The 57,319-nt window shown below is 44.0% G+C and carries 59 protein-coding genes (2 of these 59 only partly in view); 14 read left to right on the top strand and 45 right to left on the bottom strand.

The features are described 5' to 3' along the window. The 3 genes from rplC to tgt all read right to left on the bottom strand — a co-directional run. On the bottom strand, positions 1–567 hold the 5' portion of the coding sequence (gene rplC, locus EL081_RS00645) for a 50S ribosomal protein L3 (protein ID WP_003010846.1). Its footprint begins 60 nt before the window's first position; the window shows 567 of its 627 coding nt (coding positions 1–567); its start codon is at positions 565–567; its stop codon lies beyond the left edge, outside the window. 83 nt (positions 568–650) lie between these two features. Beyond that, a complete protein-coding gene (gene rpsJ, locus EL081_RS00640) occupies positions 651–959 on the bottom strand; it encodes a 30S ribosomal protein S10 (protein ID WP_003009585.1) in 309 nt (102 codons plus the stop codon). 433 nt (positions 960–1,392) lie between these two features. Next, the gene (gene tgt, locus EL081_RS00635; protein ID WP_126403630.1) at positions 1,393–2,535 is read right to left on the bottom strand and encodes a tRNA guanosine(34) transglycosylase Tgt; all 1,143 of its coding nucleotides are present in this window, start codon (positions 2,533–2,535) and stop codon (positions 1,393–1,395) included. A gap of 151 nt (positions 2,536–2,686) precedes the next feature. On the opposite strand from tgt, the gene EL081_RS00630 reads away from it, so the two are divergent. Next, complete coding sequence (locus EL081_RS00630) at positions 2,687–3,574, top strand: DUF975 family protein (RefSeq protein WP_232011415.1); 888 nt, start codon at positions 2,687–2,689, stop codon at positions 3,572–3,574. A gap of 161 nt (positions 3,575–3,735) precedes the next feature. On the opposite strand, the gene EL081_RS00625 is transcribed toward EL081_RS00630, so the two are convergent. The 14 genes from EL081_RS00625 to asnA all read right to left on the bottom strand — a co-directional run bounded on the left by EL081_RS00625 (position 3,736) and on the right by asnA (position 20,163). Further along, positions 3,736–4,176, bottom strand: coding sequence for a CoA-binding protein (locus tag EL081_RS00625; protein ID WP_126403628.1), 441 nt, complete (start codon positions 4,174–4,176; stop codon positions 3,736–3,738). A gap of 134 nt (positions 4,177–4,310) precedes the next feature. Further along, the gene (gene polA / locus EL081_RS00620; protein WP_126403627.1) at positions 4,311–6,956 is read right to left on the bottom strand and encodes a DNA polymerase I; all 2,646 of its coding nucleotides are present in this window, start codon (positions 6,954–6,956) and stop codon (positions 4,311–4,313) included. 384 nt (positions 6,957–7,340) lie between these two features. Continuing rightward, positions 7,341–7,703: a DUF1304 domain-containing protein gene (locus EL081_RS00615; protein WP_126403626.1), complete on the bottom strand. Its 363-nt coding sequence runs from the start codon at positions 7,701–7,703 to the stop codon at positions 7,341–7,343. Positions 7,704–7,715: 12 nt separating this feature from the next. Next, positions 7,716–8,141 (bottom strand): MarR family winged helix-turn-helix transcriptional regulator, encoded by a 426-nt coding sequence (locus EL081_RS00610; RefSeq protein WP_126403625.1) that lies wholly within the window; start codon positions 8,139–8,141, stop codon positions 7,716–7,718. A 348-nt stretch (positions 8,142–8,489) separates the two neighbouring features. Next, a complete protein-coding gene (locus EL081_RS00605) occupies positions 8,490–9,113 on the bottom strand; it encodes an HAD-IA family hydrolase (protein ID WP_126403624.1) in 624 nt (207 codons plus the stop codon). 5 nt (positions 9,114–9,118) lie between these two features. Continuing rightward, positions 9,119–10,402, bottom strand: a complete 1,284-nt coding sequence (locus EL081_RS00600) for an MATE family efflux transporter (protein WP_126403623.1) — start codon at positions 10,400–10,402, stop codon at positions 9,119–9,121. A 60-nt stretch (positions 10,403–10,462) separates the two neighbouring features. Then, complete coding sequence (gene thrC, locus EL081_RS00595; RefSeq protein ID WP_126403622.1) at positions 10,463–11,947, bottom strand: threonine synthase; 1,485 nt, start codon at positions 11,945–11,947, stop codon at positions 10,463–10,465. A gap of 195 nt (positions 11,948–12,142) precedes the next feature. After that, positions 12,143–12,739, bottom strand: coding sequence for an anaerobic ribonucleoside-triphosphate reductase activating protein (gene nrdG / locus EL081_RS00590; RefSeq protein WP_126403621.1), 597 nt, complete (start codon positions 12,737–12,739; stop codon positions 12,143–12,145). Between the two features lie 4 nt (positions 12,740–12,743). Continuing rightward, positions 12,744–13,244: a GNAT family N-acetyltransferase gene (locus tag EL081_RS00585; protein WP_126403620.1), complete on the bottom strand. Its 501-nt coding sequence runs from the start codon at positions 13,242–13,244 to the stop codon at positions 12,744–12,746. Between the two features lie 37 nt (positions 13,245–13,281). Then, complete coding sequence (locus tag EL081_RS00580) at positions 13,282–13,422, bottom strand: hypothetical protein (protein ID WP_126403619.1); 141 nt, start codon at positions 13,420–13,422, stop codon at positions 13,282–13,284. 12 nt (positions 13,423–13,434) lie between these two features. Next, positions 13,435–15,645 carry an anaerobic ribonucleoside-triphosphate reductase gene (gene nrdD / locus EL081_RS00575; RefSeq protein ID WP_126403618.1) on the bottom strand — a complete coding sequence of 737 codons (2,211 nt, stop codon included), beginning with the start codon at positions 15,643–15,645 and terminating at the stop codon, positions 13,435–13,437. Positions 15,646–15,770: 125 nt separating this feature from the next. Next, complete coding sequence (locus EL081_RS00570) at positions 15,771–17,549, bottom strand: MFS transporter (protein ID WP_126403617.1); 1,779 nt, start codon at positions 17,547–17,549, stop codon at positions 15,771–15,773. Between the two features lie 157 nt (positions 17,550–17,706). Further along, complete coding sequence (gene hisS / locus EL081_RS00565; protein WP_126403616.1) at positions 17,707–18,981, bottom strand: histidine--tRNA ligase; 1,275 nt, start codon at positions 18,979–18,981, stop codon at positions 17,707–17,709. Between the two features lie 189 nt (positions 18,982–19,170). Further along, positions 19,171–20,163 (bottom strand): aspartate--ammonia ligase, encoded by a 993-nt coding sequence (asnA, locus tag EL081_RS00560; RefSeq protein WP_006595208.1) that lies wholly within the window; start codon positions 20,161–20,163, stop codon positions 19,171–19,173. Positions 20,164–20,566: 403 nt separating this feature from the next. Here asnA and EL081_RS00555 point away from each other — a divergent pair, with 403 nt between their 5' ends. The 3 genes from EL081_RS00555 to EL081_RS00545 all read left to right on the top strand — a co-directional run bounded on the left by EL081_RS00555 (position 20,567) and on the right by EL081_RS00545 (position 23,386). After that, the gene (locus EL081_RS00555; RefSeq protein ID WP_164555424.1) at positions 20,567–22,273 is read left to right on the top strand and encodes an LPXTG cell wall anchor domain-containing protein; all 1,707 of its coding nucleotides are present in this window, start codon (positions 20,567–20,569) and stop codon (positions 22,271–22,273) included. 209 nt (positions 22,274–22,482) lie between these two features. Continuing rightward, positions 22,483–22,764: an autorepressor SdpR family transcription factor gene (locus EL081_RS00550; RefSeq protein WP_061564603.1), complete on the top strand. Its 282-nt coding sequence runs from the start codon at positions 22,483–22,485 to the stop codon at positions 22,762–22,764. After that, positions 22,751–23,386: an SdpI family protein gene (locus tag EL081_RS00545; RefSeq protein ID WP_126403614.1), complete on the top strand. Its 636-nt coding sequence runs from the start codon at positions 22,751–22,753 to the stop codon at positions 23,384–23,386. The genes EL081_RS00550 and EL081_RS00545 overlap by 14 nt, the downstream gene beginning before the upstream one ends. Positions 23,387–23,671: 285 nt before the next feature. Here the strand turns inward: EL081_RS00545 and rpmG are convergent, their stop codons facing one another. Together rpmG and rpmF are read right to left on the bottom strand one after the other, a co-directional pair. Then, positions 23,672–23,821, bottom strand: coding sequence for a 50S ribosomal protein L33 (gene rpmG, locus EL081_RS00540; RefSeq protein ID WP_001265622.1), 150 nt, complete (start codon positions 23,819–23,821; stop codon positions 23,672–23,674). 15 nt (positions 23,822–23,836) lie between these two features. Then, on the bottom strand, positions 23,837–24,019 hold the full coding sequence (rpmF, locus tag EL081_RS00535; protein ID WP_003009516.1) for a 50S ribosomal protein L32: 183 nt from the start codon (positions 24,017–24,019) through the stop codon (positions 23,837–23,839). Between the two features lie 238 nt (positions 24,020–24,257). Between rpmF and ilvD the strand changes: the two genes are divergently transcribed. After that, positions 24,258–25,961: a dihydroxy-acid dehydratase gene (ilvD, locus tag EL081_RS00530; protein WP_006597056.1), complete on the top strand. Its 1,704-nt coding sequence runs from the start codon at positions 24,258–24,260 to the stop codon at positions 25,959–25,961. A gap of 48 nt (positions 25,962–26,009) precedes the next feature. On the opposite strand, the gene EL081_RS00525 is transcribed toward ilvD, so the two are convergent. After that, complete coding sequence (locus EL081_RS00525) at positions 26,010–26,351, bottom strand: metal-sulfur cluster assembly factor (RefSeq protein ID WP_126403613.1); 342 nt, start codon at positions 26,349–26,351, stop codon at positions 26,010–26,012. Between the two features lie 758 nt (positions 26,352–27,109). Between EL081_RS00525 and EL081_RS00520 the strand changes: the two genes are divergently transcribed. Next, positions 27,110–28,282: a CynX/NimT family MFS transporter gene (locus EL081_RS00520; RefSeq protein ID WP_126403612.1), complete on the top strand. Its 1,173-nt coding sequence runs from the start codon at positions 27,110–27,112 to the stop codon at positions 28,280–28,282. Positions 28,283–28,519: 237 nt separating this feature from the next. On the opposite strand, the gene EL081_RS00510 is transcribed toward EL081_RS00520, so the two are convergent. The 11 genes from EL081_RS00510 to EL081_RS00455 all read right to left on the bottom strand — a co-directional run bounded on the left by EL081_RS00510 (position 28,520) and on the right by EL081_RS00455 (position 39,481). Beyond that, positions 28,520–29,692 (bottom strand): LysM peptidoglycan-binding domain-containing protein, encoded by a 1,173-nt coding sequence (locus tag EL081_RS00510; RefSeq protein ID WP_126403611.1) that lies wholly within the window; start codon positions 29,690–29,692, stop codon positions 28,520–28,522. Positions 29,693–30,138: 446 nt separating this feature from the next. After that, positions 30,139–30,762 (bottom strand): V-type ATP synthase subunit D, encoded by a 624-nt coding sequence (locus tag EL081_RS00500; protein ID WP_126403610.1) that lies wholly within the window; start codon positions 30,760–30,762, stop codon positions 30,139–30,141. A 21-nt stretch (positions 30,763–30,783) separates the two neighbouring features. Beyond that, positions 30,784–32,181, bottom strand: a complete 1,398-nt coding sequence (locus tag EL081_RS00495) for a V-type ATP synthase subunit B (protein WP_126403609.1) — start codon at positions 32,179–32,181, stop codon at positions 30,784–30,786. Next, positions 32,168–33,958 carry a V-type ATP synthase subunit A gene (locus EL081_RS00490; protein ID WP_126403608.1) on the bottom strand — a complete coding sequence of 597 codons (1,791 nt, stop codon included), beginning with the start codon at positions 33,956–33,958 and terminating at the stop codon, positions 32,168–32,170. The genes EL081_RS00495 and EL081_RS00490 overlap by 14 nt, the downstream gene beginning before the upstream one ends. Positions 33,959–33,991: 33 nt before the next feature. Further along, entirely contained in the window at positions 33,992–34,696 is a 705-nt protein-coding gene (locus tag EL081_RS00485; RefSeq protein WP_126403607.1) for a GNAT family N-acetyltransferase, read from the bottom strand. Beyond that, complete coding sequence (locus EL081_RS00480) at positions 34,693–35,013, bottom strand: V-type ATP synthase subunit F (protein WP_023027501.1); 321 nt, start codon at positions 35,011–35,013, stop codon at positions 34,693–34,695. Before EL081_RS00480 ends, EL081_RS00485 begins: the two co-directional genes overlap by 4 nt. Continuing rightward, positions 35,003–36,013 (bottom strand): V-type ATPase subunit, encoded by a 1,011-nt coding sequence (locus EL081_RS00475; protein ID WP_126403606.1) that lies wholly within the window; start codon positions 36,011–36,013, stop codon positions 35,003–35,005. The genes EL081_RS00480 and EL081_RS00475 overlap by 11 nt, the downstream gene beginning before the upstream one ends. Before the next feature lie 8 nt (positions 36,014–36,021). Then, positions 36,022–36,612: a hypothetical protein gene (locus EL081_RS00470; RefSeq protein ID WP_126403605.1), complete on the bottom strand. Its 591-nt coding sequence runs from the start codon at positions 36,610–36,612 to the stop codon at positions 36,022–36,024. Positions 36,613–36,697: 85 nt separating this feature from the next. Further along, entirely contained in the window at positions 36,698–37,177 is a 480-nt protein-coding gene (locus tag EL081_RS00465) for a V-type ATP synthase subunit K (protein WP_023024938.1), read from the bottom strand. Between the two features lie 41 nt (positions 37,178–37,218). Then, complete coding sequence (locus EL081_RS00460; RefSeq protein WP_126403604.1) at positions 37,219–39,168, bottom strand: V-type ATP synthase subunit I; 1,950 nt, start codon at positions 39,166–39,168, stop codon at positions 37,219–37,221. Continuing rightward, positions 39,158–39,481 (bottom strand): hypothetical protein, encoded by a 324-nt coding sequence (locus EL081_RS00455; protein ID WP_126403603.1) that lies wholly within the window; start codon positions 39,479–39,481, stop codon positions 39,158–39,160. The genes EL081_RS00460 and EL081_RS00455 overlap by 11 nt, the downstream gene beginning before the upstream one ends. Positions 39,482–39,748: 267 nt before the next feature. Here EL081_RS00455 and EL081_RS00450 point away from each other — a divergent pair, with 267 nt between their 5' ends. Then, on the top strand, positions 39,749–40,588 hold the full coding sequence (locus EL081_RS00450) for a MurR/RpiR family transcriptional regulator (protein WP_126403602.1): 840 nt from the start codon (positions 39,749–39,751) through the stop codon (positions 40,586–40,588). Positions 40,589–40,964: 376 nt separating this feature from the next. Here EL081_RS00450 and EL081_RS00445 read toward each other — a convergent pair whose 3' ends face one another. The 8 genes from EL081_RS00445 to EL081_RS00410 all read right to left on the bottom strand — a co-directional run bounded on the left by EL081_RS00445 (position 40,965) and on the right by EL081_RS00410 (position 48,244). After that, positions 40,965–41,858, bottom strand: coding sequence for an ROK family protein (locus EL081_RS00445; RefSeq protein WP_126403601.1), 894 nt, complete (start codon positions 41,856–41,858; stop codon positions 40,965–40,967). Between the two features lie 30 nt (positions 41,859–41,888). Beyond that, positions 41,889–42,806: a dihydrodipicolinate synthase family protein gene (locus EL081_RS00440; protein ID WP_126403600.1), complete on the bottom strand. Its 918-nt coding sequence runs from the start codon at positions 42,804–42,806 to the stop codon at positions 41,889–41,891. 45 nt (positions 42,807–42,851) lie between these two features. Beyond that, on the bottom strand, positions 42,852–43,499 hold the full coding sequence (locus tag EL081_RS00435; RefSeq protein WP_126403599.1) for a YesL family protein: 648 nt from the start codon (positions 43,497–43,499) through the stop codon (positions 42,852–42,854). A gap of 21 nt (positions 43,500–43,520) precedes the next feature. After that, a complete protein-coding gene (locus EL081_RS00430; RefSeq protein WP_126403598.1) occupies positions 43,521–43,973 on the bottom strand; it encodes a YhcH/YjgK/YiaL family protein in 453 nt (150 codons plus the stop codon). 164 nt (positions 43,974–44,137) lie between these two features. Further along, the gene (locus EL081_RS00425; protein ID WP_048717106.1) at positions 44,138–44,977 is read right to left on the bottom strand and encodes a carbohydrate ABC transporter permease; all 840 of its coding nucleotides are present in this window, start codon (positions 44,975–44,977) and stop codon (positions 44,138–44,140) included. A 15-nt stretch (positions 44,978–44,992) separates the two neighbouring features. After that, positions 44,993–45,880 carry a carbohydrate ABC transporter permease gene (locus EL081_RS00420; protein ID WP_164555423.1) on the bottom strand — a complete coding sequence of 296 codons (888 nt, stop codon included), beginning with the start codon at positions 45,878–45,880 and terminating at the stop codon, positions 44,993–44,995. Between the two features lie 205 nt (positions 45,881–46,085). After that, on the bottom strand, positions 46,086–47,402 hold the full coding sequence (locus EL081_RS00415) for an extracellular solute-binding protein (RefSeq protein ID WP_126403597.1): 1,317 nt from the start codon (positions 47,400–47,402) through the stop codon (positions 46,086–46,088). Positions 47,403–47,545: 143 nt separating this feature from the next. Further along, a complete protein-coding gene (locus EL081_RS00410) occupies positions 47,546–48,244 on the bottom strand; it encodes an N-acetylmannosamine-6-phosphate 2-epimerase (RefSeq protein ID WP_126403596.1) in 699 nt (232 codons plus the stop codon). Between the two features lie 396 nt (positions 48,245–48,640). On the opposite strand from EL081_RS00410, the gene EL081_RS10195 reads away from it, so the two are divergent. From EL081_RS10195 to EL081_RS10005, 7 genes are all read left to right on the top strand, one after another. After that, positions 48,641–48,766 (top strand): hypothetical protein, encoded by a 126-nt coding sequence (locus EL081_RS10195; RefSeq protein WP_269148389.1) that lies wholly within the window; start codon positions 48,641–48,643, stop codon positions 48,764–48,766. Between the two features lie 15 nt (positions 48,767–48,781). After that, a complete protein-coding gene (locus EL081_RS10190; protein ID WP_267472029.1) occupies positions 48,782–48,910 on the top strand; it encodes a hypothetical protein in 129 nt (42 codons plus the stop codon). A 33-nt stretch (positions 48,911–48,943) separates the two neighbouring features. Next, entirely contained in the window at positions 48,944–49,090 is a 147-nt protein-coding gene (locus tag EL081_RS00405) for a class IIb bacteriocin, lactobin A/cerein 7B family (RefSeq protein WP_126403595.1), read from the top strand. A gap of 5 nt (positions 49,091–49,095) precedes the next feature. Next, positions 49,096–49,266, top strand: a complete 171-nt coding sequence (locus EL081_RS10010; protein WP_164555422.1) for a hypothetical protein — start codon at positions 49,096–49,098, stop codon at positions 49,264–49,266. Then, on the top strand, positions 49,267–49,419 hold the full coding sequence (locus EL081_RS00400) for a class IIb bacteriocin, lactobin A/cerein 7B family (protein WP_126403594.1): 153 nt from the start codon (positions 49,267–49,269) through the stop codon (positions 49,417–49,419). Positions 49,420–49,615: 196 nt separating this feature from the next. Further along, complete coding sequence (locus EL081_RS00395; protein ID WP_023024913.1) at positions 49,616–49,783, top strand: hypothetical protein; 168 nt, start codon at positions 49,616–49,618, stop codon at positions 49,781–49,783. A 12-nt stretch (positions 49,784–49,795) separates the two neighbouring features. Then, complete coding sequence (locus tag EL081_RS10005) at positions 49,796–49,957, top strand: hypothetical protein (protein WP_006595272.1); 162 nt, start codon at positions 49,796–49,798, stop codon at positions 49,955–49,957. A 159-nt stretch (positions 49,958–50,116) separates the two neighbouring features. Here EL081_RS10005 and EL081_RS00390 read toward each other — a convergent pair whose 3' ends face one another. From EL081_RS00390 to EL081_RS00365, 6 genes are all read right to left on the bottom strand, one after another. Next, a complete protein-coding gene (locus EL081_RS00390) occupies positions 50,117–50,503 on the bottom strand; it encodes an ABC transporter permease (protein WP_126403593.1) in 387 nt (128 codons plus the stop codon). Between the two features lie 170 nt (positions 50,504–50,673). After that, positions 50,674–51,723: a zinc-dependent alcohol dehydrogenase family protein gene (locus EL081_RS00385; RefSeq protein WP_126403592.1), complete on the bottom strand. Its 1,050-nt coding sequence runs from the start codon at positions 51,721–51,723 to the stop codon at positions 50,674–50,676. 222 nt (positions 51,724–51,945) lie between these two features. Then, the gene (adhE, locus tag EL081_RS00380) at positions 51,946–54,597 is read right to left on the bottom strand and encodes a bifunctional acetaldehyde-CoA/alcohol dehydrogenase (RefSeq protein ID WP_126403591.1); all 2,652 of its coding nucleotides are present in this window, start codon (positions 54,595–54,597) and stop codon (positions 51,946–51,948) included. A gap of 358 nt (positions 54,598–54,955) precedes the next feature. Continuing rightward, positions 54,956–56,773, bottom strand: a complete 1,818-nt coding sequence (locus EL081_RS00375) for an acyltransferase family protein (RefSeq protein ID WP_126403590.1) — start codon at positions 56,771–56,773, stop codon at positions 54,956–54,958. Next, entirely contained in the window at positions 56,763–57,176 is a 414-nt protein-coding gene (locus EL081_RS00370) for a hypothetical protein (RefSeq protein WP_126403589.1), read from the bottom strand. The genes EL081_RS00375 and EL081_RS00370 overlap by 11 nt, the downstream gene beginning before the upstream one ends. 57 nt (positions 57,177–57,233) lie before the next feature. Continuing rightward, on the bottom strand, positions 57,234–57,319 hold the final stretch of the coding sequence (locus EL081_RS00365; protein WP_126403588.1) for a low molecular weight protein-tyrosine-phosphatase. 337 nt of this gene lie beyond the right edge of the window; the window shows 86 of its 423 coding nt (coding positions 338–423); the start codon falls outside the window, past its right edge; the stop codon is at positions 57,234–57,236.

The following is a 57,319-nucleotide window of genomic DNA, read 5'->3' as shown; positions in this document are numbered from 1 at the left end:
GTTACCTTTAATAAGGATAACGTTCTTTTCTGGAACAACTTGTACAACTTCAAGGTTTTGAATAGTTACACGATCGCCACCCATGCGTCCTGCAAGGTTTTTACCTTTGAATACGCGGTTAGGTGCAACAGGTCCCATAGAACCTGGACGACGGTGGTAACGAGAACCGTGAGCCATAGGTCCACGTGATTGTCCGTGGCGTTTGATAACACCTTGGAAACCTTTACCTTTAGAAGTACCAGTTACATCAACAATGTCTCCAGCTTCAAAAGTGTCAACTGTGATTTCAGCACCAACTTCCAAGCCTTCAACGTTTTTGAATTCACGAATGAAGCGCTTAGGAGCCGTGTTAGCTTTTGCTACATGTCCTTTAGCAGGTTTGTTGCTCAATACTTCGCGTTTGTCATCGAAACCAACTTGGATAGCGTTGTAACCATCTGTTTCAACAGTTTTAACTTGAAGAACAACGTTTGGAGTTGCTTCGATAACTGTTACAGGGATCAATTCGCCAGCTTCAGTGAAGATTTGAGTCATTCCCACTTTTTTCCCTAAGATTCCTTTTGTCATGAGAAAATAGTTCCTTTTCTATAGTTTTTTATTCAAAAAGTTTTTAACGAGCGTTTTTTATGCTCAAGGTATCAAGCTTTAGATTAAAGTTTGATTTCTACGTTTACACCACTTGGAAGATCCAATTTCATCAAAGCGTCAACTGTTTTTTGAGTTGGGTTGATGATATCGATCAAACGTTTGTGTGTACGCATTTCGAACTGTTCGCGAGAATCTTTGTATTTGTGAGTCGCACGAATGATTGTGTAGAGGCTACGCTCAGTTGGAAGTGGGATTGGACCTGCAACTTGTGCACCTGTACGAGTAGCTGATTCTACGATTTTTGCAGCCGCTGTATCAAGTGTACGGTGTTCGTACGCTTTCAAACGGATGCGGATTTTTTTGTTTGCCATCTTTTTCTCCTTTTCGTCTATTTAAGATAATAGGCTAGCTCCACAAGAAAACCGACGCGCGTTGCGTGGCAATGCAACCGAGCGTGTCGCAACCTCTTGCATCAAAGCTAATAGCTGTTTTTCACAGCACCATAGTAGTTTAACACAATGAAAGCCCCAATGCAAGGAATTTGAGCAGATTTTTTTCTTTTTTTCGATGAAAGTGTTTTCGAAAGAAAAAGCGTGCTAAAAAAGTTGCTATTATATAGAAAAAAGGGAGTGAGACAGAACAAATTTATATCCAAATTTGTTCGTTGTCTCGCCCCCGCACAGTTGATTAGGTTATCTTTGGAGCTTAATAAGAGAACAAAGATACCAATCAACCACTGCGCCTCGCAGTCATTCCTATTATTCTCGGATGGCTGTAGTCTTTTTTCTTTCTATTTAACTTCTCCTAGAAATTCCGCCCTGATTTGTTATAGCCATATTTTTCGACGAAATGCTCACGGAACTCCAAGAGATTGTCATCCATAATGGCTTGACGGACCTGCTTCATGAGGTTAATCAAGAAATAGAGGTTATGATAGCTAGTCAAGCGAATCCCAAAGGTCTCATCTGCCTTGAGGAGGTGTCGGAGATAAGCCCGGGTGTAATTCTTACAAGTATAGCAATCACATTCAGGATCCAGCGGTGTAAAATCTTCTGCAAATTGTGCATTTTTCACTACTAGGCGTCCTTGACTAGTCATACAGGTACCATTTCGAGCAATCCGCGTCGGCAAGACACAGTCAAACATATCCACTCCACGAATAACGCCATCAATCAGACTGTCTGGAGCTCCTACTCCCATGAGGTAGCGAGGCTTGTTCTCCGGTAAAAGAGGAGTTGTGAAATCAAGCACTGCATTCATCTCTTCATGGCTTTCCCCAACAGCTAATCCACCGATGGAATAGCCTGGAAAGTCCATGCTAACGAGATCACGCGCAGACTGACGACGCAAGTCTTCAAAGCCAGCCCCTTGGACAATCCCGAAAAGACCTTGATCATGAGGGCGACGGTGAGCTTTTAGCCCACGTTCTGCCCAACGACTGGTCCGTTCGATTGATTTCTTCACATAATCGTAGGGTTGATAGAACTGGGGACATTCGTCAAAGGACATCATGATGTCGCTCCCTAGATTGTTTTGGATGGAAATGGCCTTTTCTGGGGAGAGGAACATCTTCGAACCATTGAGGTGGTTTTTAAAGGTTACCCCTTCTTCGGTGATATTGCGGGTATCCGCTAGTGAATAGACCTGGAAGCCTCCGCTATCTGTCAAAATGGGCTGGTCCCAGTTCATGAACTGGTGCAGTCCTCCTGCTTTTGCGACTAGATCATCCCCCGGACGAAGCCAGAGATGGTAGGTGTTGGCCAAAATAATTCCTGAACCCATTTCTTTGAGTTCTTCTGGCGATTGGGTCTTAACGGTTGCCTGAGTCCCTACAGGCATAAACATTGGAGTTGGGAAGGTCCCGTGGGGGGTGATAATTTCTCCCAGACGAGCTCCTGTATGCTTTTCTTTTTTGATTAATCGATATTGAATCGGTGAATCTGTCATGGTTACCTCCGTACTGGGAAAAACAGTCCCAGCCTTCTTATTCCTGTCACAGGATCTCCTGTGAGCACCTGTACGATTGTACCAAATTTTACCAGCTCTGTCACGGACTTGTGTTATAATAAAGGGTACTACTACCATGAAAGAGGACATTATGAATATCAAATTGGTTCGTGCTCAAGCTCGTCAGCTGCAATTGCAACATCCCAAAGTCTTCTCCTACTTTGCTTTGCCAACTTTCCTGACAATCCTTGCAAGTTACATGTTGACAGGGACAGACATCACTGAAACACTTGCTCACATGGAACTTAGAGAAGGGATGCTCTTTCTTCTAAGTCGGCAGATTTTCCCTGCGATTGTTGGTTTTATCCTGTCTTTTCTCTATTTAGGGGCAACTTTTCGCTTTTTGATTTCTGCCTCTAGCAAGGGAGAAAAGAACTTTGGTATCTTCACCATCTTTCAGAGCCAGTATTTTACACCTGCGTTTTTGACGCTATTCATTAAGCAAGTTATCCTGTCTTTGTGGGGGAGCCTCCTCTATGTGAGTCAACTTCTCTTAACGGTGGTCAGCTATCACGTTCTCGCTATCAATGAATCCTCCTCCACTACGTCTACCCTTAGAGCGGATACTCCAGAAGTTCAAGCAATTCTTAAGTTAGCTCCAACGATGACGACCGGCCTCTTAATGGCGCTGGTTGGGCTCCTGCTCTTCCTCCCTTTTTATTACCAGTATAGTTTGGTCGAATTGATCCTATATAGTCGACTGATGACAGGAACCTATGACGGTCCCATGTCTATCCTCCGCCAAAGTAAGGAAGAGATGAAAGGCTTTAAGAGCCACCGCCTTGTTCTTGATTTGAGTCTGCTCGGTTGGCAAATTCTATCTTTTTTCACTTTAGGAATGGCGAATTTTTATGTCAAACCTTATGCAACCAGTTGCCAAATCATCTTCTACCATACCCTCCTTCAAAAACGGATGCAGGCGGGCAGTCGCTTCCAGCAAAAGGCGCCGGATCTACCAAAGTCTAATCCACTTGATTAACAAAGAAAACAAGAAAACCCACCTTCGATTGGAGTTCATTCCTCCACATCGCTAGGCGGGTTCTTTTTTCTCTGTTAGGGAAATCCGTCTGTATTTATTTCATCTCTCGTATCAATTTAATCACTGGATGAAAGACGCGAGGTTCTGGGATAAATCAAAGGCTATCCTTCTCCTAAGACCAAACGAGTGTGCTCGCGTTTGATACAGCGGTTCATGACGATATCTTCTCGTCCAGCTCCACGAAGGATTTCTTCTGCTTCTTGATTTTCCAGCTCTAGTTGCGCCCAGAAAATCTTCGCATCCGACTCGATAAAGTCACGCGCTACATCTGGCAAAAACTCACTGCGACGGTAAACATCGACGATATCTACTGGGAAAGGAATTTCCTGCAGGCTAGCGTACACCGTTTCTCCAAGGATTTGGCCACCGGCTGCACGAGGATTAACGGGAATAATCCGATAGCCCCGCTCTTGCATCTCCTTGCTGACACGATGGCTGGTCGTCTCTTCACGGTCAGATAATCCAACTACAGCAATGATTTTGCTTGTTTCTAAGTAATGTTTGATAACGCCATCACTAGGATTGCGAAATGAATAGGCCATATGAATCTCCTTTTGTATGCGTTTCCTTTCTTTAAATAGTATAACAATCCGGAGGGCATTGCAAGTGTTTGTCGTTAAAAGCGGTAGGAAACTGAAAAGTCTCCTACCGCTTTCTGTTTTGAACAAACTCAATCTTATTTGGCTTCATACCATGTTTTGCCTTCATTCTCATCGGCTTCCAGTGGTACCGCAAGTTCAATAGCAGATTCCATGGTCTCTTTGACAAGTGCTTTGATCGCTGCAAGTTCATCAGTTGGTACTTGCAGAACAATTTCATCGTGAACCTGAAGAAGCATCTTGGTCTTGTATGCACCTGCTTCTAAGGCTTGGTCCAAGTGGATCATGGCAATTTTCAAAATATCTGCCGCCGATCCTTGGATCGGTGAGTTGATTGCTGTCCGTTCCGCAAAGCCTCGAACATTGAAGTTGCGAGAATTGATATCTGGAATTTCCCGACGACGCTTGAAGAGAGTTTCTACATAGCCTTTGTCACGCGCTTCCCGTACCACTCTCTCCATATAGTCCTTGATGCCAGGGTAGCGTTCGAAGTAGGTCTCAATGTAGGCTTTGGCTTCTTTTCGACTGATCCCTAGGTTGTTAGACAGTCCAAAATCGGAAATTCCATAAACCACGCCGAAGTTTACTGCCTTGGCATTGCGACGGTCATTCGGCGTCACATCTTCTGGTTTTTCAATATTGAAGACCCGCATAGCAGTCGATGTATGGATATCTGCCCCATGCTGAAAGGCATCAATCAAATGCTCATCTCCTGAAATATGGGCCAAGACGCGCAATTCGATCTGTGAATAGTCTGAACTCAACAAGACACTGTTTTCCTCTTCTGGGACAAAGGCCTTGCGAATGAGACGGCCTTGCTCCAAACGGATAGGAATGTTTTGCAGGTTGGGATCCACGCTGGACAAGCGTCCCGTCTGCGTCAAATCTTGCACATAGCGGGTATGGATCTTCCCATCTTCCAAAATCCAATCTTGAAGACCAATGACATAGGTCGATTGAATCTTGGCAATTTGGCGGTATTCAAGAATCTTAGACACGATCGGGGCGATTGGAGCCAGGCGTTCCAAGACATCAACAGCTGTGGAATAGCCGGTTTTGGTCTTTTTGGTATATTCAAGAGGAAGTTCCAATTTTTCAAAGAGGATGACACCCAATTGTTTTGGAGAATTGATGTTAAACTCTTCTCCTGCAAGCTCATAGATTTCTTGAGTTAAGCGCTCCAAGATCACCTCGTTTTCCACCTGCATGTCTTTGAGGGTCTGGCGCTCTACCTTGATCCCCGCGATTTCCATCTTGGCCAAAACAGCTGCTAGTGGTTGCTCCATATCATAGAGCAAATCTAATTGGTCATGGGCTTGCAACTGCTCCACCATGGGCCCCTCGGTATCCAGTAGAACAGCGACTTTTCGTGCCAAATGCTCTAATAGGACCGCCTTTTCTGGGATAGCTTTTTTGGCTCCCTTGCCATAAACGACTTCGTCCAGCGGTAGCGCAATCTGACTATAGAGACTCGCAATGGTTGAAATTTCATTGTCCTCTACGGTCGACAAGAGATACTTGGCCAATCGACTATCAAAAGCCGGCTTTTGCAGGGTAATGCCCAAGTGGCTGAGCAAGACCTTGGCCCGCTTAAAGTCATAGACCTTAAGGGGCGTTTTTTCGAGAAATTCTTTGAAAATCGGTGTTTGTAAAAGAGCAGTATCTGTACTTGCGTAGAGCTGACCTTTGGTCCCCCATGCAAAGCCGATAATGGGTTCCGTATGGTAGTTGTCCCCAAAAATCTCGAAATGGAAGAAACTATCTTCCGTAAGCATATCTGGAGTGACTTGCTCGACTTCTGTATAGTCAAGGTCTACAGGAGTTGCTGCTTCCCCGCTTAAATCCAAGGCTTGGCGGAGTTGCTTGAAGCCCATCTCCTCATAAAACTTGGCAAGATTTTCTAGATGAGGACCCGTATAGGTGATGTCATCCAGACCAATCTCAATGGGTGCATTGGTATCGATGGTCGCCAGGGTCTTGGATAGGTAGGCCTGCTCCTTGTCGTTGATGAGGTTTTCCTTCATCTTAGAAGCCTTCATCTCATCGATATGCTCGTAAATGCCATCAAGAGAGCCATACTCAAGGAGCAGTTTGATCCCGGTCTTTTCTCCAATCTTAGTGACACCTGGGATATTATCCGACTTATCTCCCATCAAGGCCTTGAGGTCGATAAATTGCTCTGGTGTCAGACCCATTTTTTCTTTCAGATAGGCTGGAGTGAATTCCTCAAACTCTGCTACCCCTTTTTTGGAAATCTCAACCACCGTATTGTCATCTGTCAGCTGGATCAAATCCTTATCCCCAGAGACAATGGTGACTTCAAATGGCACCGAGCTAGTTTCCGCCATCTTATCTAGCGTTCCAATAATATCATCCGCTTCATACTGGGCTAGCTCATAATGGCGGATCCCCAAATGATCTAGTTGCTCGCGAATAAAAGGGAACTGCTCACGGAATTCATCTGGTGTTTTTGCCCGACCTCCTTTGTAGTCGGCATACATCTCCGTCCGAAAGGTCGTCTTTCCTGCATCGAAAGCAACGAGGACATGAGTCGGTTGGATGCGCTCCAAGAGATGGCTCAACATGAGGTTAAAGCCATAGACCGCATTGGTATGCAACCCATTGGCATTTTTGAAGCGATCGATTTGATTATAGAGTGCGAAAAAGGCACGAAAAGCGACGGAAGACCCGTCGATGAGTAGTAATTTGTTCTTTTTTTCCATAGGCCTATTATATCACGAATCACAAGGTCTCTGGTACATAAAAACTCTACCCTTTCGGGTAGAGCCTTCTTTAGGAGTTTCTTATGAAAAATGAAGAGAAGTGTTTATTCGCCGTAACAAGAACCTTGTTGTGGAAATTTCTTAAAGCGTTTTGGATAATTAACTGAGATTTTCATTTTCTGTACCTCATTTCTTATTGGATGAGTTTAGTATACAGCTCAAACCTAAACGATTCCTTATAGAAAACTTCAAGAAAATTAAAAGCTGAGGCGCAAAGCATGCAGTTGTTTTTTGCTACAAGCTGGTAACTGAAGACGGAGTCCTTGCCATTGCAGCCCTAAGAATAGGAAAGAAAAACTCTTCCCAATCTGGAAGAGTTGATCCTTATCCAAGCAGAAGAAGGCTGGCTAAAGCGACTATTGCTGGACCACCTTGGGTCAAGATGATTTTTTTATTAGAAGTTACAGCCCCATAAGCTGCTGCACCAATAATAAAGAGCAGAAAGATCGTGACAATTTCACTATTTCTAGCTATGAAGAGGCCGTAAAGGAGGAAGACACCAATCAGAGCATTATAAATGCCTTGGTTTTTGAAGAGAGCCGTCACAGATGGACGATGCAATTCTTCCTGATCCATATTAAAGACACGACTAGTCGATGCCGAGTGGGTTGCTAAACTCTCAAGATAAAAAATATAGAAATGCTCAAAAGCAGCAAGGCTTGCTAAAACAATGGTTAAGACAGACATATTATTCTCCTTTTAAAATGTAATTTGCTCGAGGCCAGACACCAACTTTTCGAGTAGGTGTCTCAACTGATTCCGCTCTTTTTCAGAAAGAATCTGATCCATCTGGCCTTTTACCTGTAGATGATGTGCTGGAGGATGGACCAACAACCGATCTCTGGCAAGCTCCGTAAGTTCCACCACAATCTCCCGTTGATTTTCTGGATTGCGAGTACGAGTAACATAGCCACTAGCTTCTAAGACTTTGAAGTGGCGGGTTAAGGCTGCAGGGTCAATTGCTAGTTTCTCCTGAAGGGCCGCTTGGCTACACGGCGCTTCTGCTACTAACAACTGAAGCATCTGATAACGAGTTAGACTAACGCCCAATTGTTTTTCAAATAATTGGGTTGAAGACTGATCAGCTAGCTTCAACTGATAAGGCAAGTCATGCATTTCTGACATTCCTTCTCTCCGATCTTTTTATTGATTTATCAATAATTGATTTATCAAGTATGTCATTTTAAAAAAATCGAAGCAATAAATTTGCTTACCTCAAACGAAATAATTTCCTCCTAAGAAAAGCAAAGTAAAAGACCACCGGATTTGGTGGCCTTTTAGGGAGATTATTATGAAAAAGAAAAGTTTTAGGATTTCATAAACAAAGTTAGGAGGTCTTTGTTTATGGTTTTATTATATCGGATTTATCTTAAAGATTTCTTAAGGAATTATTTCATTTCCAAAACAAATTGTTTACGGATTCTTTTCATAGCGCCATTCCAGCAACAAAGAAGCCTAGCTTTGTTAAATAAGTTAACTTTTTTCTTCTTCAAAATAGAGGCGAATGTCATCCAAATGACGAATCGCATGATTGACATCCGGCTTGTAATTCAAAAAATTAATACTCCCGATTCCTGCATTGTCTGCCAGATCAACATCCAAGGTTCGATCTCCAATATAATAGGTCTCGCTCCGATCCAGTTGATACTTATCCACTAGATAATCGACTCCTTCTGGATCTGGTTTTCTCCTAAAACCATTGTCCGTTGTGACAATCTCTTGGAAATAGGATAGGATCCCTAAATCATCCAGAATTGGGTAAGCATTCTTCCCCTTGTGGGTATAGACAAATTGGGTAATTCCTTCCTCTTTAGCCCAAGCTAGAATGTCTCTAGCCCCCTGCATCAGATGAACTTGGGCGTTTTTCTCACGTAAGCTAGAAGCACGATAACGATTCATCTCCTCCGCATCCAAGCCATGTTCTCTAGCAACGTCTTCAAGCAAAGACTGGACAGATTGTTGAAGAATAAAAGCATGGACCGCTTCCCGGTCAAAGTCCAGAGAGTAATAGGCATAAGTCTCAGCAATCCCATCTAAAATAGCTTCATAAGAATCCAAAAGAGTTCCATCCAAATCCCAAATAAAAGCTCGTGTCATAAGTTTTATTCCTTCCATGTCCGATGATAGAGCGTTTTTAAGAAAAACCAGCGAAAACCATTATCCAAGAGGGTACCTGCCCAAATACCTGGCAAGCCCCAACCGAGGATAACTCCCATCAGATAACCTGAGCCAATCCGAATCACCCACATGCCGATCGTGGTCGCATAAAAAGGAAGGCGGGCGTTACCCAGACCTTGCCAGACAGCCGTATAGATGACCGTTCCAGCTGTCAGAGGCGTTCCAAGCAAGGAGAACAAAATGACGGATAAGGAAGCGGCAAGAGCTCCTGAATCCTTGGTGTAAAGGGCTGTTAAAGGGCTGCCAAATAAGAAAATAGTAAGGGCGAGGGGAAACATGGAGAGAAAGGAGAGCCAGAAACTCCGACTGGTGATTTGCTTGATCCCTTGCCAATCATTCTGTCCCAAATTTTTGGCGACCAACATGACTGTCGCTGTCGCAATCCCAAAAGCCGGCATATAGTTGAACTGGGTCAAGACTTCCCCAATGGCATTCCCAGCTACTGCTCTTGTACCAAAAACAGCGACCATAGCAATGATAACAATATCCCCTGCTCGCATCATGAGGCGTTCACCAGCAGCAGGTAAGGCAAGGGATAACAAGTCTCGATCCAATCCCCAACGAAAAGGAGCGAAGGGAAGTTGAACCTGACGCCAGAGCAAGTAAGTCCCTAATAAGCGAGAGAGAACCGTTCCTAAGGCAGCCCCAGCGATGCCTAGCCCAAAAACAAATATCAAGATGCTCGATAGCAGAGCATTTAAAACATTGGTCAACAAACTGACATACATAGGTACTCGCGGATTGTGGGCCACACGGACTAGGGCTCCAAAAGTCGTCATCAGCCCCAAAAGCAAAATACTTCCTCCGACAAGAGATAAGTAAATCCCTCCTGCTTCTGCAACTGCTGCTTCAACCCCCAAGAGGGAAATCAATTCCTTGCCAAAGCAGAGGGATAAAGTACCTAAAACAAGACTTATTAAAACCGTTACTTTGATAGACTCAGTGGCTTGACGAGCTATGGCCTGCCGATTTTTTTGTCCCATACTTTTGGACAAGAGACTCACAACCGCTGCTCCAAGAGCGATAAAAATAGCTTGGTAAATCGTAATGATATTGCCTGCGACGGATACACCCGAGACAGCGACTAAACCCAACTGAGCAACCAAGTAGCTATCTACCATCCCCATGAGCATTTGCAAGAAATTTTCTCCGATAGCAGGGAGGGCAATCCTTAAAATTTGTCGATCCATTTGTTGTTGACGAGACACACTTTCCTCCTGATGAAAAGAAACTCAGTTAGTTTCCCAACCGAGTTTACTTCCTCTCTTTTAAAGTCCTAAATAAGATTCTACTGCTGCCTGCATATCTGTTGCCGCAACAGTTGTCTTGTGACGAACTGGAGCTGTTTCGAGGCCATCAACTGCTGGTGGCACTGTCACTCCTGAAATTTCGTGCAACTGAGCCAAAGCTTCAAAGTCAGTCAAGCCTGATTTCCCTGTTACAGCTTCTACTGCAACGACTGGGAATTTATATGGACTAGCTGTTGAAGCAATCACGGTCTTAGCCACATCACCTGTCGCTGCTTGGTATTTTTTATATACGGCTGAAGCAACTGCTGTATGAGGATCCTCAATATAAGCATCTGACTCATAAACACGCTTGATTTCTGCTGCTGTTTCTGCTTCCGTCGCATATGCTGCTGCAAAAAGGTCAAGGATTTCTTCATCAAAATCTGTCAACTCATACTGACCTTGCGTATTCAAGGCAGTCATGAGTTCAGCTGTCTTAACCGCATCATTTCCCAAAAGATGGAAAATCAAACGCTCCAAGTTTGAAGATACTAAGATATCCATAGATGGACTAGTGGTTACCTTGAACTCACGCTTCTTGTCATAGACACGAGTTTTAAAGAAGTCTGTCAAGACATTGTTGTCATTTGAAGCACAGATCAACTTGCCGACTGGTAGGCCGATTTGTTTTGCGTAAAAGGCAGCTAAGATATTTCCAAAGTTTCCTGTTGGAACAGTAAAGTTAACCTTGTCACCAGCCTTAATTTCGCCAGTTTTAACAAGCTGAGCGTAGGCATAAACATAATAGACAATCTGTGGGACCAAACGACCGATATTCATAGAATTAGCTGATGAGAACTGAAGCTTGTTGGCTGCCAATTTCTCACGAAGAGCCACATCATTGAACATATGTTTCACATTGGTTTGGGCATCGTCAAAGTTTCCATTAATGGCGATGACATGGGTATTTTCGCCCGTTTGAGTGGTCATTTGCAACTCTTGGACCTTGCTGACACCGTCTTTTGGATAAAAGACGATAATTTCAGTTCCTGGTACATCCGCAAAACCTGCCATAGCAGCTTTCCCAGTATCTCCAGATGTCGCTGTCAAGATGACAATCTTGTTTTCCAAGCCATGTTTCTTGGCAGCTGTTGTCATAAAGTAGGGCAAGATAGACAAGGCCATATCCTTAAAGGCAATGGTTGAACCGTGGAACAATTCCAAGTTGTATTGCCCATCAAGTTTCACAAGAGGAGCAATGGCTGGCGTATCAAACTTGCTGTCATAGGCGTTGGTGATACAGTAGTCCAACTCTTCTGCTGTAAAGTCATCCAAGAAAGCTGACAAGACAAGCTTAGCTACTTCTTGGTAAGAAGCGTCTTTCAATGTGTCAAAATCCAAATCTACCTTTGGATAGCTAACTGGAGTAAACAAACCGCCATCTGTTGCCAAACCTTGCAAAATCGCTTGGCTAGCTGTTACGGTATTTTTCGCATCACGCGTTGATTGATAAACTAATGTCATGTACATTTCCTCATTCTGTTCCTTAAATGTACGAGTTGGATCACTCTAACTTTCGTACAATCTATTCTATTATACCATGAATCCTTGTGAATTTTGTCAGTGAGAATGAAATTGTCTGAAAAAAGAGGCCATTTCTTGCAAACTGAAAATCAACGAAAACTTCTCTTAATGGATTCATTTGCTGACCGAGTCTTGCTAGTCTCTTTTTACTTGCTCATAGGAATCCTTGCCATCATTGAGCTTGTCCCAGATAACGACTTTTCCTTCTTTGAGGGATTTTTGAACATCAATGATCCGCTGATTGGAAGAACCACGAAACTGCAACATGAGGTTGCGTTTGCTCTTATCATAGCGCCCATCGACCAGAATATCAATCAGCGAAAGCAGTTCTAGTTTGTCCGGCGTCTCCAGCATCATTTCTTCCCAGGTATAGCCGGTCCATGACCAAATATCTTTTTCCGGCAACTCTCTTTTTACCCGCTTAACCAAGGGCAGCAGGATGCCGGTGTTGAGAAAAGGTTCCCCACCAAGCAATGTCAGGCCCTGAACATAGGGTTGGGCCAAATCTGCCATAATCTGCTCTTCCAACTCTTTGGTGTAGGGAATGCCTGCCTTGAAAGACCAGGTCGCTACATTGTAACAGCCCTCACAGTGAAACATGCAACCTGCTACGTAGAGGGAGTTGCGCACTCCTTCGCCATCCACAAAGTTAAAGGCCTTGTAGTCGATGATGCGCCCTTGACTCAGTTCTTCACTCTTCCACTCGCCTGGTTTTGGTGTATTCCATGTCATCCTTCTACTCCAACTCTATCCAATAGCGCTCCGTTCCATTTCGAACATCCTCCAACTGGCCACCATTAGCTAAGATGACCGCTCGACTAGCCGGATTCTCCGTGCTACAAGTAAGGAGAGCACGATGGATATTCTTTCCCTTAGCAACTTCTAAGCCTTGGCGGAGGGACTCTTTTGCGTAGCCTTTGCCTCTTTCAGACGGTCGGATGGAATAGCCAATATGGCCACCCTCCTCCAGGAGATAAGCACTCAGGCGCAAGCGCAGATTGAGAAAGCCAACCGCTTGACCGTCTCTTGCAAAAGCGACTAACTGAACAGCAGGCACCCAACCTTCCGGAATTCCTAGCCCCATTTCCATGTCACGATTACTTTCCAACCAGGCTTCGTAAACAAAAGCTTCCGCATCCCAAAATCCGCCGTCGTGGGCCGATCGGGTCTCTTCGAACTCTGCCATCATCTTTAGAATGGTTTCTTTATCTGCTAAAGTCGGTCTGCGTAATTCCATCTTTACCTCCCCATACGAGAAAAGCGAGAGCGGACTCTCACTTTTTCTTGTTCTTGTTTAAAAATTGCTCTCTTAGGCTGGCTACTCGATCTTTTTTATTGATTCCGCCTGTCGAATGTTTTTCGTGGAATCGTTGTACCTGAGCCTTGCCCTTATCGTCTAATTGGTATTTTCCCATAATCTTCCTTTTCTAATCTGTCACTTGGTGTCCAGCTGATTTGATCGTGGACCCATTCATGTGTTTGACACGTGCAGCAATTTCCTTGTGGCGTCCATTAACCATGGGGCGAGCTTGTGGGTTTCCAAGATAGCCACAGGTCCGTTTAACAACGTCTACTGTTTTAGGATCACTATTGCCACAGTTTGGGCAAGTGAACCCCCGCTCGGTTGGTGTGAAGTCCCCTTCAAAGTCACACTTGTAGCAACGGTCAATTGGTGTATTGGTTCCGAGATAGCCAACCCGGTCATAGGCATAATCCCAAACCGCCTCAAGGGCTTTTGGATTTTGTTGGAGAACTGGGTACTCACAATAGTGGATAAAGCCACCCGTCGCTCCAGCTTCTGGATAGACTTTTTCAAAATCCAGCTTCTCAAATGGGGTTGGGTTCTTGCGGACATCGTAGTGAAAACTGTTGGTGTAGTATTCCTTGTCTGTGATATCCGGAACCTTCCCAAATTTCTCCGTATCCAAGCGACAGAAGCGGTCTGTCAAGCTTTCTGATGGCGTCGAATAAATGGAGAAGTGGTAGTCATATTGGTCAGACCATTCTTCGACCCGTTTCTTCATATCCTTAATGATTTCGATTGTAAATTGTTTGGCTTCTGGATTCTGTTCCCAGTCAGGTCCATAGAAGACTGTCGCCACTTCATACAATCCGATATAGCCGAGTGAAATCGTCGCTCTACGGTTACGGAAAAGCTGGTCTACCTGGTCGTATTTGCCCAAGCGTTTTCCAAAGGCGCCATACTGATAGAGAATCGGTGCGTTGGCTGGGGTTGCTTCCTTGGTCCGCTCTACCCGATAGACCAACGCGTCTTCAGCGATATTCATCCGCTCATTGAAGATTTCCCAGAATTTCTCTTTATTTCCTTCAGATTCCAAGGCAATTCGAGGAAGATTGACTGTCACGACTCCAAGATTCATCCGGCCAGAATTGACTTCCACACCATTTTCATCCTTCCACCCTTGGAGGAAAGAACGACACCCCATGGGTACCTTGAAGGAACCCGTCAATTCGACAATCTTGTCATATGAGAGGATATCCGGATACATGCGTTTGGTCGCACATTCCAAGGCCAATTGCTTGATGTCATAGTTGGGACTATCTGGTTCTAAGTTGAGACCTCTTTTCAAGGTAAAAATCAACTTAGGGAAAATTGCGGTCCGGTGCTCCGAACCGAGCCCCTTGATTCGAATCTCCAGAATAGCTTTTTGGATTTCGCGTTCAAAACGGTTAGACCCTAGCCCGAAGCCCAGCGAGGTGAAAGGGGTTTGACCATTGGAGGTAAAGAGGGTATTGATTTCATACTCCAATGATTGCATGGCATCGTAGATGCCTTTTTTCGTTTTTTGCCAAGCATAGTCCTCACGTTTTTCAGGGAGAACCCACTCCTCAGCTTCCTTCAAATGTTTGTCATAATTCTTCTCTGCATAAGGAGCCAGGACTTCATCAATCCGATCTGCTGAGCAACCACCGTACTGGCTAGAGGCCACATTAGCAATGATTTGCGAGATTTGAGCCGTTGCGGTTTGGATCGACTTGGGACTTTCTACTTCTGCATTCCCAATCTTAAAGCCATTTTTTAACATACCTTCAAAATCGATCAAGCAACAGTTAGTCATTGGAGTATAAGGACTATAGTCTAAATCATGGTAGTGGATATCCCCTTTTTGGTGGGCATTGGCTACGTGTTTGGGCAACATTTTGAGACCAATGGACTTGCCGACGATCCCTGCGGTCAAATCACGTTGGGTGTTGAAGACATCACTATCCTTATTGGCGTTCTCATTCACCACTGCTTGGTCCTTGTTGAGGAGCTTGCCAATCGTAAAATTGATATCGGTTGCTTTTGAGCGCTCAAAATCCCGCTGAGTCCGATAGGTAATATAGCTCTCAGCAATCGCATATTCATTGGCTTGTAATAACTCGTGCTCAACGACATTTTGAATCTCGTAGATTTTCACGCCACGAGGGAAGCGTTCCAAAATTTCAGCCACAATCCGGTCTGTAACGGTTTCTAATTTCGCTTCCAAGGCTGGAGTGAGGCCTGTCACTTCTTCTGTCGCCTTAACCAAAGCACGGTATATTTTATCGACATCAAACTTGACCTTCCGCCCATCTCTCTTTTCCACAAAGAGTTGGGGGAGACTTTGGATATGCTCTTCTCGTAACGTTATCATACGCTCGCCCACTTTCTTTTTTATACAATTACAATTCACCCCATATTATATCACTCAAAAATAAAAAATCAATATCTTGTGGCAAAAAATGTTATTTCATTTCAAAACCACAAGATATTGATAGTCTATTTACATTGGTACAAGGTGTACTGCGAACCCTTCTGGTTCACTTTTTCATAATTTTTGGTTAAAACTTTTTGCATAGCAGACGTTACATCTAGGTCCTTATTGACCACAATAAACTTCGGCTTGGCTTGCTTAATCTGATTGATCAGATTGGTTCGATTTTCCCTCGGCCCCATATAGGCAGTCGGAGTTAGGAGGGCTGAAGCTGCTAAGCGGCCACTTTCTTGATAGAGATGAGCTGTCTGATCCCAAGCATAGATAGTATCTTTGGAATCGCTATGACTCTTGATATACTGAGCAATTGCACTTCGGTCACTAGTTCGATTGTTTTGGAGAACCAATTGATTCACAACTGGATAGCCTACTAAATAAGCCATTGCCAAAATCGGTAGGAAGGCTTGACTGGAGAAATAAAGGTCCCAGATTGAATTGTTCTTCATCTTTCGGCGCTGATAAGTCGACTCATCCCCAGCAAACCAAAGAGCTAACAAGGGAAGGCCAAAAGGTAACAGGCTAAGGAACTGATAGGCCCCTTGCTCTGGTGTCCCAACCACAACTGCAACAACTAGCAGAAGACCGAACCAACTCATAAACCGAATCACACGTTGACCACTTGTCGATACTTTTCGGAAGGACATGACGAAAGCTGAAGCGAAACCAAGCGTCAACAGCAATAAACAGTAATAAACTAGGTTGGCAAAGAGATGGCCGGCATCAAACTGGAGGGAGCGGAGACTATACAAGGTCTGATGGATTGCATATCCAAAAGAGCCGTTCCACACGGTGATGTATCCTAAAGGATAAAAGAGAAGCGAGAATCCCAAGAGGGCAGCAAGGAATTGATAGAAGCCATGGGCTAATTTCTTTTGCTTCACATGATAAGCTGTCAATCCCAGAAAAGCTAGCAGATAAAAAATCACACTCAGCCATGGCACAATCATAAAGGCCAAACAGGCTCCTGCACCGTAGGCGACAAAGGATTCGTCTGTTTTCTCATCCTCTAGATAAGCAAGAATGAAATTCATAGAGCTAAAGAGGAAGGGAAGGGCATAAAAGACAGCATAGTTCCCACCAAATCCAAGCACCCCAGCAAGAAGGTAGAAGAGTAGCTGAACTTGTCCTGCAATTTTTTCACTTGCAACCAGGCTTCTGACCATCCGATATAGGCTCGTCCCAGCAAAAAAGTAGGCCAAAATCTGGAAGACCACCAGGAGAACCTGACCTCCTACCAAACTTCCTAAGCCACTGAGACCATAGTAGAGCAAACCATTGACCCCAAAGAAATGACCATAGGGAACTTGACCTTGAGAAATTGCCCAACCAGCATATAAGTCCTGAGTTTGTTGATTGGTCGCAAGTAAGTTGATAAAAGGAAGGGCTACATGGACCATCCCGAGTAGGACGCTAAAAGCAATTGGTAGTGACAAGGGAACCGGACGCTTAATAGCATAGCGCCCCAATGACTTTTCTTCTTGATCTTCTAATGTCTCTTCTATATCCTCTTGGTCTTTCGGCCTCGCTTCAACCTTCTCTTTGCGATGATGACCAGATCGTGATAAGCGACTTAGAGTTTCGGTCGAAGCTTCCGTTTCGGCCCCTTCTCCATCAACTTGGCTCTCTTCCAGGTCCTGCTCTGATTCCACCGGTTGACTAGCAGTCAAAACTTCTTCTTCCCGGCTAATTGATTGTTCCAATACTTTTCGTAGCTCTTGAGTATCTTGAAAATTGGACCCGACACGTAAGCCAAGTTTATGCGATTCTTTTTCTTTTTCACTCATACCTTGTTTTTTCCTTTACTAGACTTGCAAGTGCTAAAGGGCACATGCACACCCTACTAGTATATCAAAAATGGACCCAACTGTCAGCTTTCTCCACAAGGAGATGATAGGTGGTTTAAAAAAAGACCGATACCCTTTAGGCATCCGTCTTTTCTTTTTAAAGTTGATTCAAGATAGTCTGAAAATCGTTTTTTACATCTTCGATGGAAGTGGTCACTTCCTGACGAGTCTGGTTATTTTTGACGGTGATTTGGCCACTTTCAACCTCGCTACCACCTAAGGCAATGATGGTTTTTGCCCCAAAGACGTCAGCTGACTTGAACTGAGCCTTCAACTTACGTCCTAGGTAATCACGTTCTGCGATAAAGCCTTGACGACGAAGAGCTTGAACCAATTCCAAGGCGGCTACTTCTGCTTCTGAACCCAGAACAGCCACATAGACATCCAACGATGCCTCAACAGGAAGTTCAACTCCTTGTTTATCGAGGATCAACAAGAGACGTTCCAGTCCCATCCCGAAACCGAATCCTGGAGTTGCTGGCCCACCAAAATATTCTACCAAGCCATCGTAACGACCTCCCGCACAAACAGTCAATTCATTTCCATCGACTTTTGTCACGAATTCGAAAATGGTGTGGTTGTAATAGTCTAGGCCACGAACCATGTTGGTGTCGATGACATAGTCAATTCCTAGACCGTCTAGCATAGCCCGGACAGCATCAAAGTGTGCCTGGCTTTCTTCGTCCAAGTAGTCCAGAATAGATGGAGCATTCTCAACCGCTTGTTTGTCTTCTTTTTCTTTTGAATCCAAAACGCGGAGCGGATTTTCCTCTAAACGACGTTGGCTATCCTTTGAAAGTTGGTCCTTCATTGGAAGGAGGTAGTCAATCAAAGCTTGACGATAAGCCGTCCGACTGGCTGTGCTACCAAGGGTATTCAAGTGGAGGACAACATTTTCAATCCCGATCTCTTTGAAGAAGTGGTCAGCCATGGCAATCGTCTCGACGTCCGTTGCAGGATTGCTAGAACCAAAACACTCTACTCCAATCTGGTGGAATTGACGCAAACGGCCAGCCTGAGGACGCTCATAGCGGAACATAGGGCCGATATAATAGACCTTGCTTGGCTTTTGAACCTCTGGTGCAAAGAGTTTATTTTCAACATAGGAGCGGACCACCGGTGCTGTCCCTTCTGGACGCAACGTGATATGACGATCACCCTTATCATAGAAGTCGTACATCTCCTTGGTCACAATATCCGTTGTATCCCCTACCGAACGACTAATGACCTCGTAATGTTCAAAAATAGGTGTGCGAATCTCTGCGTAATTGTATTTTTTAAAGGTTTCGCGAGCAAATCCTTCTACATATTGCCACTTAGCGGATTCCTGTGGCAGGATATCTTGGGTTCCTTTTGGTTTTTGTAATTTCATAGACACCACTCCTTTGCTTGCTTTGTACTATTTATTCTATCATAATTTCCAGTTCATGACAGTGCTCAAGCGATAAAATCAGACCACAAGCCCATCAGGAACAGAAAAAGTAACTTCTCCAGCCCATAAAAATAGAGCCCGCATCACATGCAAGGCTCGATTTCTTTCGTTTCTTTACTTTCAACTATTTTATAAGATATTTTCATATTGTTCGCGAACTTCCTGCGGCCAAACACTGGTTTGGACTTCTCCGATATGTTTCTTACGAAGCAAGAACATGGCCATCCGCGATTGACCGATCCCTCCTCCGATAGTTAGTGGAAAGAGGCCATTCAAGAGCGCACGGTGCCATTCCAATTCTAAACGATCTTGATCTCCTGTAATAGCAATCTGGCGCTTGAGGGTGTCTTCATCAACCCGAATCCCCATAGAAGATAATTCGAATGCCGCCCCTAGGTTATCATTCCAAACAAGGATATCCCCGTTTAAGCCCTTGTAGCCATTTTCTGTTTCTGTCGTCCAGTCATCATAGTCCGGCGCCCGTCCATCATGCGGTTTGCCATCTGATAAGACGCCACCAATCCCAATCAAAAAGACGGCTCCATATTCTTTAGTGATGGCATTTTCCCGTTCTTTCGGCGTCAAGTCAGGGTAACGCTCTACCAACTCTTCTGTGTGGATAAAGGTGATTTGTTTCGGCAAGATAGACTCAATATCATAGCGAGCTTCAACTGCCAACTCCGTCAAACGAATCGCCTTATAGATTTTTTCAACCGTTTCTTTCAAGTAAGCAAGGTTTCGGCTGCCGTTAGGAATGACCTTCTCCCAGTCCCACTGATCGACATAAACTGAGTGGGTCGCATCCAACGAATCCTCATCCGGACGAAGGGCCTTCATATGGACGAAGAGACCTTCCCCTTCCCCAAAGCCAAACCGCGCCAAGGTATGACGTTTCCATTTCGCTAGGGAATGAACGACTTCATAGGTTTCATTAGGAATTTGTAAGACTTTAACGGAAACTGGATGTTCTACACCTGATAGGTTATCCTGCATTCCATCTCCTACCTTGCTCAAGATAGGTCCTTGAACTTCGACAACTTCTAGCTTATCTTTCAAATACTGGGTAAATGTTGTTTTCACGAATGAAATTTCTTCTTGCTGGTGAATAAAACTCTTCTTCATAGAGACTCCCTTTAAATAGTATGAATTTGATTATACGCTTTTTTAGAGAAAAAGCAATACTTACCGCTTCAAAAAGAGGGATTTGAAAGCTATTTCAAGGCCGTCTCCTTTCAGCTATTTAACACATCTATTTTATACTCATTTTTATTTTAACAATCAAAGTTATACTGTTGAAATAAGGTGCTTTTTGTGCTACAATCTATCTAAGAAGACGATCTTGTGATTGTTTGAACAAAGGGAGGATTTTATTCTTAACAGCACCATAACGAACAACCTAGTAACCTGTCGCAATACCGTGTCGTTTAATAGCGACTCCATCTTTTGGAAACCTACTGATCGTCTTATTTGGACTCCGAGTAGGATTGTTTATTAAACACCCATTTTATCAAAAAGGAAGAAAATTATGGATAAAAAGAAATTTTGGATTTTCCCATTTGTTCTTTGTTTACTAGCCACCCTATTCACTTTAGGTTTGAATAGATCATCTGCTGAAACATCGACTGTTTCGGTAACAGGAAAATTTGCGGACACGATTACCAGTGTCAACGTCACCAATAACGAAGGTGGAGATCTCACTTGGGAGTTGGAGCAATGGGCTACTTTCCGAATTAATGCCACCTACGATTTAGCTGGAAAAAATGTCAAGGCAGGGGATACTACGGTCGTGACTGTTCCAGATGCTTTAATGATTACTTCGGATAACTTCGAGATTCGAGATGTGAATACCAACGAGATCATCGCTCACGCAACCGTAGATGCTGCAAAAAAATCGATTTCCCTCACCTATACAGACTATGTTGAAAAACACTCTGACACTAACGGTTCCTTCTTCTTCTATGCACGGATTGATTTCCAAAAGCACCCTGAAAAAGGAGAAATCCCAATTGAAATCACCATTAACAATGAGCTTAAGGTCGGCGGAAAAGTAACCTTCAAGGGAGTTGGAGACGGGAATCCCAAAGTTTTGACAAAGACGAGCTGGGTGAATTCAGACAATCACAAGAAGGTATCCTATACCATTTCTGTCAACCGGACCAGAGAAAATATCAATAGCGTGACCATTGAAGATCACATGAAATTTTCCAACGCTTCTTATGTGCCTGGTAGCATCAAGGTGCTGAAAGGTACCTTTGCCTTTGTATCAGGTGAATGGCAATTTAGCAACCGAACAGATGTCACTGACCAACACAAGGTGACCATTAGTGAAGACGGCCAATCCTTTGTAGTTGACTTAGGCGATATCACTGAAAACGACCAGTATCGTATTGCTTACGACGTTGAGCTCAACTACGAGCCTGTAGATGGTGAACTCCTAAAAAATGATGCTATCTTAAAAGGTAAAAATACAGTGGTGAAAGAAGTAACCAATGCTGCAGCTGTGCAAATCGCGGGTGGCTCTGGTGTCGGTTATGTATTTACCATCAATATCCACAAAGTAGACGATGCCAACCAACCCCTTCAAGGTGCGAAATTCAAGGTCGTACGTCAGGCGAACAACCAAGTCATCGGTGAGTATGTAACCGACGAAAACGGGAACATTACTGTCAGCGCTTTGTTAAAAGATAAGTATATCTTAACTGAAACAGAAGCACCTGCAGGCTACAGCATTAAATCTGCAGATACAGAAGTCAATGCTGAAGATTTCGGAGCCGATCACTCAGTAACCAAGACGATCGTCAATCCGAAGGAAGAAACAACCACGACTACAACGACTACAACGACTACAACCACCACAACGACTACGACGACTGAAGAGCCGACTACTACTTCAACCACTACAGGTGAAACAACAACAACCACTACTACAACTGAAGAACCGACTACATCTTCAACTACTACAACAACCAAAGAAGATTCAACAACGACAACTACGACAGGCGAAACAACGACAACAACTACTACAAGCGAAGAACCGACTACTAAAGTGACGACTACTCCAACCCCAACTCCATCATCTTCAACAACTGAAGGTACCGGCGACGGCAAAGGTAAAGGTCGTAAGAAAGTTCTCCCAAGTACAGGTGAAGTCGCAGCTACTGGATTCATTGTCCTAGGAGCAGTGGTTCTATCAGGCGCTATCTTATTGAAACGTAAACTTTCAAATCAATAAACCTGACTAAATCAAACCTCTAGCTAATGGCTAGAGGTTTTTTGTCTTCTAAAACAACATTCCTACTGGCAACAGCATCCTTCTAGCAGGTCGTAAGGAGATCCTATTTAGACCTATTTCGAATTTTTTCAAAATAGAGTTGACAAATCTATCTGGAAGTACTAGAATCTATTTAGAAAGAAATCTAAATAGATTAGAGAAGATAGAGAATGAATTTTGCGCAAACATTTAAAGCTTTATCGAATCCGATAAGAAGAAGTATCTTAGAGCTGCTAAAGGCAGGGAAATTATCCGCTGGCGATATCGCTGGCCACTTTGATGTAGCAGGAGCGACCATTTCCCATCATTTAAGCATACTCAAGCAGGCAGATTTAATTCGAGAGGAAAAAGAGAAGAATTTTATCTACTATGAACTCAATACTTCTGTCTTGGAGGATTTGATGGTCTGGCTCGTTGATTTGAAAGGAGACTCTACTGATGAAAACGAATAAAAAACTATTGATATTAACTTCTATGGTGATACTTTTTCCCATGCTTTGGGGGCTGATGATTTGGTCACAATTGCCTAACCAAATCCCGATTCACTTTAATGCTGCTGGTCAGGCCAATAACTTCCAATCGAAAGCACTAGCTGTGTTTGGTCTTCCTGTTTTCCTTCTCTTGGTGCATCTGTTTGTGATCTTTATGATCGGACGTGATCCTAAGAACCGTACTATGAATGAGAAAATGGTCAAAGTAATCTACTGGTTGATTCCAATAGTCTCCTTAATCGTCTCCTATCTCATCTATAGCAAAGCGCTAGGTTCTACTACCAATCCATCTGTTTTTGTTTCGGCTTTGCTAGGGCTCATCTTTTTGATCATGGGCAACTACATGCCTAAGCTAAAAGTGAACCATACGGTTGGAATCCGCCTACCTTGGACTTTACAGAGTGAAGATAACTGGCACAAAACCCATCGCTTGGCAGGGAAGTTGTGGGTCCTCGGAGGCTTGATCCTCCTACTGGAAGCTGGCCTTCAATTCGCGCTTTCTTATGTATTGGTGCTGGTCATCCTCGCCATTGTGTTTATCCCTATGATGTACTCTTATCAATTAAGTCGGAAAAATCGTTAGTATAAAAAAACAACCAGAGAAGAACTAGTTGGGAACTGTTTCTTTTCCGGTTGTTTTTGCATGTTCATCGCTTCAAATTCCAAATTTTCAGGGAAAGATTTATTTTCATAAAGTCATAGTTTTTAATATTCTTTCTATAAGCTAGTATATTCATTGAAATTTATCCAAAAAAGTAGAGAAAAAGGTAGAGTTTGGATTGAAATACAGTGAAATATATCGCATTTGGCAAAAAGAAAAAACGCTTTAAATCAGCGTTTTTCTTATGTATTGATTCGTATTGAACCCCTACTTAACTTCTGTAAACACAACGTGTTTGCGAAGTTTTGGTGAGTATTTCTTCAATTGAAGACGGTCTGGAGTGTTACGTTTGTTTTTAGAAGTAAGGTACAAGCGTTCACCAGATTCTTTGTGTTCAAGTGTAATATTTACGCGCATGGTATCTCCCTTCTATTATTCAGCTGATGCAGCTTTAGCGATCTTACGTCCTTTATAGTATCCTTTAAGTGATACACGGTGTGAACGTGAGTAATCTCCAGTTGCTTCGTCAAAGTTTACAGATGGAGCTGTTACTTTGTAGTGCGTACGACGTTTGTTTTTCTTCGCTTTTGATGTGCGACGTGCAGGTACTGCCATTTCGTTTTTCTCCTTTTAAGATATAAATTCAATTAGGTTTGATTTTCATCAACTTTAACAGTATAACAAAACTTTTTTGTAAAGTAAAGTTACTTGACAACTTTTTTCAAATAATTTCTTTCATCCTGCTATTCTCCATCCTCACTCTGTTAAATTGTCTGAAAATTCAAGAATTTTCTTCTGTCGTTGGGCCGTAAATTGTGCTATAATAATAAAAAATACGATGAGAGGGAATTAGATGACAGAATTAGATACACGCCATCGCAGTAGTGTCTACGACAGTATGGTCAAATCCCCTAACCGGGCCATGCTTCGGGCAACTGGGATGACAGATGAAAACTTTGAAAAACCAATCGTAGGGGTGATTTCTACTTGGGCTGAAAACACACCTTGTAACATGCACCTCCATGATTTTGGAAAATTGGCCAAAGAAGGTGTGAAAGATGCGGGAGCTTGGCCGGTTCAATTCGGAACCATTACGGTTGCGGATGGGATTGCTATGGGAACGCCTGGGATGCGCTTCTCCTTGACTTCTCGTGATATCATTGCAGACTCTATCGAAGCTGCTATGGGCGGTCACAACGTGGATGCCTTTGTAGCTATCGGGGGCTGTGATAAGAACATGCCTGGTTCGATGATCGCCATTGCCAATATGGATATCCCAGCGATCTTTGCTTATGGTGGGACCATTGCCCCAGGTAATCTGAACGGCAAGGATATCGACTTGGTTTCTGTTTTCGAAGGGATCGGGAAATGGAACCATGGTGACATGACTGCTGAAGAAGTGAAGCAACTGGAATGTAATGCCTGCCCTGGCCCTGGTGGCTGTGGTGGTATGTATACGGCCAACACCATGGCGACAGCGATTGAGGTTCTTGGGATGAGCTTGCCAGGTTCCTCTTCTCACCCTGCTGAATCAGCGGATAAAAAGGCGGATATCGAAGAAGCAGGTCGTGCAGTTGTGAAGATGCTGGAGATGGGACTGAAACCTTCTGACATCTTGACCCGTGAAGCCTTTGAAGATGCTATTACGGTGACCATGGCCCTGGGTGGTTCAACCAACGCGACTCTTCACTTGCTCGCGATTGCTCACGCAGCCAATGTGGACTTGACCCTTGAAGACTTCAATGATTTCCAAGAGCGCGTGCCTCACTTGGCAGACTTGAAACCTTCTGGTCAATATGTCTTCCAAGACCTTTACAATGTCGGTGGTGTGCCTGCCGTCATGAAATATCTTCTTAAGAATGGGTTCCTTCATGGGGATCGCATCACATGTACTGGTAAAACAGTAGCTGAGAACTTGGAAGCCTTCGCTGATTTGACACCGGGTCAAAAAGTCATCATGCCACTTGAAAATCCGAAACGTGCGGATGGTCCATTGATCATCTTGAAAGGGAACTTGGCTCCAGAAGGGGCGGTTGCTAAAGTATCAGGTGTGAAAGTTCGTAACATCACGGGTCCTGCTAAGGTCTTTGACTCCGAAGAAGCGGCCATTGAAGCGGTTCTTTCGGATGAAATCGTGGATGGCGACGTTGTTGTTGTCCGCTTCGTAGGTCCTAAGGGTGGTCCTGGTATGCCAGAAATGCTGTCCTTATCATCCATGATCGTTGGTAAAGGCCAAGGAGATAAGGTAGCCCTCTTAACAGACGGACGTTTCTCTGGTGGTACTTACGGTCTCGTTGTTGGACACATCGCACCTGAAGCTCAGGTCGGTGGCCCAATTGCCTACCTCCACACAGGGGATCTGGTAACAGTTGACCAAGATACCAAAGAAATCACCATGCATGTCTCAGACGAAGAATTGGCGAAACGGAAGGCTGAGACAACCTTGCCACCACTCTATAGTCGCGGGGTTCTAGGTAAATATGCTCACACGGTATCCTCTGCTTCACGCGGTGCCGTGACCGACTTCTGGAATATGGAACAGTCTGGTAAACAATAAGATATGAAAAAACTCACTTTACGAATTCGTAAAGTGAGTTTTATTGATTTAACGTGGTGGTAATCCGAGGGCGATGCGCCCGTAGCGACTGATCCGAGTAATTTTCCAAGCCGGCGACCAAGTTACTTCTACTTTGACATCCTCGATCCCTTCAATCTCCTTCAGACGAGCGACGATCTCAATAGGCAAACTTTCCGCACAGTCACAAGCGGTATCGGTAAAGGTCATAACCACCTTGCAGGTTCCTTCCTCATCCAGGTCCAACTCGTAAATCAAACCGAGGTTGTAGACATCCAACTCAACATCTGTATCAAATACAAGCTCTAACTTTTCAATCAATTGCTTCTCCAGTGCTAGGGCACGGTCGTTAATCTTGATATCCTCTCTCATCTCGCTATCCTTTCCCTCCTTTGATGAAGACTATTTTCTCACAATTATGACAATAATGCAAGTTAACCTAGAATGAGATCGAATGATAGCTACAAATCAAACCATCCGTCTTAAGACTGATTTTAAATTACAGGAAGGTATCTTAAGCTTTCTTTAAGTTTTCCGATTTATACTAATACCATCAAATGAAGACCTCCTAACTTTGTTTGATAGAAAATCCTAAACTTTTTCATAATAATCTCCCATAAAGGCCACCAAATCAGGTGGCTTTTTTTATGGGAGTGAGACAGAACAATTTTTTAAAATTGTTCGTTGTCTCACCCCCGCACAGTTGATTAGGTAATCTTTGGAGCTATAAGAGCGAACAAAGATACCAATCAACCACTGCGTTATGTAATTATTACTAAACCTATTTCATCTAACTAAGCCTGATAAGGGCGTAGACGAGCTTAGGTACATTGATGCAGTTCGAACGCTAGTGAGAACTACGTTCCTTATTTTTTTACGAGGATCGGCGAGTTTAGGTACGTTGACGCAGTTTGAGCGGAGCGAAAATGACGTTCCTATAAATATATGTGAGAAAAAAGTTTTAAAACCTTCAAAAAATTTTTTCAGTTCGACCTTTCTATTGTTTCCTATATTTGTAGGCAAAACAGCTATTTTACGGGCTTTATTTCCCGATAATTCCTTTTGCCTCCTCTAACTTCTTGTGCTATAATGATACGGATGCTGTTCATTTTCGAACAAGGAGGTACATTATGAAACAAAACCATTCACGTTTTCTCATTCCAGGGATCCTTTTACTAGGAGTGGTCTTGCGGGCCCCATTTACGACCCTATCCACTGTCTTATCAGATATCGCTACTAGCTTTGGTGTCGAGGTAAGTTCTCTTGGCCTCTTGACGAGTCTACCCCTCCTAACATTCGCTATTTTCTCTCCTTTTGCTACTAGCTGGGCCAGACGCTTTGGGATTGAGCGACTCTTTCTCGGAGTCTTGATCCTGATGACGATTGGATCTGCTCTACGCACCATCAATCTGCCTCTCCTCTATGTGGGAACTCTTTTGATTGGTGCTGCTATTGCCTTTATCAATGTCCTTCTACCAAGCCTGATCCAAGCCAATGAGCCAAAACGTCTTGGCTTCTTAACAACCCTTTATATCACTGCAATGGGCTTGTCTACTGCGGTAGCTTCTTCTGTCGCTGTTCCTATCACTCAAGCCACCTCTTGGCAAGGTCTGGTTTGGGTGCTGACCCTTGTCTGTGCGATCGCTCTTGTCATCTGGCTCCCCAATGCTCGTCATAATCATTATTTGAAAAAAAGCTCCTCTTCTAATGATAATAAGACTAGCTGGTATAAGAATGGTAAGGTCTGGGCTATCATGCTCTTCTGTGGTCTACAATCTCTCTTGTTCTATACCACGATGACCTGGCTTCCTACCATGGCGACCCAAGCCGGCATCAGTCAAGCCAATGCAGGAATTTTAGCATCTGTATTTACCCTGATGAGTCTTCCCTTCTCTATGACCATTCCAAGTCTCACCACCAGCCTTTCTGAACGAAACCGTCGCATCATGCTGATGACAACTGTTTTAGCTGGTTTTACTGGAATAGCCATGCTGTTACTGAAAACAGACAACTTCATTTACTGGTTGATCCTGAATATCTTGATCGGAAGTTTTACGAGTATCTTATTCCCTTACCTCATGGTCACCTTCTCCATGAAGTCTAGCTCTCCTGAGAAAACTGCTCAGCTCTCTGGACTAGCTCAAACGGGAGGATACGTCTTTGCTGCACTTGGACCTATCTTATTTGGTTCAAGCCAACAAGTCTTCCACTCTTGGACACCCGGGATTCTTATTCTTCTTGTTGTTGCTTTGTTTATGAGTATGGCTCTCTATCAAGTAGAAAAATCTGATGTTATCCTATAATCCAATAGAGGCTGGGACAAAAGTCCTAGCCTCTCAATTGTCTTTGGATTGTCGAGCAAGACGCAGTGGTTGAGTGGGCTCTACTAGGCTGATTTCATCAGCTTTTACAGCCTTACTCAACTGTGCGGAGGTGGGACGACGAAATTGAATTCTAACGAATTACCGATTTCTGTCCCACTCTCTATTTTTTATACAAAAAAAGAATCAGGAATATCCTGATTCTTTGCTATGTCTTAATTATTCGTAAAATGATACGTGTACGTGGTCGTAGTGATTTTCTGTTACGCTACCACGGTCTGGCATTTCATTCCAAGTGTTTGCTGGTCCATAAATGTTATTTACTGGAGCATAGAAACGTTGTTTCCAGATGATATAAGAAATTCCATTTTCTTGCATGTGATCGATTGCATATTGAGCTACTTGATCACCAATCGCTGAACTTTCTGGAACCATGACGTCGACCGCAAGACCTTTACCGTGATCTTCTGGGTCACCAGGACGGTAACCACCAATATCAGTCAAGCCAAGTTCATTAATCACTTGTTCTTTGAATTTAATTGTTTGAGGTCGAAGACCTTCATTTGAAGTTGGAGTTGCTGTTGAAGGAGTTGAAGCTGTCGTATCAACAACTGGTGCTGGTGCACCATATTGTGGTGTTGAAGCAACCGCAGTAACTTCTGGTTCTGCTGGAACTTCTACGACTGGAGCTGGTTCAGCTACTGGAGCCGCTGGGGCTTCCTCAACAACTGGTGCTTCTACAGGAGCCGCTACTTCAGCTGGCGCTGCAGCAGGTTGCGCAGGTGCTTCTTCAACAACTGGTGCTGGGGCTTCCTCTGCTACTGGAGCTGCTGGGGCAGGTGTTTCAGCTGGTGCTTCTGGAGTTGGCAAGCTTTCTGATACTTGGTCTGCCACTGCTGCTACAACTGCAGGTGCTTGAGGGAGTTCTACAGCTTGGTTGCTTTCATCTGCTACTGGTTTTGTCAAATCACCTACTGCAACAGTTTGGTTGTCCACTTTGATTTGGTTGTTTGTCAAATCAGCAGAAGTTGTCACAGTTGCGTCAGCATTGCCTGCTGTAGGAGTTTGGATTTCTACACCTGTCACTTGGTTTTGATCATTGACAGTTGTTGTCAAGACAGTTCCTGGGAAAATCAAATCAATGTTGCTAATTTGGTTCAAGTTTGCCAAAACAGTTACGTCAACATTCAAAGCTTCCGCAATCGTGCTTAGGGTATCCCCATACTTGATAGTGTAGGTTTGTTTGTTTTCTGAAGTTGAAATATCTGCACGAATTTCATCTACAGAACGGGCAACCCAGTCCCCATTTGATTCTGCTTTACCAGTTGTAAATGGCAAGACCGCCATAGCAACAGTCGAAGCAATTAGAGCTTTTTTGTTTACTTTCTTCATACGTTCTTTCCTCGTTTTCTTATTATCGGAGATTTATCTCCATACAGATACAGTTAATATTCTACCACATTTTTTGTCCGGGGAATGCCTCTTCTTTTCTTTTAATCTAACTGACCCTAATTTGTAACATTAGCCCTTTCTTGTTACATTCTCTTAACAATTAATGACAGTTAGTACTATTTGGATAATCAAACAAATTCATTGTATCAGAAGCCTTTGAGAGCCCTGAACCAAGGGATTTTAGAAGATTTTTCAGTTGAATAGAGGTTAAAAAACACCCCAAGTCCGTCTCCTGTAAACATCACTTGGGGTGCTATTTTTAACGCCTTTATATCTTATAATTTAACACGCCTACAACTCTTTGGAAAAAGATAAATCCAACTAGAAGCGGTCGCTTCGTCGTTGGATTTCCTATTTTCCTTTGAGTTGCTTAACGGCTTTGTATCTTATTTGACCTTCATCATTCTGACGAGGTTGGCGCGTTCAGCTTCTTCGAGTTTCATTTCGATATAGTAGATGGTTTCCTTGAGGTCTGGAATGGTCGCATACTCGAGTCCATTGACCCGACGACGCGTTTTTTCAATCTCATCAGCCATGAGTTGACAAGTTTTTTCAATCTCTGCTAGGCGCAGCAGGTCTGGTAGGAGTTCTTCCATTTCTTGAATGGTGCTATCCATCTGACTATTGGAAACCACGTAGCTGTATACCACGTCTCCCTCATCGTCTCTATACGGATTATCGATATGAGCATGCATCTTGGGCACGCGCACACTCATGATATTCTCCGTCTCGATATGCAGACTGACCTCACGCGTCGGCACCGCAAAGATTTCCTGGACCATGAGGTCATTCTCCAGACATTTAGCGAGGACAAATTCTTGCATATTGCCAATGAGAGCTGCCTCAACCTTCTGGCGGAGGCGGTCATTTTCACGGACCGATTCGATGAAGCGTCGCATGAGTTCATCCCGCTTGTCCTTGAGAAGTTTATGGCCTCTAGTTGCTGTCTTCAGACGCTCTTTGAGGGTATTTAACTCCATCCGGGTGGGTTTGACATTTAATCGTGCCATTTGACTTCCTCCTTTCTACTCCTAGGCTTGTGCTTCCTTGGAAGTTTTTGGGAGGTATTCATCAATCATATCATCCTTGATCCGCTTGAGCTCTGTCCGTGGCAAGATAGACAGCAATTCCCAGCCTAGATCCAGACTTTCTTGAATGGTCCGATTGGTAGTAAAGCCTTGGTTGATGTATTCTTTCTCAAAACGATCGGTAAATTTGACATAGAGCTTGTCTGTATCTGACAAGGCAGACTCCCCAAGAACCACAGCTAACTCTTTTGCTTGTTTCCCTTGAGCATAGGCCGCAAAGAGCTGGTTCATGGTCGCTGCATGGTCTTTCCGAGTCTTGCCTTCACCAGAACCCTTGTCTTTCAAACGAGAAAGGGAAGGAAGGACATTGATCGGTGGGCGGTAACCACTATTGTATAGATCACGAGACAGAATAATCTGACCTTCGGTGATGTAGCCTGTCAAGTCAGGGATTGGGTGGGTGATGTCATCCTCCGGCATGGAGAGGATTGGAATCTGAGTCACAGATCCTTTCTTCCCAACCAAGCGTCCCGCACGTTCGTAGAGGGTCGAGAGGTTGGTATAAAGATACCCTGGATATCCCCGACGTCCTGGAACCTCCCGGCGAGCAGCGGATACTTCCCGAAGGGCTTCACAGTAGTTAGTCATGTCGGTCATAATGACCAAGACGTGCATGTCTTTTTCATAGGCCAAATATTCTGCCGCGGTCAAGGCGATCCGAGGGGTCGCAATCCGCTCGATAGCTGGGTCATTAGCTAGGTTGATGAAGAGGACAGAGCGATCAATAGCCCCTGTTTCCCGCAGGTCGTTCATAAAGAATTCGGCTTCTTCAAAGGTAATTCCCATGGCCGCTAAGACCACGGCGAAGTTTTCTTCAGAATTAAGCACCGTCGCTTGACGAGCAATCTGAGCCGCCAACTCCTTGTGAGGAAGACCAGAACCTGAGAAGACTGGGAGTTTTTGACCCCGAACCAAGGTATTCAAATGGTCAATGGCTGAGATCCCTGTTTGGATAAATTCATCCGGATAGTCCCGCGAAACAGGGTTGATGGCTTGCCCATCAATGTCCAAGTACTTCTCTGGGATAATCTCTGGACCACCATCGATGGGTTTGCCCATCCCGTTAAAGATCCGGCCCACCATGTCTTCGGACACTGGAAGTTCTAGGGGACGTCCGGTAAAGCGAACCTTGGCTTTTTCCAAGTTGATCCCGCTAGATCCTTCAAAGAGTTGGACCATGGCCTTGTCTTCTTGGACTTCGAGGACTTGTCCCTGACGGGTTGTTCCGTCATGGAGCTTGATTTCTACGAGTTCATTGTAGTGAACCCCTTGAACCTGATCGACAATCATCAAGGGGCCAACAACTTCGCTGACAGTACGGTATTCTTTAATCACGCTCATTGTCTACTCCTCCTTTTGCGACGATTTGGTGTAGGGATTCTACGATTTCTTCTTTCAAGGCTTGGATGGTGCCCAACTGATCCTCATGGATGAACTTGCTACGGGCAATGCGGTCCCGAAGGTCTACCGTTCCTTCCATGATTTCTGTGAAGTAGGCCCCTAATTCTAGCGCTTTCTGACTTTCTTGGTCAAAGGTCAAAATGTTGGTCAACAAGGCTACCTGCTTGCTGAAGGAAGTATAGGTGTCCACTTCATCAAAGGCATTTTGTTGCAGGTAGTCTTCGCGGATCATCTTGGCTGCATTCATGGTTAAGCGGTCTTTTTCAGACAAGGAATCCAGACCAACCAAACGCACGATTTCTTGCAATTCACTCTCTTTTTGCAACAGATTCATGGCGCGGGTGACTTTTTCTGCCCAGCTAATCTGCTCATGCTGATCGATATATTGGCCCACCTCATCCTGGTAAAGGGAATAAGAACTCAACCAGTTGATGGCTGGGAAGTGGCGACGCTGCGCCAACTGAGCATCTAATCCCCAGAAAACCTTGACGATCCGCAAGGTATTTTGGGTCACCGGCTCTGAGATATCTCCACCCGGAGGAGAAACGGCACCAATCGCCGTAATAGAGCCTTCACGCGCAGTGGTTCCAAGTGTCTTGACTCGACCGGCCCGTTCGTAGTACTCAGCAATCCGGCTACCAAGGTAGGCCGGGTAGCCTTCATCCCCTGGCATTTCTTCTAGACGACCAGACATTTCACGAAGAGCTTCTGCCCAGCGCGATGTCGAATCGGCCATGATGGCAACGGAATAGCCCATATCACGGAAATATTCGGCAATGGTGATCCCTGTGTAGATGGAAGCTTCACGCGCTGCCACTGGCATGTTCGAAGTGTTGGCGATCAAAACCGTCCGTTGCATGATGGATTGGCCAGTTGTTGGATCGATCAATTCTGGAAATTCATTCAGAACGTCCGTCATTTCGTTTCCACGTTCCCCACAACCGACATAAATCACGATGTCTACATTGGCAAACTTGGCCACCTGGTGTTGCACCACTGTTTTCCCAGCTCCGAAAGGACCAGGAACAGCTGCAGCTCCACCCTTAGTCACAGGGAAGAAGGTATCGATGACCCGTTGACCTGTAACCAAAGGTTCTACTGGGATCAGTTTTTGTGCAAAGGGACGGCCTCGACGAACTGGCCATTTTTGCATCAAAGTACCAGTAAAGAGACTACCATCTGCCTGCTCGATCTCATAAACTGGCTCTTCCACTGTGTAAGAACCTGCTGCGATCTTGGTCACACGTCCACTGACTCCAAATGGTACCATGATGCGGTGTTCCACCATATTGGTCTCCTGAACGGTACCAACGATGTCTCCTGCGACTACCTCAGTTCCTTCTGCTACACTTGGTTCGAAGGTCCATTTGGTGTCACGATCGAGATTAGGAACTTGCACCCCACGAACCAAAAAATCGCTGGCGGTGACTTCTTGGAAACGTTCCAAGGGGCGTTGGATTCCGTCAAACATCTGAGAGATCAAACCTGGTCCCAACTCAACAGAAAGGGGAGCTCCGGTTGTTACCACTGGTTCTCCTGGACCGACTCCAGACGTTTCTTCATATACTTGGATAGATGCTTCGTCCCGACGCATCTCAATAATTTCACCAATCAAACCAAGATCGCCGACCCGGCAAATGTCTTGGATATTGGCCTCCTGCATCCCTGATGCAACCACCAAGGGACCGGAAACTTTAATAATTTTTCCTTGAGTCATGTATTCCTCCTGGGAATCCTTTGTTTCTTTGTTTTACTTTTGTGCTATCTCTCTTAGAGATTGCTTTTGTTGACCATTGGCCTCGAAATTAGTTGGATCCAACCAAGCTTCGAAACGCTCTTTGATTGCTGGCCATTCTTGGTCAATGATAGACAACCAATCTGTGTCTCGAGTCCGACCTTTATAAACAACAGCCTGACGGAAACACCCTTCATAGGTGAACCCCAAGCGCTCAGCTGCTTTGCGAGAAGCTTGGTTTAAGGCATCGCATTTCCACTCATAGCGGCGGTAGCCTAACTCCTCAAACACATAGCGTGCTAACAGATACTGGGCTTCGGTTGCCATGCGAGTCTTCTGGAGCGCTGGTGAGTAGGTCACTGCTCCGACTTCGATCACCCGGTTGGCTGGATCAATCCGCATAAGAGAAAAAGTCCCTAATGCCTTGCCCGAATCTTTGTCTACAATCGCATAGTAAAAGCGACCTTGGGCTGCCATGAGATCATCTAATAAGCGGTCCCACTCCTCTTCATTGCGGGCAGGGCCTTTGAACAGATAGGTCCACATAGCTGCTGGGGAGGCTGGCCCGTAGACCTGATAAAGATCCGCCCCGTGTTTTTCTTTTGACAGGCGCTCAATTACGGTATAGCGACCCTCGATCCGCTCAATAGCTGGCAAGCGCCCCAGTGTAAAATCCGGCAGTGCATCTCCAATCGTTTGACCAAATTCATTTGTTCTCATAAAATATCCTGTCCTACCGCTTTTTCGACATTATCGCGAATGCGTTGCCGTCCCAGTCCAGTCGATCCCTTATGAGTAGGAATCAAGATGACGGCTGGGGTTACTTGCCGATCGTAGTGGGCGATGGTATCTGGGATTTCCTGAGCCATATCCTCCGTCAGATAGATGATTCCAAAATCTTCTTGGCTCAAGTGCCGTAGGGTATTGATGGTTTCCTGAGCCTCTGCTACGGGAAAGGTCTGAAAGCCAATCATCTGAAAAGGAAGGATGGCATCTCGGTTTCCCACAACGGCAATTTTTTGCGTTTTACTGGCCATAGATCGGTCTCATCCTTTCTTTTATTTTGTCAATTGGAAGCTGATTATCTAGGCCCGTTAAGACCAAACGAAGATTCTTCACCTCCAGCTCTTTTCCGAAGAGATAGCGAGCTAAAGGCAAGGGACCGTCTGTCTCAAAGGAAGCTTGTTCCAAAATTCGGTACTTGATCACATGCTCCAGGTATTCCACTGTCTCAGCGCTCACTCTCCCTGCTCGCATCTGCTCTTCGTACCGAGACAGTTCCACATCATAAGGCAAGGGATTAACTTGTTGGAACCAACTGATGAGGTTGCCCTGCTCGACGCACTGGATGACTTCTCTTGCTGAGAGGGTCCCTGCATCGGACAAGAGTTGCTTCATAAAGCTGCCTGGCTTTTTCAGGCTGAGGGCCCGCTCAACAGTGATGACATTGTAACAATCAATGGTCAAGGTGACCAGCGATTCTAGAAGTGGATGCCCCATGTCTTTCGACAAGCGTTTGAGATGATCAAAGTAAGCCAGATCCATTCCGATCTCCAGAACGCGAATGTCCTGATAGTCGACATATTCCTGCCAGGTCGCTGCTACTTCTTGAGCCATAAATTCTGGGCAGTTCTCTGAAGAAAAGGTCTTGGCTACTTGTTCAAGAACCGCTAAGGAATAGGGACCTGCATCCAATAACAAGAAATTCAAATCTCGCCCCGTTGCTCGCTCTTTCAAGAAGACCTTGAGATTGTGATAGGTGTACTTGAGGGCAAAGAGGTCGACCACAGCTGGGTTTGGAGCTACCTGATAAGCCCAATCGTACTCAGCTAGAAGGTGCTTCATCAAGGCTTGCTCGACCACTTGGACTTGACGCAGTTGATCTGCCTCCAAGGCATAGGCCGTCCCTTGCAAGAGATTGGCACGCGCTTCTGCATCGGAACTGTTCAGAAGGGCATCAAACTGAGCTGGGCTCAAAAAACTAGCTTCACGTACACTAATCCCGGTATTTACTTGAGAATACGTCCGTTCACTCATAGGCCCTCCTAGTTCTTTTCTTCTTTAAAAATGCTGGCTGCCATATGGAAGCTCTGCTCCTCCCGTACAGCATCAACCAAATCACGGTAGAGGTAGCTGGCATCTACTTTGCCAAAGGAAAGGACAAAACCAGCTTCTTGGGCAAGAGTTTCTGTCGCTAATTGAAGTTGTGGATAGGCCTCTATCAAATCCTGACGATCTTGATCTGTCAATTTCTCTGCCGTCACAGCACCCAGGGTTAAGACGGTTACTTGGTCCGCATAGCGAGGAAGAATACGGTGAAGAAATGTGAGTTCTTCCTGGCGTGACCATGTCGCCATTTTCTGGTAGGCATCCGCAAACAACTCTTTTAAAACCCGTTGCTTAGTGACCAGTGTCGATTGGCGCTTTTGATTTTCAATTTGTTGGCTTTCACGTTGCAAGTGGCGCTCAATCGTCTGCAATTGAACCGCCCGTTGGTGTAACTTTTCTTCTACCAAACGAGCTTCCTGCAACTGGGCTTCTGCTTGGACCTTAGCCGTCGCTTCCGCCACTAATTTCCGGCCTTTTTCATGGGCCTGTTCAAGGATGGAATCCTTTAATTGGGAATAATCCGTCATTGTTTTTATTTCCTCCTTTGGAGTTCTTCACCACCGATAATAGACGAAGAGAAGCCTCCTCATCTTTGACTTAGGTATGCCTAGATTAGCCGACGCGAAGAGTCAAAAGGAAGGACACAACGAAGGCCAAGATAGCATAGGTTTCAACCATGGCCGCAAGGATAACTCCTTTCATCATGTCTTCTGGGCGTTTTGCCAAGATTTGCATCCCAGCCGTTGCGACATTCCCTTGGTGTTTCGCTGAGAAATAACCAACAATCGCAACTGGAAGAGCTGTAAAGAAGTAAGCGACCCCTGTTTCAAGAGCCATATCTGGCTTAATTTGCAACCAGATCAAGATCCCAATAACGAAACCATACAAACCTTGTGTACCTGGCAACAATTGCAAGATCAAGGCTTGGGCAAATTTTTCGGGTTGTTCTTTCAAGAGTGCAGCAGCAGCCTGACCGGTCTTACCAACACCAAGGGCTGAACCCATTCCACTAAGAGCCACTGCAATGGCTACACCAAGGGCTGCAAAGAAGGCCCCCCCATGAGTTGAGAAATATGAAGCTAAAGATTCCATGAATATACTCCTATAAAATTTTGTATGATTGATTTACTGAATTATTTTTTTGTTTTGATATAGCGTTCTGACGGTTTTAGAGGTTGGAAGGGCTTGCCACCACCCTCGTAGAACTTGCCAAAGAACTCGACAAAAATCAAACGCGCTCCATGCACATAGCCTGATAAGAAGGACAGGAACATGTTGATGGCATGGAGGAGGACAAAGAGAACAAGGCCGACGGTGAATCGTCCCAGGGTTGGGAAGAGATTGACAATCAAGTTAAAGGCTGAACCGATACTAGCCCCGGACAAGCCAAGCGCCATCAAACGGGTAAAGCTGACCAAGTCTCCGACATACCCACTAACATTGTAGAGATTAAAGAGACCTGCTGCTAGTCCTGATAATTTCTTGGCACTGACAATGGACACCACCAGAATCCCAATCGCATTGAGGATGGCTAGCCACTGACCAATGGGGACTAGGTAGGATAAGCCTGGTAGGATATTTCCGACTGCTAAGAGCATCAAGCCCAATAAGATCAAGACCCAGGCAAAGCCTGCATTGTAGGCTTCCGTATAGTCTTTCAGGCGGACATTTTTCATCCCTCCTAGGAAGAGACCGACCAAAACGGTAATGAAACCAAAGACAACCGATAGGATCAAGATGGTCATGGCATTGGTGGTCGTACTGATCAAAGCAAAAGGCATCTCAAAGCCGAAGAAGGAACCATATACGACTCCCCAAAGGGCTACCGAGATTCCTAAGAGGCAGAAGAAACGAAGGTTTTTTGCTGCGCTCGGCTGAAGCTGGAAGGCCTTTAGAGCAAATCCAGTTGCCAGCGTTAGCAAGAGCCCATAGCCGATATCTGCTACCATCATGCCGAAGAAGACAAAGTAGAAGAGAGAGACGATTGGCGTCGGATCTTTCTCATAATACTTGGGCAGGGCGTACATTTCGGTCACCAACTCGAAGGGCTCCACCAAGGCATTGTTTTTCAGTTTGATGGGTACCTGATCCCATTCATCTTGAATGACTTCACGTGTCTGCAAGACGACTTGGCTCCCAAATTCCTTTTGAAGTTTAGCCTTTAAAGCTTCTAGTTGAGCTGTTTCAATCCATCCTTCTAGGGCAACCAAATGGGCTGTACTAGCTAGAGAACCTTTGGCCTCCTCCCGGGCTCCTAAACTCAAGACATAATCGAGTTGGTACTTGAGCTGGTTGAGGTCTTCCTTAGCCTGACTGAGTGTTTCCAAAGTAGCTGCTTCGACAGCACCTTGTTCTTTGATCTCTCTCTTGAGTTGCTCCAAACGTTCTTTCGGCAGGGCCTCTCCTTGGTAGTCAAACTCTTTAAAATGCGAACTGGTCAGCGTATCTTGAATACCCGCTAAGTCACCAGACTTATACAAGACAACGACCCCATGCTCCGTTTCCGAGCTGAAGACCACATCAACCTCTACATCTGGGTGCGCTAGCAAGGCCTGACGCGCCTGATCCTGTTCACTATTCGGAATGGTACCGATTAAGCCACGGACATAGCGGAAACGCTTGAGTTGGTCCGGCGTCGTTGTCAAATCAACCCATTTTTCCAAAGAGGCAAGCTCTTCTTGGGCTAGCTGGATGCGATCCCGCGCCTTTGCTAAGACAGCCAATTGCTTTTGCACCGACTGTAAGAGACGTTGCTCGTCACGGATAAGCCCATGGGACTCTAGCTCTTGGAAAGACAAAGACAAAGGAGCTTCTTTCAGTTTTTCTAATCCCTTCTTTTGAGGAATGAAAGGCTCCAAGGCCTGAATGGCCTTTTCCAACTGTTCTTCCCGACGTCTTAGTTCATCCAGTCTTTGAGCTAATCCTTTGGTCCCATCACTCGTCTGAAAGGCAACTTGCCAATCTTCTTGTGCGCTCAAATCATAGATTTGGACAGATTCCTCTGACTGGAGCGACAAGAGAAGCTCGTCCATTAGATTTGTGGGCAAAACCAGGGAAAGGTGTTGCATTGGGCTAATTGCCATAGGTTGCTACCACCTTTTCTACAATTTCGTCTACCAAAGCTGCGCGCTTATCTGTCATGGCTTGCTGCACCTTTTCGTCATTGCGTTGACTGGTCACTGCAAGGTCTGCTTCCAAGCTAGCAATCATCGCTTTCGAGGACTCTTCCCGCTCTGCTACTAGCTTAGCGGTCTCTTTGTCATAAGATGCTGCTACCTCCTGTAGGTGATCACCTAGCTGTTGGCGCAAATCTTGGACCTGATCCTCGTAACTTGCGACAACGGCTTCTGCCGCCATTTCAATCTCTTGCATCATTTCGAGAGTTGCGTTGGCCATCACTCCACCTCCTTATCTCTTCCTTTACGAGAAGGAACAAATTCTTGTGTAAATTATATCATATTTTATCAACTTTTTTCAGCGTCTTTCCTTTGTTTCCAGAGCTTATTTTTTTAACAAAGGTGATTCAAAAAAGATGTTGATTCTGTTCCTTCTTTCAGTCGTTCGCTGGTCGTATTCCTTGTATATCCCGGTTTTTTATGTTATACTGTGAAATATATTATAGGATTTTCTCCATGTGTAACCTCAGTTGAAAGGAGGACCGCTGTGAAACAAGATCGTGATCTCCGAAGCATTATTAAGAGCCATCAAGAAGAAATGACGGAGCTAGAGTTAGACATTGCCCGCTATTTTTTATCTCCTGAAGCACAGCAACACTCTCTTTCCTCGTCTAGAGTGACGGAACTGTTGCATGTATCAAAAGCTGCTTTGACCCGTTTTTCCCAAAAGTGTGGCTTCACAGGCTATCGTGAATTTATTTATCACTTTAACGAAGAAACCAAATCTCAAAAGCAACAATCCCCGCACGACGAATTAACCCAGGATGTCTTGCGTCGCTACCAGCAGGTCCTTCAGGCTACAGAAAACCTAGCCAAAGATGACCAAATCAAAGAAGTCGCCAACTTAATCACTCAAGCAGATCGGGTCTACTTCTTTGGAAAAGGAAGCTCAGGATTGGTGGCTTCTGAGATGAAACTTCGTTTCCTCCGACTGGGCGTTGTTTGTGAGGCCTTAACCGATCAAGACGGCTTTGCATGGACGACCAGTATCTTGGATAAATCCTGTCTGGTCATTGCCTTCTCTCTGTCAGGAACCACACGCTCGATTATCCATAGCCTCTTAGATGCGCAAGAAATGGGGGCAAAAACAGTTCTTCTTACTGCTCAACCAGACGCTATCAAAGATGACTTTACGGAAATTTTACCAGTTGCTCCCCTACCTGGAAGCACCTATATTGACCGTATTACGGCAACACTTCCCTTCTTAACCACGATTGATTTAATCTACGCTCACTTTCTTGAAATGGATCGGGAGCGCAAGGAGAAAATTTTCAATAGCTATTGGGAAAACAAAAAACTCAATGGCTACGATTCACGTAGACGTTAATCTTCCGATTTATCACCAGGAGCTGAGGATCCTTTCCTCTGCATTCTGGTTTTTCTTTTCCACAAAAAATGCTCACCGCTTAGGTGAGCGTTTTTGAAAGTAGATAAACTATTGTTTTACATAAAACAGCTAGATACTTTTCAAAAAATGACTTTTATTTACAGTCATTTAAGAAGATTAAAAACTTTCCGCTGTGAGAAAAGTGCCTGAAACCATTGTGTTTCAGGCACTCGGGAGTTTTGAAACCTTAGGTTCAAAACTAAGCCATGGAACTTCTTGGAAGTTCGCTGACGTCCGTACTCACCTAAGGAAAGTTTCTCAGAAGACTTTATTTTCAATCTGAAATGCTCACCTAAGTGGTGAGCATTTTTTTGATTTAATTGCGTCTGGCTTGTTGTTGTTTGAAATGGTAGTAAGCTCCTACCATCCCTGCTGTATTTTGATGATGCGCAAACTCCAATTGCATTTTGTCTGCAAGGCTTGGAACCAGGGAGTCTTTGAGGGCGCCTGAAATTTTTGGTTTCAATATCGCTTCCTGTCCCATGACCCCACCACCAAGGATGACCACTTGAGGATTGACAACATAACAGATATTGGCAAGCCCCTTACCCAGGTAGTCGACCATGCGATCGATTCCTGCCATACAGATGGTATTTCCTTGGGTCGCTTCCTTGAATATGCGACGACCACTCCATTGTTCGACAGGATCTCCATGTTGCTTGGCAACATATTCAACCAAAGCTGTCGTCGAAGCCAAATCTTGGAAGGCACCATCTTGAAGATGAAGGTAACCTACCTCGCAGGCAGAATTGCTAAAACCATGGAAAATCTCCCCATTGATCAAGAGACAGCCACCAATGCCAGTACCGACCGTTAAACAGACGGCAACTTGAGCCCCCTGGCCATTCCCTGACATCACTTCTGCTAAACCAGCACAGTTGACGTCATTTTCAATTTCGCAGGGAATTTGATAGGTCTCTTCAATTTCTTTTTTGAACTGAGTTCCTGCATAATTGGGAATCTGAGGGCCCGCATAAAAGATTTCCCCCTTATCGGGGTCAACCATCCCAGCTGACGAAATACAGACTCCAAGGATGTTATTTTCTTCGAGGTAAGATTCTACCAAAGCTTTGGTTTTCCCTAGAATCCCAGGTCCCCCTTTTTCAGCTTCTGTCGGCATTTCATGCGACTCGATCAGATTCTCTGCTTCATCAATCAGACCATATTTGATATTGGTCCCACCGATATCAATCGCTAGGTAATAGGCCATACACCTCTCCTTTCCGATTTACACTCTTTTTTAAAGGAAACGTTCCTTGACTTCACGGATTAAGCTAGCTGCTTTTTGGACCACTTCCTGGTCTCCTTCAGTTACTGGACTTAATGGACTCCGAACAGATCCCAGTTCTAGACCTTCATTGATCCGCAAGACTTCTTTAATGACGCCATACATGTTTCCATGAGCAGACGTCAAGACTCCGATAATACCGTTGATGGCAAATTGCAAGTCACGCGCAGTTTCCAAGTCTTTCTCAGCAATCAGCTGATTGAGTTTCAAGAAGAGCTCCGGCATAGCACCATAGGTGCCCCCAATACCAGCTCCTGCTCCCATAAGACGGCCACCTAAGAATTGTTCATCTGGACCATTAAAGACGATATGGTCATCGCCTCCCAAAGAAGCAAAGGTCTGAATATCCTGAACAGGCATAGAGGAATTCTTCACCCCAATCACCCGTGGATTTTTCAACATTTCTGTATACAGACTCGGTGTCAAAGCTACCCCTGCCAATTGCGGGATATTGTAGATGACAAAGTCTGTGTTTGGTGCTGCTGCGCTGATTTCATTCCAGTAGTGGGCAACACTGTATTCTGGCAAGCGGAAATAAATTGGCGGAATGGCCGCAATGGCATCTACTCCTAGCTCTTCTGCATGTCGTGCCAATTCCACGCTGTCCTTGGTATTGTTGCAGGCCACGTGAGCTATGATGGTCAATTTTCCTTTAGCCACTGCCATGACTTCTTCCAAGACTAGCTTGCGATCGGCTACGCTCTGGTAGATACATTCGCCGGAAGATCCGTTGACATACAAGCCCTGCACACCTTTCGCGATAAAATATTCTACCAGCGCACGTACCCGCTCCGGGCTAATTTCTCCTTGGTCATCATAACAGGCATAAAAAGCCGGGATGACTCCTTCATATTTTTTTAAATCTGACATTCTTTTCTCCTTTCACGAATGTTTACCAAATCCTATTTTTCTTTTTTATTCTTTAAAACGAGCAAATATCTTTTCCATCAATCCAACCTGTAGGAAGGTCAGGCTAGAAAAACCAATCAAGAAGAAGACCATGAGTCCTAGTAGAAAGCTTAAGACAGAAGTCACAAACACCATAGCTACTAGCAACAAGAGAGCCCCCATAACGAAGAACCATGGGAAATACAAACCAGATACAATCAGAGCTTTTTGTAGACACTCTGCCCAAGTCAATTGGTAACGCGCCGCAATTGGATAGGCCGCTAGCATGACCAGAACTAGGAAGATAAGGAGCCCTAGACAAACAGCTTTTAACACCTGCATTGGCAAGGCTGTCTGGCTCCAAAAGAGGAACAAGTCAAAGAGACAGATCCCTGAAATGAGCAACTCTATCCCTCCGAGCTGAAGGCCCAACTTCCAATTTTCGCGAAAGGCGTTGATATAAGTCCGAATGACTGGTAAGCGACGCTGGTGTTTGATCGCAAAAACCGTTTGATACAAACTAATCTTTGCGATCCCGATTGTGACAATCGGCAGACAGCTCAGCACAAAAAGAAGATTGACTGTGACTAAGTCCGCTATTTTCTCGCTGATTCGCATCACCAGATTGTCAGTATTAAAAACTGTTTTGATCAATCCTGTTTCTCTTTGTGACATACCGTCTCCTTTCTGACTCTCTTAATCGATTAAAATTTTCACTAACTGTTTTCGAACGACTTCTTCTTGACCCGCATAACCATTGGGCTGATGAGGTTCCCCTGGGAAGAAAATCGCAAAATTATGATACCCCAGATGAAGTGGATAAGACTCCTGGCAATGGACAAAACCGATGTCCGATGCTTCATCAAAGGCGAGCGCCTCACCTGTCACACGAGATCCATACCTCGAAAACTCATGTCCTTCTACCAAAAGATGTAAATCGGCATATCTTTTGTGGTGCTCAAAGCGATTGCTTTCTTCTTTATTGAGGGTGTTTTCTTGAACGACGAGAAAGACCTTATCTCCATCAATGTCGTATCTCCCTAATTCAAAAGAATCCTTCCGATGCTCATAGAGAAAATCAATGGCCTGATCTAGATTGGGATGGATCCCTTTGTAAAAGGTGATGTTTTTTAAATCATCAAATATCATACACTTTTCCTTTCGACACTTCTTAGGACGAGAAAAGAAAACAAGTGATTTCTTCCCTAGCCCCTTCTAGGGCACCGATGAGGTGTAGAGCCTGCAAGAGCCCTACACCTCTCAGCCTAGAAAAAAGTATCTGTACACTACTATCGTTTGTCCAAGCAGATGGCTTATCCTTTGACCGCTCCCATGGTAATCCCTTGAGTGAAGGATTTTTGGAAGACTAGGAAGACTGTAACGATTGGCACCGCAGCTAGGGCTGCCCCAGCCATGATCAAGCCATAGTTGGTGGCCATTTCAGCCTGCATGGTCGCAACCCCTAGTGAAATAGTCAAGTTTTGACGAGAGGTCAGCATTACCAATTGCATAAAGTAGTCGTTCCAGGTGTTGATGAAGGTAAAGATGGCAAGGGCTGCAAATCCCGGCTTGACAATTGGGAAGGCAACGCTCCAGAAAGTCCGTAACTCTCCACAACCATCGATCTTAGCAGATTCTAAGAGTTCTGTTGGGATGTTTTCACTAAATTGTTTCATCAAGAAAACCCCGAATGGCCATCCGACCAGTGGCAAGATCACCGCTGCAAGAGTATCGTGGATTCCCATAAAGTTGATAATGCGTACCAATGGAACCAAGACAACTTGTTTTGGAAGGGCCATGGCTGCGATAAAGGTAGCAAAGAGAATTCGTTGCCCATAGAAGCGTTTCTTAGCCAAGACATATCCTGCCAAGGAAGAGGTCATACACACCAAAAGCATGGTTGCTAGAGAGATGAAGACACTGTTCCACAACCATTGCAAGGCTGGGTTTTGTACCATCAACTGTTGGAAGTTTTCCATGGTTGGTGTCTTTGGCCACCATTGAGGTGGGATCATAATGGTATCTGGCTGAGACTTAAAGGCACCTGTCAAAATCCAATAAAATGGGAAAATGAACAAGACTGTCAAAAGGAGCAAAATGATCGTTGAAATCACTGTAAAGGCAGTGATGGGTTTCTTTTGTGTTGGTTTCATCTGAGGCTCCTTTCTTTAGTATTCTACGTCGTTTCCGAGGATCTTGAATTGCGCAAAACTGATAATAGCAATCATCACCGCAAGGAAGACACCCATGGTGTTGGCATAACCGTATTCAGAGAGCTTAAAGGCTTTTTCATATAAGTAGTACATGAGGGTACTCGTTGAGTAGTTTGGACCACCGGATGTCAACAATTGGATCAAGGCGAAACATTGGAAAGAGTTAATGGTCGTAATGATCGCAATATAAAGAGTTGTTGGCAACAAGCTTGGCCATTTGATCTTCCAGAAAACTTGAAGTTCTGTCGCACCATCGACACGCGCTGCTTCTACGAGAGAATTATCAATATTTCCCATAGCAGCGATGTAGAGGATGATCGGTTGACCAACAGAGGTGGTCAACAAGATGATGATGATGGCCATCAAAGCCCAGTGCTTGTCCCCCAACCAAGAAATGTTTTGGTTGATGACATGTCCAGATTTCAATACAAAGTTCAAAATCCCTGATAGCGGATCATAGATCCATTTCCACACAACCGTTACCGCTACACTCCCTGTAACAACTGGAAGGAAGAAGACGAAACGATAGAAGGAACGCGCAATGGCATTTTGATGATAGGTCTGAGAAGCCACAAACAAGGAGAACAATACTACGATTGGAACGGATCCGATAACGATGATGACAGTATTGATCAAGGACTTGATAAAGACCTTATCCGCAAACATGCGGGAGTAATTTTCAAGACCAACAAATTTGAAGGAGGTCATCGAGTAGTTGAAGAAACTAGTGACAAACCCCATAATCATTGGTACTAATACAAAGACAATAAAGAAGATTAAAATGGGTGCTAAGAATGCGTAGGAAACCAGCGTCTCCCTCATTCGGATTTTGTTTACCTTCACAATAAGGCACCTCCTGATGTTCTTTTTCTATTTTTATTACTTGATTCTTTATTTGAAGCAATTCCCTATTGCTTCAAATAAAGAATCAATAGGAAGAATGAAAACACGAAGGCCCCCTCTTTCAATCTACACATGGAGATAAGAAATCGAGGGGGCCTATGCTTTCTTATTTCTATGAAAGGATCATTTGAGTTTCATAGATGATCTATTTTTTCTTGATCGTTTCGTTTGCTTTTTCAGTAAAGGTCTTCAAAGCTGGTTCTGCTTTTTCATCCCCGTTTGAAACAGATTGCAACATTGGGAACCAAAGTGTACGCATTTCTGCAAAGCCGTCGATTGTGTTGTAGTATGGTGAGTAGTATTGAGTCCAAGTGCTGATGGTTTCCATCCGTTTGTCATCATACAATTTACCAAATGAGCTACGAACTGGGAAGGCTCCTGTACGAACAACATCTTTTGGACCCCATTCTTTGTCGTCTGCGATGAATTGAACAAATTTCTTAGCTGCTGCTACTTTCTTTTCATCCTTGTTGTTGAAGACTGCAAAACCATTGACAAGGTATTCCAATTTTGGTTTGCCTGTATCAGATGGGAATGGTACTTCAACTACTTCAACTTTACTTGCATCCAACAATTTAGCTTGGATACCGTTTTGTGAAGGTGCCCACAAGATGGTGTAAGAAGTTTGACCGTTAGCGAAGTTTTGGATGTCTGCTCCACCGTCGAATTGGGAACCATTCATCATCAAACCATCTTCAATCCATTTAGAAGCTTTTTCTAAACCTTTGACAAATTTTGGATCATCTGTTGTATACTTGGTTACTTTTTCATCTGTTACAGAACCACCGTAAAGGTTAGCGATAAAGGCACGAGTACCTTGGTCTCCACCTTGACCATTACTGAAGAGGGATCCTGGTGTGTAACCTTTGTCTTTCAAAGCTTTCAAGACTTTTTCAAAGTCGTCTGTTGTCCAGCCTTCTTTGACAAGGTCTAGAACTCCTGCATCTTCTAACATTTTCTTGTTCATGGCCATGTAGAATGGTGCTGAACTGATTGGATACATGTAAGCAGTGTCGCCAGCCTTGCTAGCTTGAATGATATTGTCGTTGTTGACATCTTTTACAAAATCTTCAGTAAAGAGATCATTCAAGTCAGCCAATTTACCATTTTTACCGTATTGGATGATCCGCCCTGGTGCGTCAAAGAGAACGTCTGGAGCAGTTCCAGCTTCGATAGCTGTTGTAATCTTTTCAGGACCAGATTTGAAGTCGATGGTTTCTAGTTTGACTTTGATATCTGGATTGGCTTTTTCGAAGGCTTCGATAATTGATTTTTCGTAGGTTCCTACACCATCATCAGCTTTCTCTTGAGTAAAGACTGGGAAGGCCCACCAAGTGATTTCTGTTTTACCAGAGTTATCGCTTGAAGATTCAGACTTAGATCCTCCTCCAGATCCACAAGCTGCAAGTGCTAGCACCGCTGCACCAGCTACCAACGAGCACAGTACTTTTTTCATTTTCATGTGATTTCTCCTCACGTTTGCGGTAAGATTTCTCTTACTTAGTATATCCTCACTGAGGACGGTGATTATTAAATATTCTAATTTCTACTGGATGATTTCTCTCTTCCTAGCTTCCTCCTTGTCTCTTTTTACTGTTCTTTTTTCTATTTTAAAGCCGCAACGAAGCGTTCTGTAATTTCTTTAGGTCGCGTAATGGCTCCCCCTACCACAAGCCCTCTGACACCCAGGTCATGAATTTCTTTTGCTTGTACAGGATAGTGAATCTTACCTTCCGCAATCACATCGACACCCGCTTGGCAAAGTTGGCGAATCAAGTCAATGTCAGGTCCGTCTACTTTCGGGCTGTAATCTGTGTAGCCCGATAAGGTTGTTCCGACAAAGTCAACCCCTGCTTCGACAGCTGTTAAGCCTTCTTCAAAGGTGCTGATATCTGCCATCAAGAGTTGATCAGGATATTTCTCCTTCACTTGCTGGATAAAGTCGACAATCGATAGACCGTCATGACGCGGACGTTTGGTACAATCCAGGGCAATCACTGCGATATCTAATTCGGCCAATTCATCTACTTCTTTCATGGTAGCAGTAATGAATGGTTCTTCAGGAGGATAATCTCTCTTGATGATCCCGATAATCGGAAGCTTTGTCACTTCCTTGATCTCTTTGATATCGCGGACACTATTCGCCCGGATTCCAACCGCCCCTCCTTGCTCAGCTGCTTTGACCAAGAGAGGGATCACACCTCCTGCCTCTGTGTAGAGAGGTTCATGAGGAAGCGCCTGACAAGAAACGATAATGCCGTCTTTGATCTGTTGAATTAATTCTTCTTTTGTGATCTTGGACATACATTCCATCTCCTTTGTTTATTACGTCAACTCGAGTACTTGTAAGGTTATTATATAGTATTTTTAAAGCGCTTACAATATTGTCGAGCCATTTTGATAATAGTTTCATATTTTAAACTATTCTTCCATTCCTATGAAACTAGTTTCAGAGATGCTAACATTCTAAAATTTTTTAAGAAATTTTTTCCATTTCCAGATTTTTATACGAATAGTATAAGTGACCAAACAAAAAGAAAGGAGGACCACAGATGTACTATACTCCCATTATCATCCCATGGTTTTTGTATTACTTCTTCCGCAAATAAATAAGGAAAGGGAATACCGAACATGAAAAAGAATACACAATTTTTTATTCTATTACTATTCTTATCACTGATCATCCTGTAAGGAGAAATCATGAATACAAGGAAAAATAAAAAAATGGCACTCATCATACTCGCTAGCATTCTAGCACCCGTTTTGATGTATGGCATCTATCAAGTAGGCTACGAACTAGGAAAAACACTAGCCAATGTGCTCTAACAGAAAGGAAATATCATGACAACAATTGATAAAAAGTTTTCAAAACTAAACGACGCTGAACTAGAAGAATGTACTGGAGGTTTCATCCCTTTCATCTTGATTCCTCTTGGACTTTTGGCTTTAAGTAGTTGCCAAAGAAAGTAATAACAGACAATACATTAGAAAAGGAGATAGCTTATGACACAAACAAATCAACTGATTGACAATCAATTCACTACTCTGACAGATGAAGAGTTAACTCATGTCAACGGTGGGGTAGCACCTTTTATCGTCTACGGAGGATGCATCATCACTGGTCTAGCCCTTGGCTTCATTTTAGGATAAGGCTTATGAAACGACATTTACACACCATTATTTTCGCCATCATTATCGGATTAACCATGTTACACGATGCACATCTGATTGCGTTTCAACCCAATATGAATTTAGCCATTGCAGCCACAATCTATTTGGCAGTCGATGCTACCCTAAAACAAGTAAAAAATAAAAAGGAAAACTAAATGACAACAGAATTCACACAAAACTTTGTAACCTTGACGGAAGATGAACTAGTCGATGTTAACGGCGGAGCAGTAGTTTCAGCAGGAGTCTGCGTCGCCCTCGTCGCTCTATCCTATACAATTGGCAAAGATATCAAAAAGAAATTCTTCTAAAAGGAGGCATTTCTATGATTTCTCTGCCCTTTATCACCCTCATCCTTTTGACAGGATACTGCGTTCTTGATAAAAAAGCACCCAAGCAGGTAGAAGGGTACTTTCCTAAATTTGCTATTGCCTTCATGGTCACTTTCACCATTCTGAACGAGGCAATTGATTTACTCTACACGATCTTACATTAAGGAGGACACTTATGGATACAAGCATCCATTATACTTGCCTAACAGAAGCTGAACTGGCGACCATTGATGGAGGGGCCTCCGTCTTTGACTCGGCAAAATTCATCGTTCAAACCTGGAATATTTTATACAATTCCGGGCGTGATTTTGGCCGTAGTATCATCAATGGCATCATGCACTAGAAAGGAGCAAGCATGAAACTCGAAGAAACACGTTTTAGAAGCTTGTCCGAGCAGGAACTCAGCCATGTGGACGGTGGATCCGTCTGGATTACTGTCGGACTGATCGCAACTCCCCTACTCATGGGAACCTTCGCTGGCGCCTTTGACGAATACGCTCGCAAACGAGGCAAATAGTAACACTTCTTTATCATCTCACTAAACAGTACAAAAAATCCCAGCTTTTAAAAAAGCTAGGATTTTTTCGTGTGTACGAAGCAAGACCTTTTTCTATTCTCCCTCTTCATCATCGAGGAGAGAGATCCCAAATAAATGTCTTCTAGAACTTTCAATGCACTAGGCCGTTTTTTGAATCGGTTTTTCCTTTACGACAAACACAAAGCCAATAGAGCCGACGAATGCCCCAAGCAAGATCCAATAAACTATATCCGTTGAAGTAAACGGACCTTCTAAGAGACCAGCCAATAAAAAGAGATCAATATACAGTCTGGTGTCACGATAAAAGTCCCAATTGAAATGGTAGCTACCTACTGGATGCTGGCGATTGGACACCTGCGGTTGAAAGACCTGAAGAAGAATAAAAATCCCTACAAAAGCAAGATAAGCGAGGCTAACAACCGAAAGCGGATCCTGTGTCATCATAGCTACAGCCACTAAAAGTAAGATCAAGAGCCAGAAATGGAAGTCCAGCCAGAACTCACGATGATAATGGAACATTTTCATAAGATCACACCTTTCTATTTATGTTATATTTCTAATCATATTATAGTACGTTTTATTAGGAGTGACAAGTAAATAGATGTGACAAGAACAACTACTACATCTGTTAAAAAGGACAGGAACATGAATCTGTTCCTGTCCCTTTTGTTTCAGCATCAAACGATTGAGCCTTCTTAGCTGAGGTCGTTATCAATAATGACTTTCAGGGCATTGTTTTCGCCAGCATGTTTGAAAATTTCGTATGCCTTTTCTGCTTCGGAAAGTTTGAAGTGGTGGGTCACCAACTTCGTCGCATCAATCTTACCAGATTTCAATACGTTAAGAAGCATTTCAGTTGTATTGGCATTGACCAAACCGGTATTGAGCGTAATGTTCTTGATCCAAAGGTCATCAAGATTGAAGCTAACTGGCTTCCCATGCACTCCGACGTTGGCAATATGACCGCCGACAGAGATAATATTTTGGCAGACATCAAAGGTTGCTGGATAGCCTACACATTCCATAGAGATATCAACACCACGACCATCGGTCACTTCATTGATAAAGGCCTTGATTTCATCAATATCACTTGAACAAATCGTATGAGTCGCTCCAAATTTCTTAGAAGCTTCAAGACGAGATTCTGACAAGTCTACCATGATAATAGTGGCTGGAGAGAAGAATTGTACGGTTAAGAGAGCTGCTAAGCCAATTGGACCAGCACCAACGATACAAACGTTGTCTCCTGGTTTCACATGGGATGGGAGCACCCCAATTTCATAGGAAGTTGGGAGTATATCTGAGAGCATAACCAAGGCTTCATCATCTACAGAAGCTGGCGCATGATAGAGACTGCCGTCTGCGTGAGGGATATGGACATACTCTGCTTGAGTACCGTTGATCAAGTGGCCAAGGATCCAGCCCCCATCTTCACAGTGGGAAGGCAAACCACGTTTACAGTAGTAGCAAGTGTTACAAGCTGTTACGCAAGAGATGATAACCTTGTCTCCTACCTTAAAGTTCGCAACCGCATCGCCGACTTCTTCGACAATCCCAATTCCTTCGTGACCCAAGATGGTCCCTTCTTTACAAGCTGGAACATCACCACCCAAAATATGGAGGTCTGTTCCACAAATGGTCGTTTTTACCAAACGCACAATCGCATCAGTTGGTTTCTTGATCACTGGTTTTGGTTGATCAATCAACTGAAGATTTCCCGCGGATACATATGTTGCTGCTTTCATAAGCGACTCCTTTTTTGTTGGTTTTATCAAACCATTTTATTGTAGTTTTACTTTGTGAATATTATAACATACAAAGGTAAGCGCTTGCAACATATTTATTAGATTTTTTTTAAAAGATAATTTTCAGATCACAAAAACCAATTTCTATCGTTAAAATAAAGAAAAATCCCCCGCTCTTTTGAGTGAGGGATAGCTGATAAACATCATTTGTTCAGTAGCGTCTTATTTACGACGTCCTGGACGTTCCTTGTAACCATAGTAAGCATCTTCGATGATTTCTTGCATATGGTCTACCATTGGAAGACGTGGGTTAGCTGGTGAACATTGATCTTCGTAAGCAAGGAAGGCCAATTCACGAGAATGTTTCTTCCATTCTTTTTCATCAACCCCTTGTGCTTTAAAGTTCATTTCGATTCCTACGCGCTCACCAAGTTCGTAAACAGCTTTTGCATAAGCATCTACTGCTTCTTCTGGTGTAGAGCATGGAAGTCCTAACATACGAGCGATGTCTTGATATTTCTCATCTGCACGGTAGTAGTTGTACTTAGGCCATGTCGCTGTCTTAGCTGGACGTGTACCGTTGTAGCGGATGACGTATGGAAGCAAGATGGCATTGGTACGTCCGTGAATCGTGTGGAATTGCGCACCAATCTTGTGGGCCATTGAGTGAGAAATACCGAGGAAGGCATTGGCGAAGGCCATACCTGCGATAGTTGACGCATTGTGCATCTTTTCGCGTGAATGGAAGTCCGCATTCTTCACTGAGCTTTCCAAGTTTTCGAAGACAAGTTTGATGGCTTGAAGAGCAAGACCATCAGTGTAGTCACTTGCCATTTGAGATACATAAGCTTCTGTTGCGTGAGTCAAAACGTCCATACCAGTGTCTGCTGCAACAGATCCTGGAACAGTCAATACCAAGGCAGGGTCTACGATGGCAACGGTTGGAGTCAATGAGTAGTCTGCGATTGGGTATTTACGGTTGTTTGCTTTATCAGAGATAACAGCAAATGGTGTTACTTCAGATCCTGTACCAGATGTTGTTGGGATGGCAATGAATTTCGTCTTCTTACCAAGCAATGGGAACTTGAAGGCACGTTTACGGATATCCATGAATTTTTGAACCAAGTCACGGAAGTCCACTTCTGGTTGCTCGTAGAAGAGCCACATTACTTTAGCCGCATCCATTGGAGATCCACCACCGAGAGCGACGATGGTATCTGGTTTGAAGGCACGCATGATCTCTGTACCACGTTCAACGGTTGTAATATCTGGATCTGGTTCTACGTCTGCAAAGATTTGGTAAACCACCTTGTTGCGACGAAGGTCAAGCTGTTCGATGATGCGATCAAGGAAACCAAGCTCTACCATAGCGTGGTCTGTAACGATCATGACACGTTCAACGTCACGACATTTTTGTAGGTATTCAATTGAATCACGTTCAAAGTATGTTTTTGAAGGTAGTTTCATCCATTGCATGTTATTTCTCCGGCGTCCGACTTTTTTGATATTCAAGAGGTTGATGGCACTAACGTTGTCCCCAACAGAGTTGCGTCCGTAAGAACCACATCCAAGTGTCAATGATGGCAAGAAGGCATTGTAAACATCCCCGATACCACCGAAAGTCGAAGGAGAGTTGCAGATGACACGAATGGCTTTAACTGCTTTACCAAATTCTTTGGTCAATTCTTCATCTGCTGTATGGATAGCAGCTGAATGGCCAAGACCGTTGAATTCAACCATTTGGCGTGCTTTGTTAATTCCGTCTTCACGGCTTTCAGATTTTAAGACTGCAATGACTGGTGATAATTTTTCACGAGTCAAAGGCTCTTTTTCACCAACTTCTTTACATTCTGCAGCAAGGATATTGGTTCCTTCTGGGACTGAGAAGCCAGCTTGTTCAGCGATCCATGCTGCTGGTTTCCCAACGATGTCCGCATTCAACTTCGCACCCGCACAGTTTTTGCTGTTAGCTTTTACGCCGAAGCAGAACTCTTCAAGAAGGGCTTTTTCTTTTTTGTTAACAAAGTAAGTGTGGTAAGATTTGAATTCTTCAACAAACTCATCGTAGATTTCTTTATCGATGATGACCGCTTGTTCAGACGCACAGACCATTCCGTTGTCAAATGATTTAGACATGACGATATCGTGTGCAGCTTGGCGGATGTTGGCTGATTTTTCAACATAAGCAGGGACGTTACCTGCACCTACCCCAAGAGCTGGCTTCCCGCAAGAGTAGGCCGCTTTCACCATGGCATTCCCACCTGTTGCAAGGATGGTTGCAACCCCTTCATGGTTCATAAGGGCACTGGTTGCTTCCATAGATGGTTGTGTGATCCATTGCACACAGTTTTCAGGTGCTCCCGCCTTAATCGCTGCATCACGTACGATTTGTGCTGCATGAGCTGATGATTCTTGAGCGGATGGGTGGAAGGCAAAGACGATAGGGTTCCGTGTCTTCAAGGAAATCAATGCTTTAAAGATTGCTGTTGAAGTTGGGTTTGTTGTAGGAGTGATCCCGCAAACGACTCCGACTGGCTCAGCAATAAGGGTCAAACCAGTGACGTCATCTTCTTGAATGACACCAACTGTCTTGGTGTGACGCATGTTGTTTACAACGTGCTCACAAGCGAACAAGTTCTTAGTCGCCTTGTCTTCAAAGACTCCACGACCAGTTTCTTCATATGCATGAAGAGCAAGCTCACCGTGTGCGTCAAGAGCAGCTACAGATGCTTTTGCAACGATGTAGTCTACTTGCTCCTGATCCAATTTGCGCATTTCTTCAAGCGCAACAAGCGCTTTTTGCACCAACTCGTCTACGTGTTTTTCAGCAGCGAGTTTCTTTTCTTCAGGTGAGAGAGTTTTTTTATCAGCCATTTGATGCTTTCCTCCAATGTTTGAAACCCTTATCCTTTTCCGGAACTTTTTCTTGTTTTCAGAAACTTTCAAGAATAGTGTAAGAAATTTCGATTTGTTAATTTTTTCACAATATTATTGTACTCTATTTTAGAAAATTTGTAAATAGTTTCACAAAGATTTTTTTAACTTTTTTCCATGAATCCTCCTTCTCCTTCTATACAGGAGTATTTTCAAGAAAAAATTGAAGGAATTTTTTGAGAACGCACTTCAATTTCACAAACAAATATTTTCACGCAATTTTTGTAAGCGTTTTCTTAATTTTACTAAAAAAAGCAATTTTCTTCAAGTGAAAATTGCTTAAATCATATAGTAAATTTTATGGTTTAACCGGCCCCTGATTGGCTTGATCAACTGCTTCTTTCACGACGTTGGCATACAGGTTTCCTCCAACATCGATGGAACCATCTGATTCTAAACCAAAGTGGACGCTATCCGTTCCAGCCCAAATAGCCGGGTTATCGATAGCCACTTGGTACCAGTCTGCTACATAGACATAGTCATATTTTTTAGCCAACTCCAGCTCATACTCTCGAGTCTGAACGGTGACACTATTGCTATCATTGGCTTCACGCCCGTCATATGGTGTCACAAAGATTAAGCGATGGCCTTTTGGTAATTCTTGAACAAACTTATCCAACAATTCTTGATAATTATTAGAAGAGTTAGTTCCAAGTGCAATCACCACGTTCTTGAGCAAGACCCTATTGGCAATATCCGTTTCATATACTTTTAAGCCTGAGTCCAGATTACGACTCACCAAGGCATCCATTTGGATATCTGGCAGAACTTGTTTCAAATAATCTGATGCCCGGAGGTTTACAGAATCTCCGATCATGGTCACGCCATCTGACACATTGTAGGAAGTCGCTGAAGCATTGTCGACCTGGGCACGCGTGATCTGCATCTTGCTGTCGGATTGACGAAGACCTTCGGTAATCAGGTTTTCATCAAAGGCTCCGACGCGTGGCGCAAAGAGTGCAATCCCAAACATGAGCAAGGTCAAGGGAATCGCGCTGTAAAAGAGTGGTCTCGTGAAACTTCTGAGATCCATCGAGATCCCAAAAATCTTCGGTTCACGTCCAGCCAAGGTTGGTTCAATAATATAGAAACTCAAGGCAGCAAGACTAAAGGATACGAGTGCTGTTAATAGAGAAGCCCAGCCATTGGTCATTAATTGAGAAAAGATGATGTAAAATGGCCAGTGGAAGAGATAGACCCCATAACTGGTATCTGCAATAAAGGTAATCACTGCTGGTTCCTTCTGATCCGGCGTCTTTTCATGGAGGACACGAGCCATGACAATCATCACAGAAGCAGCAAGAGTCGCTACTAAAAAGCCAAATAAATAGGTCCAAACACTATCAAATGGAAGGATAAAGGTCAAGACCAACAAAACTAGAAAAGCACCCGCTAAAATCACTAACGTCTTCTGTAGAGATAGCTTCTTCACTAATTGAGTAAGATTTGGGCTAGTCGTCGTAATCCCTGTTACTGTCGCTAAAGCACTCCCCACAAAGAAAGGAAAGACGTGAGCGATGCTAGAAAAATAGACATTGGATAAATTCTTCGTGACCAGTGCTCCGACAAAGAAGGTCAGGAAGGTCACCAAAAAGAGACCTGTCGAAGATAGGAAGATATAGCCTCTATATTGGCCAACTGATTTAGCTTTTTTACCCAAAAACCAAGCCAAGAGCGCCCAGAGGACATAGTAATGAACTTCAAGAGCCAAACTCCAAGTATGAATGAAAAGATGGGGGATGAACTGACTTTCGTAACTTCCGCCACTTAACATCTCATAGAAGTTGGTCACAAAGCCAAAGACGGCCGCAATCTGTGTCCCAATCCCAGCAATAAAGTCTCGTCTGACCAAGAAGGTAAAAGGCATGACCAGCAAGACCATAAAGACTAAAGGAGGAACAATCCGGTAGAAGCGGCGTCGAAGGAAGCCCTTGAGATCAATTTTTTGATGACGGGCAAACTCATCGATCAGAAGAGCCGTGATTAAAAATCCTGAGAAAGTAAAGAAGATATCGACTCCAATAAATCCACCAGGAAAAACTTTTTGAAAGAAATGGTAGAGAAGGACGAGAAGAAGTCCCGTTATCCGTACCAATGAAAACCATTTAATTCGCATTTTGATAAATTCCTTGTTTAAACGTTCCTTTATAAACGACATTTTGTTCTGTCGTCAAGGTTCCCTGGCCTTCTGGTTGGCCATTGACAAATTCACCTTCATATTTCCAACCAGCCTTGGCTGTAAAGGTTCCATGACCACTAAAGGTCCCATTGACAAAATTACCCTTGTAGGTATCTCCGTTCTCAAAGGTCACCGTCCCTTGGCCATTCATCTTGCCTCGAACGACGCTTCCATCGTAGCGAATAGCTTCCTTATCGAGGGTCAAAACACCTCGGTGAGGAATGGAGGAAAGAAAAACCCACAAAGCAGACAGAACAATAATTCCCAAGGACAATCGTTCAATATTCTCTCTCGTAACATAGACCTTATAGGTCTCATATAGTTCTTTTATTTTTTCCATATTTTGTTCATTCTGTTTCTATTCAACCGGTTACTCATTTAAGGAGCAAGTCCGAAACTAATCTTCTAATCGTTCCAACCATCCTTGACAACCAGCTAGGACACGGCGATAGGTCTCTTCGAAATCTCCTGTGTACCATGGAT

Source organism: Streptococcus viridans (genome assembly GCF_900636365.1).
In the GTDB taxonomy this organism is placed as follows: Bacteria; Bacillota; Bacilli; order Lactobacillales; family Streptococcaceae; genus Streptococcus; species Streptococcus viridans_A.
Note: the sequence above shows the minus strand (reverse complement) of the source record. Positions and strands in the feature narration are given on the sequence as shown.

Excerpts from the sequence above, each read along its gene's own strand:
- EL081_RS00510 (WP_126403611.1), bottom strand. The coding sequence starts at position 29,692 with ATGAAGAAAGTAAACAAAAAAGCTCTAATTGCTTCGACTGTTGCTATG.
- EL081_RS00495 (WP_126403609.1), bottom strand. The coding sequence starts at position 32,181 with ATGAGCGTGATTAAAGAATACCGTACTGTCAGCGAAGTTGTTGGCCCC.
- EL081_RS10190 (WP_267472029.1), top strand. The coding sequence starts at position 48,782 with ATGACAACAATTGATAAAAAGTTTTCAAAACTAAACGACGCTGAACTA.
- EL081_RS00585 (WP_126403620.1), bottom strand. The coding sequence starts at position 13,244 with ATGGAATTACGCAGACCGACTTTAGCAGATAAAGAAACCATTCTAAAG.
- ilvD (WP_006597056.1), top strand. The coding sequence starts at position 24,258 with ATGACAGAATTAGATACACGCCATCGCAGTAGTGTCTACGACAGTATG.
- EL081_RS00390 (WP_126403593.1), bottom strand. The coding sequence starts at position 50,503 with ATGAAAATGTTCCATTATCATCGTGAGTTCTGGCTGGACTTCCATTTC.
- rpmG (WP_001265622.1), bottom strand. The coding sequence starts at position 23,821 with ATGCGCGTAAATATTACACTTGAACACAAAGAATCTGGTGAACGCTTG.
- EL081_RS00370 (WP_126403589.1), bottom strand. The coding sequence starts at position 57,176 with ATGGAAAAAATAAAAGAACTATATGAGACCTATAAGGTCTATGTTACG.
- EL081_RS00470 (WP_126403605.1), bottom strand. The coding sequence starts at position 36,612 with ATGACGGATTATTCCCAATTAAAGGATTCCATCCTTGAACAGGCCCAT.
- EL081_RS00455 (WP_126403603.1), bottom strand. The coding sequence starts at position 39,481 with ATGGCCAACGCAACTCTCGAAATGATGCAAGAGATTGAAATGGCGGCA.
- EL081_RS00395 (WP_023024913.1), top strand. The coding sequence starts at position 49,616 with ATGGATACAAGCATCCATTATACTTGCCTAACAGAAGCTGAACTGGCG.
- rpsJ (WP_003009585.1), bottom strand. The coding sequence starts at position 959 with ATGGCAAACAAAAAAATCCGCATCCGTTTGAAAGCGTACGAACACCGT.
- polA (WP_126403627.1), bottom strand. The coding sequence starts at position 6,956 with ATGGAAAAAAAGAACAAATTACTACTCATCGACGGGTCTTCCGTCGCT.
- EL081_RS00605 (WP_126403624.1), bottom strand. The coding sequence starts at position 9,113 with ATGACACGAGCTTTTATTTGGGATTTGGATGGAACTCTTTTGGATTCT.
- asnA (WP_006595208.1), bottom strand. The coding sequence starts at position 20,163 with ATGAAGAAGAGTTTTATTCACCAGCAAGAAGAAATTTCATTCGTGAAA.
- EL081_RS00615 (WP_126403626.1), bottom strand. The coding sequence starts at position 7,703 with ATGTCTGTCTTAACCATTGTTTTAGCAAGCCTTGCTGCTTTTGAGCAT.
- EL081_RS00435 (WP_126403599.1), bottom strand. The coding sequence starts at position 43,499 with ATGTCACAAAGAGAAACAGGATTGATCAAAACAGTTTTTAATACTGAC.
- EL081_RS00485 (WP_126403607.1), bottom strand. The coding sequence starts at position 34,696 with ATGAGAACAAATGAATTTGGTCAAACGATTGGAGATGCACTGCCGGAT.
- EL081_RS00465 (WP_023024938.1), bottom strand. The coding sequence starts at position 37,177 with ATGGAATCTTTAGCTTCATATTTCTCAACTCATGGGGGGGCCTTCTTT.
- EL081_RS00405 (WP_126403595.1), top strand. The coding sequence starts at position 48,944 with ATGACACAAACAAATCAACTGATTGACAATCAATTCACTACTCTGACA.
- adhE (WP_126403591.1), bottom strand. The coding sequence starts at position 54,597 with ATGGCTGATAAAAAAACTCTCTCACCTGAAGAAAAGAAACTCGCTGCT.
- nrdD (WP_126403618.1), bottom strand. The coding sequence starts at position 15,645 with ATGATAACGTTACGAGAAGAGCATATCCAAAGTCTCCCCCAACTCTTT.
- EL081_RS00500 (WP_126403610.1), bottom strand. The coding sequence starts at position 30,762 with ATGGCACGATTAAATGTCAAACCCACCCGGATGGAGTTAAATACCCTC.
- EL081_RS00410 (WP_126403596.1), bottom strand. The coding sequence starts at position 48,244 with ATGTCCAAGATCACAAAAGAAGAATTAATTCAACAGATCAAAGACGGC.
- EL081_RS00630 (WP_232011415.1), top strand. The coding sequence starts at position 2,687 with ATGAATATCAAATTGGTTCGTGCTCAAGCTCGTCAGCTGCAATTGCAA.
- EL081_RS00490 (WP_126403608.1), bottom strand. The coding sequence starts at position 33,958 with ATGACTCAAGGAAAAATTATTAAAGTTTCCGGTCCCTTGGTGGTTGCA.
- nrdG (WP_126403621.1), bottom strand. The coding sequence starts at position 12,739 with ATGACATGGAATACACCAAAACCAGGCGAGTGGAAGAGTGAAGAACTG.
- EL081_RS00555 (WP_164555424.1), top strand. The coding sequence starts at position 20,567 with ATGGATAAAAAGAAATTTTGGATTTTCCCATTTGTTCTTTGTTTACTA.
- EL081_RS00625 (WP_126403628.1), bottom strand. The coding sequence starts at position 4,176 with ATGGCCTATTCATTTCGCAATCCTAGTGATGGCGTTATCAAACATTAC.
- EL081_RS00415 (WP_126403597.1), bottom strand. The coding sequence starts at position 47,402 with ATGAAAATGAAAAAAGTACTGTGCTCGTTGGTAGCTGGTGCAGCGGTG.
- EL081_RS00550 (WP_061564603.1), top strand. The coding sequence starts at position 22,483 with ATGAATTTTGCGCAAACATTTAAAGCTTTATCGAATCCGATAAGAAGA.
- EL081_RS00400 (WP_126403594.1), top strand. The coding sequence starts at position 49,267 with ATGACAACAGAATTCACACAAAACTTTGTAACCTTGACGGAAGATGAA.
- EL081_RS10005 (WP_006595272.1), top strand. The coding sequence starts at position 49,796 with ATGAAACTCGAAGAAACACGTTTTAGAAGCTTGTCCGAGCAGGAACTC.
- EL081_RS00385 (WP_126403592.1), bottom strand. The coding sequence starts at position 51,723 with ATGAAAGCAGCAACATATGTATCCGCGGGAAATCTTCAGTTGATTGAT.
- hisS (WP_126403616.1), bottom strand. The coding sequence starts at position 18,981 with ATGAAATTACAAAAACCAAAAGGAACCCAAGATATCCTGCCACAGGAA.
- tgt (WP_126403630.1), bottom strand. The coding sequence starts at position 2,535 with ATGACAGATTCACCGATTCAATATCGATTAATCAAAAAAGAAAAGCAT.
- EL081_RS00445 (WP_126403601.1), bottom strand. The coding sequence starts at position 41,858 with ATGGCCTATTACCTAGCGATTGATATCGGTGGGACCAATATCAAATAT.
- EL081_RS00525 (WP_126403613.1), bottom strand. The coding sequence starts at position 26,351 with ATGAGAGAGGATATCAAGATTAACGACCGTGCCCTAGCACTGGAGAAG.
- EL081_RS00375 (WP_126403590.1), bottom strand. The coding sequence starts at position 56,773 with ATGCGAATTAAATGGTTTTCATTGGTACGGATAACGGGACTTCTTCTC.
- EL081_RS00460 (WP_126403604.1), bottom strand. The coding sequence starts at position 39,168 with ATGGCAATTAGCCCAATGCAACACCTTTCCCTGGTTTTGCCCACAAAT.
- EL081_RS00475 (WP_126403606.1), bottom strand. The coding sequence starts at position 36,013 with ATGAGTGAACGGACGTATTCTCAAGTAAATACCGGGATTAGTGTACGT.
- EL081_RS00425 (WP_048717106.1), bottom strand. The coding sequence starts at position 44,977 with ATGAAACCAACACAAAAGAAACCCATCACTGCCTTTACAGTGATTTCA.
- EL081_RS00580 (WP_126403619.1), bottom strand. The coding sequence starts at position 13,422 with ATGGGAAAATACCAATTAGACGATAAGGGCAAGGCTCAGGTACAACGA.
- EL081_RS00430 (WP_126403598.1), bottom strand. The coding sequence starts at position 43,973 with ATGATATTTGATGATTTAAAAAACATCACCTTTTACAAAGGGATCCAT.
- EL081_RS00545 (WP_126403614.1), top strand. The coding sequence starts at position 22,751 with ATGAAAACGAATAAAAAACTATTGATATTAACTTCTATGGTGATACTT.
- thrC (WP_126403622.1), bottom strand. The coding sequence starts at position 11,947 with ATGACATTAGTTTATCAATCAACGCGTGATGCGAAAAATACCGTAACA.
- EL081_RS10195 (WP_269148389.1), top strand. The coding sequence starts at position 48,641 with ATGAATACAAGGAAAAATAAAAAAATGGCACTCATCATACTCGCTAGC.
- EL081_RS10010 (WP_164555422.1), top strand. The coding sequence starts at position 49,096 with ATGAAACGACATTTACACACCATTATTTTCGCCATCATTATCGGATTA.
- EL081_RS00610 (WP_126403625.1), bottom strand. The coding sequence starts at position 8,141 with ATGTCAGAAATGCATGACTTGCCTTATCAGTTGAAGCTAGCTGATCAG.
- EL081_RS00440 (WP_126403600.1), bottom strand. The coding sequence starts at position 42,806 with ATGTCAGATTTAAAAAAATATGAAGGAGTCATCCCGGCTTTTTATGCC.
- rpmF (WP_003009516.1), bottom strand. The coding sequence starts at position 24,019 with ATGGCAGTACCTGCACGTCGCACATCAAAAGCGAAGAAAAACAAACGT.
- EL081_RS00570 (WP_126403617.1), bottom strand. The coding sequence starts at position 17,549 with ATGAGTGAAAAAGAAAAAGAATCGCATAAACTTGGCTTACGTGTCGGG.
- EL081_RS00480 (WP_023027501.1), bottom strand. The coding sequence starts at position 35,013 with ATGGCCAGTAAAACGCAAAAAATTGCCGTTGTGGGAAACCGAGATGCC.
- EL081_RS00520 (WP_126403612.1), top strand. The coding sequence starts at position 27,110 with ATGAAACAAAACCATTCACGTTTTCTCATTCCAGGGATCCTTTTACTA.